56 protein-coding genes, 1 tRNA gene and 1 pseudogene (1 of these 58 only partly in view) are annotated in these 55,743 nt (G+C 64.2%); 16 read left to right on the forward strand and 42 right to left on the reverse strand.

Going from position 1 to position 55,743, the window contains the following annotated elements; all coding sequences use genetic code 11:
* From Q7J39_RS14905 to Q7J39_RS14925, 5 genes are all read right to left on the reverse strand, one after another.
* Positions 1 to 141, reverse strand: a 141-nt coding sequence (locus tag Q7J39_RS14905; protein WP_304823134.1) for an NAD-dependent epimerase/dehydratase family protein, incomplete at its 3' end; no start/stop codon positions are given.
* Positions 142 to 320: 179 nt separating this feature from the next.
* A complete protein-coding gene (gene galE / locus Q7J39_RS14910; protein WP_304826663.1) occupies positions 321 to 1,304 on the reverse strand; it encodes a UDP-glucose 4-epimerase GalE in 984 nt (327 codons plus the stop codon).
* A 197-nt stretch (positions 1,305 to 1,501) separates the two neighbouring features.
* Positions 1,502 to 2,338 (reverse strand): glycosyltransferase family 2 protein, encoded by an 837-nt coding sequence (locus Q7J39_RS14915; protein WP_304826666.1) that lies wholly within the window; start codon positions 2,336 to 2,338, stop codon positions 1,502 to 1,504.
* The gene (locus Q7J39_RS14920; protein ID WP_304826669.1) at positions 2,338 to 2,562 is read right to left on the reverse strand and encodes a hypothetical protein; all 225 of its coding nucleotides are present in this window, start codon (positions 2,560 to 2,562) and stop codon (positions 2,338 to 2,340) included. Before Q7J39_RS14920 ends, Q7J39_RS14915 begins: the two co-directional genes overlap by 1 nt.
* 381 nt (positions 2,563 to 2,943) lie before the next feature.
* A complete protein-coding gene (locus tag Q7J39_RS14925) occupies positions 2,944 to 4,149 on the reverse strand; it encodes a glycosyltransferase (protein WP_304826672.1) in 1,206 nt (401 codons plus the stop codon).
* A gap of 27 nt (positions 4,150 to 4,176) precedes the next feature.
* Here Q7J39_RS14925 and Q7J39_RS14930 point away from each other — a divergent pair, with 27 nt between their 5' ends.
* A complete protein-coding gene (locus Q7J39_RS14930) occupies positions 4,177 to 5,241 on the forward strand; it encodes an acyltransferase (RefSeq protein ID WP_304826675.1) in 1,065 nt (354 codons plus the stop codon).
* 1,083 nt (positions 5,242 to 6,324) lie between these two features.
* Here Q7J39_RS14930 and Q7J39_RS14935 read toward each other — a convergent pair.
* From Q7J39_RS14935 to Q7J39_RS15015, 17 genes are all read right to left on the reverse strand, one after another.
* Entirely contained in the window at positions 6,325 to 7,551 is a 1,227-nt protein-coding gene (locus Q7J39_RS14935) for a glycosyltransferase family 4 protein (RefSeq protein ID WP_304826677.1), read from the reverse strand.
* Positions 7,548 to 8,903, reverse strand: a complete 1,356-nt coding sequence (locus Q7J39_RS14940; protein ID WP_304826680.1) for a hypothetical protein — start codon at positions 8,901 to 8,903, stop codon at positions 7,548 to 7,550. The genes Q7J39_RS14935 and Q7J39_RS14940 overlap by 4 nt, the downstream gene beginning before the upstream one ends.
* Before the next feature lie 49 nt (positions 8,904 to 8,952).
* Positions 8,953 to 9,675 (reverse strand): bifunctional 2-polyprenyl-6-hydroxyphenol methylase/3-demethylubiquinol 3-O-methyltransferase UbiG, encoded by a 723-nt coding sequence (locus Q7J39_RS14945; protein WP_304826683.1) that lies wholly within the window; start codon positions 9,673 to 9,675, stop codon positions 8,953 to 8,955.
* Positions 9,676 to 9,700: 25 nt separating this feature from the next.
* Entirely contained in the window at positions 9,701 to 10,918 is a 1,218-nt protein-coding gene (locus Q7J39_RS14950) for a glycosyltransferase family 4 protein (protein ID WP_304826686.1), read from the reverse strand.
* A 24-nt stretch (positions 10,919 to 10,942) separates the two neighbouring features.
* Positions 10,943 to 12,073: a glycosyltransferase gene (locus tag Q7J39_RS14955; protein WP_304826689.1), complete on the reverse strand. Its 1,131-nt coding sequence runs from the start codon at positions 12,071 to 12,073 to the stop codon at positions 10,943 to 10,945.
* A 2-nt stretch (positions 12,074 to 12,075) separates the two neighbouring features.
* Entirely contained in the window at positions 12,076 to 13,203 is a 1,128-nt protein-coding gene (locus Q7J39_RS14960) for a glycosyltransferase family 1 protein (protein WP_304826692.1), read from the reverse strand.
* A 202-nt stretch (positions 13,204 to 13,405) separates the two neighbouring features.
* Complete coding sequence (locus Q7J39_RS14965; RefSeq protein WP_304826695.1) at positions 13,406 to 14,542, reverse strand: glycosyltransferase; 1,137 nt, start codon at positions 14,540 to 14,542, stop codon at positions 13,406 to 13,408.
* Entirely contained in the window at positions 14,542 to 15,291 is a 750-nt protein-coding gene (locus Q7J39_RS14970) for a class I SAM-dependent methyltransferase (protein ID WP_304826697.1), read from the reverse strand. Before Q7J39_RS14970 ends, Q7J39_RS14965 begins: the two co-directional genes overlap by 1 nt.
* Before the next feature lie 15 nt (positions 15,292 to 15,306).
* A complete protein-coding gene (locus tag Q7J39_RS14975) occupies positions 15,307 to 16,365 on the reverse strand; it encodes an acyltransferase (RefSeq protein WP_304826700.1) in 1,059 nt (352 codons plus the stop codon).
* 20 nt (positions 16,366 to 16,385) lie between these two features.
* The gene (locus Q7J39_RS14980; protein WP_304826703.1) at positions 16,386 to 17,906 is read right to left on the reverse strand and encodes a lipopolysaccharide biosynthesis protein; all 1,521 of its coding nucleotides are present in this window, start codon (positions 17,904 to 17,906) and stop codon (positions 16,386 to 16,388) included.
* Between the two features lie 141 nt (positions 17,907 to 18,047).
* On the reverse strand, positions 18,048 to 19,142 hold the full coding sequence (locus Q7J39_RS14985; RefSeq protein WP_304826706.1) for an acyltransferase: 1,095 nt from the start codon (positions 19,140 to 19,142) through the stop codon (positions 18,048 to 18,050).
* Between the two features lie 197 nt (positions 19,143 to 19,339).
* Entirely contained in the window at positions 19,340 to 19,855 is a 516-nt protein-coding gene (locus Q7J39_RS14990) for a transcription termination/antitermination protein NusG (RefSeq protein ID WP_304826708.1), read from the reverse strand.
* A gap of 112 nt (positions 19,856 to 19,967) precedes the next feature.
* Positions 19,968 to 21,158, reverse strand: a complete 1,191-nt coding sequence (locus Q7J39_RS14995; protein WP_304826711.1) for a glycosyltransferase family 4 protein — start codon at positions 21,156 to 21,158, stop codon at positions 19,968 to 19,970.
* Between the two features lie 40 nt (positions 21,159 to 21,198).
* Positions 21,199 to 22,146: a GDP-L-fucose synthase gene (locus tag Q7J39_RS15000; RefSeq protein WP_304826714.1), complete on the reverse strand. Its 948-nt coding sequence runs from the start codon at positions 22,144 to 22,146 to the stop codon at positions 21,199 to 21,201.
* Positions 22,136 to 23,212, reverse strand: coding sequence for a GDP-mannose 4,6-dehydratase (gmd, locus tag Q7J39_RS15005; protein ID WP_304826717.1), 1,077 nt, complete (start codon positions 23,210 to 23,212; stop codon positions 22,136 to 22,138). Before gmd ends, Q7J39_RS15000 begins: the two co-directional genes overlap by 11 nt.
* Before the next feature lie 178 nt (positions 23,213 to 23,390).
* Positions 23,391 to 23,984: a sugar transferase gene (locus Q7J39_RS15010; RefSeq protein WP_304826720.1), complete on the reverse strand. Its 594-nt coding sequence runs from the start codon at positions 23,982 to 23,984 to the stop codon at positions 23,391 to 23,393.
* Between the two features lie 504 nt (positions 23,985 to 24,488).
* Positions 24,489 to 25,268 carry a molybdopterin-binding protein gene (locus tag Q7J39_RS15015; protein WP_304826723.1) on the reverse strand — a complete coding sequence of 260 codons (780 nt, stop codon included), beginning with the start codon at positions 25,266 to 25,268 and terminating at the stop codon, positions 24,489 to 24,491.
* Positions 25,269 to 25,325: 57 nt separating this feature from the next.
* On the opposite strand from Q7J39_RS15015, the gene sfsA reads away from it, so the two are divergent.
* Positions 25,326 to 26,045: a DNA/RNA nuclease SfsA gene (gene sfsA, locus Q7J39_RS15020; RefSeq protein ID WP_304826726.1), complete on the forward strand. Its 720-nt coding sequence runs from the start codon at positions 25,326 to 25,328 to the stop codon at positions 26,043 to 26,045.
* 5 nt (positions 26,046 to 26,050) lie between these two features.
* Positions 26,051 to 26,875: a type I methionyl aminopeptidase gene (gene map / locus Q7J39_RS15025; RefSeq protein ID WP_304826729.1), complete on the forward strand. Its 825-nt coding sequence runs from the start codon at positions 26,051 to 26,053 to the stop codon at positions 26,873 to 26,875.
* Between the two features lie 9 nt (positions 26,876 to 26,884).
* On the opposite strand, the gene Q7J39_RS15030 is transcribed toward map, so the two are convergent.
* Entirely contained in the window at positions 26,885 to 27,175 is a 291-nt protein-coding gene (locus tag Q7J39_RS15030) for a hypothetical protein (protein WP_304826732.1), read from the reverse strand.
* 168 nt (positions 27,176 to 27,343) lie between these two features.
* Here Q7J39_RS15030 and radC point away from each other — a divergent pair, with 168 nt between their 5' ends.
* Positions 27,344 to 28,081, forward strand: a complete 738-nt coding sequence (gene radC, locus Q7J39_RS15035) for a DNA repair protein RadC (RefSeq protein ID WP_304826735.1) — start codon at positions 27,344 to 27,346, stop codon at positions 28,079 to 28,081.
* Here radC and Q7J39_RS15040 read toward each other — a convergent pair.
* From Q7J39_RS15040 to Q7J39_RS15055, 4 genes are all read right to left on the reverse strand, one after another.
* Positions 28,078 to 28,800, reverse strand: coding sequence for a SapC family protein (locus tag Q7J39_RS15040; RefSeq protein WP_304827158.1), 723 nt, complete (start codon positions 28,798 to 28,800; stop codon positions 28,078 to 28,080). The genes radC and Q7J39_RS15040 overlap by 4 nt on opposite strands.
* A gap of 134 nt (positions 28,801 to 28,934) precedes the next feature.
* Positions 28,935 to 29,020 (reverse strand) — tRNA-Leu (locus Q7J39_RS15045).
* A gap of 55 nt (positions 29,021 to 29,075) precedes the next feature.
* Complete coding sequence (locus tag Q7J39_RS15050; protein ID WP_304826738.1) at positions 29,076 to 29,912, reverse strand: WecB/TagA/CpsF family glycosyltransferase; 837 nt, start codon at positions 29,910 to 29,912, stop codon at positions 29,076 to 29,078.
* Positions 29,913 to 30,051: 139 nt separating this feature from the next.
* Entirely contained in the window at positions 30,052 to 30,195 is a 144-nt protein-coding gene (locus Q7J39_RS15055) for a hypothetical protein (protein ID WP_304826741.1), read from the reverse strand.
* A 473-nt stretch (positions 30,196 to 30,668) separates the two neighbouring features.
* Between Q7J39_RS15055 and Q7J39_RS15060 the strand changes: the two genes are divergently transcribed.
* Positions 30,669 to 32,120 (forward strand): deoxyribodipyrimidine photo-lyase, encoded by a 1,452-nt coding sequence (locus Q7J39_RS15060; protein WP_304826744.1) that lies wholly within the window; start codon positions 30,669 to 30,671, stop codon positions 32,118 to 32,120.
* Between the two features lie 521 nt (positions 32,121 to 32,641).
* Complete coding sequence (locus Q7J39_RS15065; protein ID WP_304826747.1) at positions 32,642 to 33,100, forward strand: Rrf2 family transcriptional regulator; 459 nt, start codon at positions 32,642 to 32,644, stop codon at positions 33,098 to 33,100.
* Here Q7J39_RS15065 and Q7J39_RS15070 read toward each other — a convergent pair.
* Complete coding sequence (locus tag Q7J39_RS15070) at positions 33,097 to 33,771, reverse strand: NifU family protein (RefSeq protein WP_304826751.1); 675 nt, start codon at positions 33,769 to 33,771, stop codon at positions 33,097 to 33,099. The genes Q7J39_RS15065 and Q7J39_RS15070 overlap by 4 nt on opposite strands.
* 107 nt (positions 33,772 to 33,878) lie before the next feature.
* On the opposite strand from Q7J39_RS15070, the gene Q7J39_RS15075 reads away from it, so the two are divergent.
* Genes Q7J39_RS15075 through Q7J39_RS15085 form a run of 3 tightly spaced genes read left to right on the forward strand, consistent with a single transcriptional unit; the run spans position 33,879 to position 34,865 of the window.
* On the forward strand, positions 33,879 to 34,325 hold the full coding sequence (locus tag Q7J39_RS15075; protein WP_304826754.1) for a group III truncated hemoglobin: 447 nt from the start codon (positions 33,879 to 33,881) through the stop codon (positions 34,323 to 34,325).
* Between the two features lie 37 nt (positions 34,326 to 34,362).
* Positions 34,363 to 34,521, forward strand: a complete 159-nt coding sequence (locus Q7J39_RS15080) for a hypothetical protein (protein WP_304826757.1) — start codon at positions 34,363 to 34,365, stop codon at positions 34,519 to 34,521.
* Between the two features lie 29 nt (positions 34,522 to 34,550).
* Positions 34,551 to 34,865 carry a 2Fe-2S iron-sulfur cluster-binding protein gene (locus tag Q7J39_RS15085; RefSeq protein ID WP_304827161.1) on the forward strand — a complete coding sequence of 105 codons (315 nt, stop codon included), beginning with the start codon at positions 34,551 to 34,553 and terminating at the stop codon, positions 34,863 to 34,865.
* A 3-nt stretch (positions 34,866 to 34,868) separates the two neighbouring features.
* Here Q7J39_RS15085 and Q7J39_RS15090 read toward each other — a convergent pair whose 3' ends face one another.
* From Q7J39_RS15090 to Q7J39_RS15100, 3 genes are read right to left on the reverse strand one after another with little or no spacing between them, the layout of a single operon-like run.
* Positions 34,869 to 36,026, reverse strand: a complete 1,158-nt coding sequence (locus Q7J39_RS15090; protein WP_304826760.1) for a glutathionylspermidine synthase family protein — start codon at positions 36,024 to 36,026, stop codon at positions 34,869 to 34,871.
* Positions 36,023 to 36,763, reverse strand: a complete 741-nt coding sequence (locus Q7J39_RS15095) for a PspA/IM30 family protein (RefSeq protein ID WP_304826763.1) — start codon at positions 36,761 to 36,763, stop codon at positions 36,023 to 36,025. The genes Q7J39_RS15090 and Q7J39_RS15095 overlap by 4 nt, the downstream gene beginning before the upstream one ends.
* A gap of 22 nt (positions 36,764 to 36,785) precedes the next feature.
* Positions 36,786 to 37,220, reverse strand: a complete 435-nt coding sequence (locus tag Q7J39_RS15100; RefSeq protein ID WP_304826766.1) for a YjfI family protein — start codon at positions 37,218 to 37,220, stop codon at positions 36,786 to 36,788.
* A gap of 136 nt (positions 37,221 to 37,356) precedes the next feature.
* On the opposite strand from Q7J39_RS15100, the gene Q7J39_RS15105 reads away from it, so the two are divergent.
* The 3 genes from Q7J39_RS15105 to Q7J39_RS15115 are packed head-to-tail and all read left to right on the forward strand — an operon-like array spanning position 37,357 to position 39,054.
* Positions 37,357 to 37,995, forward strand: a complete 639-nt coding sequence (locus Q7J39_RS15105) for a DUF2491 family protein (RefSeq protein ID WP_304826770.1) — start codon at positions 37,357 to 37,359, stop codon at positions 37,993 to 37,995.
* Between the two features lie 20 nt (positions 37,996 to 38,015).
* Entirely contained in the window at positions 38,016 to 38,429 is a 414-nt protein-coding gene (locus Q7J39_RS15110; protein WP_304826773.1) for a DUF350 domain-containing protein, read from the forward strand.
* Between the two features lie 7 nt (positions 38,430 to 38,436).
* Positions 38,437 to 39,054, forward strand: a complete 618-nt coding sequence (locus Q7J39_RS15115) for a DUF1190 domain-containing protein (RefSeq protein ID WP_304826776.1) — start codon at positions 38,437 to 38,439, stop codon at positions 39,052 to 39,054.
* A gap of 13 nt (positions 39,055 to 39,067) precedes the next feature.
* Here the strand turns inward: Q7J39_RS15115 and Q7J39_RS15120 are convergent, their stop codons facing one another.
* The 4 genes from Q7J39_RS15120 to Q7J39_RS15135 are packed head-to-tail and all read right to left on the reverse strand — an operon-like array spanning position 39,068 to position 41,556.
* Positions 39,068 to 39,478, reverse strand: coding sequence for a type II toxin-antitoxin system VapC family toxin (locus tag Q7J39_RS15120; protein ID WP_304826779.1), 411 nt, complete (start codon positions 39,476 to 39,478; stop codon positions 39,068 to 39,070).
* Positions 39,478 to 39,729, reverse strand: coding sequence for a type II toxin-antitoxin system Phd/YefM family antitoxin (locus Q7J39_RS15125; protein ID WP_304826782.1), 252 nt, complete (start codon positions 39,727 to 39,729; stop codon positions 39,478 to 39,480). The genes Q7J39_RS15120 and Q7J39_RS15125 overlap by 1 nt, the downstream gene beginning before the upstream one ends.
* A gap of 54 nt (positions 39,730 to 39,783) precedes the next feature.
* The gene (locus tag Q7J39_RS15130; RefSeq protein ID WP_304826785.1) at positions 39,784 to 40,602 is read right to left on the reverse strand and encodes a transglutaminase family protein; all 819 of its coding nucleotides are present in this window, start codon (positions 40,600 to 40,602) and stop codon (positions 39,784 to 39,786) included.
* 18 nt (positions 40,603 to 40,620) lie between these two features.
* Positions 40,621 to 41,556, reverse strand: a complete 936-nt coding sequence (locus tag Q7J39_RS15135) for a transglutaminase family protein (protein WP_304826787.1) — start codon at positions 41,554 to 41,556, stop codon at positions 40,621 to 40,623.
* Between the two features lie 44 nt (positions 41,557 to 41,600).
* Here Q7J39_RS15135 and Q7J39_RS15140 point away from each other — a divergent pair, with 44 nt between their 5' ends.
* Positions 41,601 to 42,341, forward strand: coding sequence for an N-formylglutamate amidohydrolase (locus Q7J39_RS15140; protein WP_304826789.1), 741 nt, complete (start codon positions 41,601 to 41,603; stop codon positions 42,339 to 42,341).
* On the opposite strand, the gene Q7J39_RS15145 is transcribed toward Q7J39_RS15140, so the two are convergent.
* From Q7J39_RS15145 to Q7J39_RS15160, 4 genes are all read right to left on the reverse strand, one after another.
* Positions 42,328 to 43,254, reverse strand: a complete 927-nt coding sequence (locus Q7J39_RS15145; RefSeq protein ID WP_304826792.1) for a phytanoyl-CoA dioxygenase family protein — start codon at positions 43,252 to 43,254, stop codon at positions 42,328 to 42,330. The two genes, Q7J39_RS15140 and Q7J39_RS15145, sit on opposite strands and share 14 nt — an antisense overlap.
* Positions 43,254 to 44,375, reverse strand: coding sequence for a DegT/DnrJ/EryC1/StrS aminotransferase family protein (locus Q7J39_RS15150; protein WP_304826795.1), 1,122 nt, complete (start codon positions 44,373 to 44,375; stop codon positions 43,254 to 43,256). The genes Q7J39_RS15145 and Q7J39_RS15150 overlap by 1 nt, the downstream gene beginning before the upstream one ends.
* A gap of 66 nt (positions 44,376 to 44,441) precedes the next feature.
* Complete coding sequence (locus tag Q7J39_RS15155; RefSeq protein ID WP_304826798.1) at positions 44,442 to 45,242, reverse strand: sulfotransferase; 801 nt, start codon at positions 45,240 to 45,242, stop codon at positions 44,442 to 44,444.
* The gene (locus tag Q7J39_RS15160) at positions 45,239 to 45,946 is read right to left on the reverse strand and encodes a WbqC family protein (RefSeq protein ID WP_304826801.1); all 708 of its coding nucleotides are present in this window, start codon (positions 45,944 to 45,946) and stop codon (positions 45,239 to 45,241) included. The genes Q7J39_RS15155 and Q7J39_RS15160 overlap by 4 nt, the downstream gene beginning before the upstream one ends.
* A gap of 184 nt (positions 45,947 to 46,130) precedes the next feature.
* Here Q7J39_RS15160 and Q7J39_RS15165 point away from each other — a divergent pair, with 184 nt between their 5' ends.
* Positions 46,131 to 47,822: a hypothetical protein gene (locus tag Q7J39_RS15165; protein WP_304826804.1), complete on the forward strand. Its 1,692-nt coding sequence runs from the start codon at positions 46,131 to 46,133 to the stop codon at positions 47,820 to 47,822.
* 151 nt (positions 47,823 to 47,973) lie between these two features.
* Here Q7J39_RS15165 and Q7J39_RS15170 read toward each other — a convergent pair whose 3' ends face one another.
* A complete protein-coding gene (locus tag Q7J39_RS15170) occupies positions 47,974 to 48,687 on the reverse strand; it encodes a dienelactone hydrolase family protein (protein ID WP_304826807.1) in 714 nt (237 codons plus the stop codon).
* Positions 48,688 to 48,803: 116 nt separating this feature from the next.
* On the opposite strand from Q7J39_RS15170, the pseudogene Q7J39_RS15175 reads away from it, so the two are divergent.
* A pseudogene (locus tag Q7J39_RS15175) lies at positions 48,804 to 50,114 on the forward strand (aminotransferase class V-fold PLP-dependent enzyme); the annotation flags it as partial.
* A 644-nt stretch (positions 50,115 to 50,758) separates the two neighbouring features.
* Here Q7J39_RS15175 and Q7J39_RS15180 read toward each other — a convergent pair.
* Positions 50,759 to 53,998 (reverse strand): PAS domain S-box protein, encoded by a 3,240-nt coding sequence (locus tag Q7J39_RS15180; RefSeq protein ID WP_304826810.1) that lies wholly within the window; start codon positions 53,996 to 53,998, stop codon positions 50,759 to 50,761.
* A 500-nt stretch (positions 53,999 to 54,498) separates the two neighbouring features.
* Between Q7J39_RS15180 and Q7J39_RS15185 the strand changes: the two genes are divergently transcribed.
* A complete protein-coding gene (locus Q7J39_RS15185) occupies positions 54,499 to 55,401 on the forward strand; it encodes a mechanosensitive ion channel family protein (protein WP_304826813.1) in 903 nt (300 codons plus the stop codon).
* Here the strand turns inward: Q7J39_RS15185 and Q7J39_RS15190 are convergent.
* Positions 55,398 to 55,743 carry the 3' portion of a glutathione S-transferase family protein gene (locus Q7J39_RS15190; RefSeq protein ID WP_304826816.1) on the reverse strand. The gene runs 275 nt beyond the window's last position, so only the last 346 of its 621 coding nucleotides appear in the window; the start codon falls outside the window, past its right edge; it ends in the stop codon at positions 55,398 to 55,400. The genes Q7J39_RS15185 and Q7J39_RS15190 overlap by 4 nt on opposite strands.

A 55,743-nucleotide genomic window follows, 5' to 3' on the forward strand; every position in this document is an offset into this window, starting at 1 on the left:
GGCCAGCAGGTGGGCCACGTTGCGCCGGGAGCCGGTGTAGTAGTTGTCGACGCACAGGACCTCGTGGCCCGCCTCGATCAGGCGTTCGCAGAGGTGCGAGCCGACAAAGCCGGCGCCGCCGGTCACAAGTATGCGCTTCATATCAGTTCGATCCCGCAATTGTCTGCAATCCGTGCCTGTGCTTCCTGCGCCGGCCTGCCACCGGAACCGGCCTCCTGCTCGCGCAGGTGCAAAGTGATCTGCTCTTCTGTAAACCCTGACCGCTTCATCCGTAAGCCCTTAGGGAGAACCCCAATTAATCTTGGGGGAGATAAAGAGGATCACGTTGCAGCAAGCTTGCTCTGCTGATTATTCATAAACGACCAACCATGACTGATCATATCGTCTAGGCTCGAAAAACGTGGCGCCCAGCCGAGTTTGACGCGGGCGGCCGTCGCATCAGCCACCAGTAACGGTGGGTCCCCGAGCCGACGCGGTGCCGCTTGCCAAACCACTTTACGTCCAGTGACAGCCTCCACCCGGTCAATTACTTGCCGCACAGAAAACCCATTACCATTACCCAAATTGAAAGCCTTAAAGGCTCCGGTCTCCAGGACATTGAGGGCTGCAACGTGCGCATCAGCTAGATCGCACACATGGATATAGTCGCGGATGCAAGTTCCGTCCGGCGTAGGATAGTCAGTTCCAAATACATCTAGTTGAGATCTGGTGCCCGCCGCGACCTGCAACGCTATGGGCAATAGATGGGTCTCAGGATCATGGACCTCGCCTAACTCACCGCTAGGGTCGCAGCCTGCTGCGTTAAAATAGCGTAGTGCCACAGAGCCAATGCCATAGGCCGCCGCATAGTCTCGCAGGATCCGTTCCACCATGAGTTTCGATGCGCCATAGGGATTGATCGGGTTTTGCGCTTCGTTATCACCAATCTTGCGGTCAACATTGCCAAATGTCGCGCACGTAGATGAAAAGACAATACGAGACACACCCGCCAACCGCATGGCATTCAAAAGTGAGAGAGAACCGATCACATTGGTTCGGTAGTAGATATCCGGCTCGCTAATGGACTCGCCCACATAAGCGAGCGCGGCAAAATGCATGACTATGTCGACTCGATGGGTCTTTAGTGCCTCGGCTACTCGCTCAATCTCCAAAATATCGCCATGCACAAACGGACCGAAGCGCGCCGCCCAAAGATGTCCAGTTCGCAGATTGTCCAGCACGACCGGCTCATGCCCCGCCTCGGCAAGGGCTTTGCATACATGCGATCCGATGAAGCCCGCTCCGCCAGTGACAAGGACCTTCAAACCACTTTCTCCGATGCGCCGCAGGTTAACTCGCGCCTCGCCGTGTAACTGTGCCCTGACATGCAATATCTACGCACAACGAACCCCCTAATATTGCCCTTAAATAAAATTCCCAGGCCTTCGCATACACGCCAAATCCCAAATCCCGCCGGTTCTTGTAATTGATCCTGCGCAATAATTAGCGACTATCAAGAATATTACGGGCCCGCTGCACGCCGCTCAGCGATCTGCAAACGAATTTGGTGGAAGTAGTTCATCTTTAGTAGGGCGTAGTCGAGGCCAGCAATACCGTCGAGGAAGCCCAGTTTCAAAAGATAGGTACCAAAGAAATACATTGGCGCGAACCACCAACGTTCTAGTAAGTGATATTTCCATTTCTGTCGTGCGGTGAGCGCACTCCGACCCTCAGGGGTTGCAGACAATGAGAGATAGCGGCGGGTCTCCCAGTTTGCGTAGGCATTGTGACGAGCAATGAAATGCTCGACTCCGCGAAAATCAAGATGGTCGATTTGCGCGGAAATCGCGCCGGTCGACCCTCCGAGTTGGGGATGCTCATGCACTTCCATGTCGAGGTGGCTCCAACCGGGGTCCTCGATACGCTCATACAGACCAGCGCCGACGCGGATGAGAGCAAGTTTGCGTTGCGCGACCCCGTACGAGAGCACCTTACCCATAAAATGTGTTCGATAGTTGAGCCAGAAGCCGGCGTGGACGGTAAGAGCAAGGGCCTCCCGAGCTTCGGCGACGAACTCAGGCGTAACCAGTTCGTCGGCGTCGAGGAAAAGCACCCAGGGCGTCTCGAAGCGATGGTTGAGCAGTACCCAGTTGCGTTTTTTCGGAAAGCCTCCGCCCCAATCGAATTCAAGTACCTCATGGCCATAGCTCGCTGCGATCGCCACAGTTGCGTCAGTGCTACCCGAGTCAACGATAATAACCGTCTCGAATTCACTGAGCCGGTCAAGACAGCCAGGCAGATTGCGCTCCTCGTTCTTCGTCGGAATGACGACCGAGATCGGCAGCTTTTCTCGCGCCATCACGCGTCCGTAACGCCGCCGAGATGACGCTGGGCGACCGAGCGAGCCGGATTGCCGGCAACGATTTCCCCCGCGTGAACGTCCTTCGTTACTACCGCGCAGGCGCCTGCCACGGCACCCTCGTGCATCGTCACGCCCGGGCCAACATAGGCTGCAGCCGCCACCCAAGCGCGCGAGTGAATATTGATCGGCGCGGTCACCAGATCGAAGCCTTCCCGATCCATGGCGTGACTCGCTGTGCACAAATAAGCCTTTTGGCTTATTACAGCGTAGCGACCGAGGTAAACAGGTGCGACGTTGTAACAGTCAGAATGGTTAGCCAAGCAGGCTCCCTCCTCCATTACCAAGTTCCAAGGCGCCCAGATGCGCGCCGCCGGGTATGGATGGGCACGCCGCGCAACCTGCGCTCCGAACGCCCTCAAAATAACCCTACGCCATCCGTGAAGCACGGTGGGGGACGGGCGGTAGAGCAGTGCCCACGCGACGCTCCATAATGCACGGCGCAGCTTGTTCGCAGAACTCGGCAAGGCCGTTGGCGTTGGCTTCATTGCTAGCCCCCTAATTCTCTATCACTCGTACTACTAAAGCAAAATGCCCTCTCGGGGTCAGTCAAGCCGAACGAAAGATGGCCGTTCGCCTCGCCCGACTACCCATCGATAGAGATCGGCGAAGTCTGTCGCGAGATCGGCCCAATCGAAGCGCTTCTCGACTAGCTTTCGGCCACGCGCGCCCATCTCGCGCAGCGCTTCGGGCGACCGGCGAAGCCATGCCGCCAGTTCCCCAGCGAACCGTTGGTCTAGATGAAGTTCGCTAGCGGCACCCTCGACAAAACCTTCGCGCAGATTGCATTCGGCAGTCATCAGGACTGGAAGTCGATAGGCCCACGCTTCAAGGACCGAGATCGGAAGCCCCTCACCAAAGGAAGGGAGGATAAAGCCGGATGCGTTGGAAAGCGCCTCCTCCTTTGCATCACCATGGAGAACGCCCAGAAACTGGATATCGGCCTCCACACCGGCTTCGGCGATTTGGCGTTCCAAGGTCTTGCGATGGTTGCCGTCATCCCAGCCGGCGATATCGATCCGCCATGCGCGCTGTAGGTCAGGATCTTCTCTTACTACAGCGGCCCAAGAGGCGATCAACTCCGCAAGCCCCTTCTTCGGGTGAACGCGGCCCAGGAAAAGTAGTGTTTTACGCTCAGTTGGAATTTTCGGAAGGTGATGCAGCATTTCCAAATCAACACCGTTCGGAATCACCGCGATCGGCCCTGCATATCCGTAACTCCGAATGTCCTCCGCCTCAGATTGGTTGAGCGCATGTATCACAGCCGCACCATGTAGGTTCCCGGCTTCGAATAGCCAGGCCGCCATCCGCTTCTTGGCAGCCGACCGCTGGAGCGCCCATGGGTGCAGCATTCCTTCGGGTGAGACAATCAACGGCTTGCCCGAGCGGCGCAACCTACTCGCCACAAATGAAGGGAACGCCCACAGCCCGCGCAGGTGCACTAGATCGGCATCATGTCGCACAGAGAGTAGCATATCTGGCGAAAAGCCGATGCGCTGCGGCCCTATCACTTGATGAGCCGCAATCGACGAGACGTGCCAATGCCCGTTTGCAGCCGACCACTCGGCATCGATCAGACCATGCACATCCACTCGAAATCCCTGCTCTACCAATTTGTTCGCGGGGATTCGCGCCGAGTAAAACATGCCGCCGCTTAGCGGCGACAGCGAACCTGTGACAAGTGTAGCGGCGATGCCGGTCGAGCAGGCGGCTTGATCTGCAGGCACCAGCCTGCGCATGTTCTTGTGCATAAAACCTCGACTAGGACCTAAGGACATATGGACTCATCAGAACGACTGTCAGTTATCCGGTTCCCGATGATTCTATTAATCCTCTACATCCATTCATTCGTTGCGCCGGTTTATCTTGCCGGCCAGTCGATCACTGTGGAGCCCACAGCTGGTATCCGAGCGCTGGTGATGTTTTGGTCCGACGGCATTGCGCGCATCGCCGTGCCAAGCTTTTACCTTATGTCGGGATATCTCTACTTCAACAACTTTGACGGATCTTGGAACCAGTATCTCGAAAAGTCCAAACGACGTGTTTTTACTCTACTGATCCCCTACATTCTCTGGAACGGGCTAGTACTCGCTCTATTCATGATCGGCCAATCATTGCCGCTAACCGCCACGCTGTTCAATTCAGCCAATGAACAGATGACCGGTCAATCAACTTGGCGGATGATCGATATCTGGCTTGGGATCACCCAATACCCGATCGCCTATCCCTTTTGGTTCATTCGCGATCTGATGCTGATGGTCGCTGTTGCCCCGCTGCTACACTGGACACTCCGCCGGACGCACGGCGTGCTCGAAATCGTGCTGCTGTTCGCTTGGCTTAGCACCCTCATCAAATTGCCAATCCCTTCGATCGAAGGCTTAACTTTCTTTGTACTGGGCGCATCATTCGGAATGCACAATCGACCGCTGTTCGTCGGGGATGGGCATCTTAAATTGTTAATTCCGGTATTCCTAGTGGGGGAACTCGCCAACATTTGGTTGCGCCTTGAGCTCAACGTCTATTGGCTCCAACGGCCAGTAATCCTTCTCGGGGTGGTCGTCTTGTTCGCAATGACCAAGTGCGTGGTTAGTCATCCGCAGTTGAGGGGCGTCCTGCTCGCGCTCGCGCCCATGAGCTTTTTCGTCTTCGCCGCGCACGAACCCTTAATGACGATGCTTCGTAAGCTTATATATCGTGCCATAGAGGTTAACCAGGCAAGCATCCTCGCAACATATACATTGCTGCCCCTGCTAGTTGCGATAATCACGTTAGTCGCCTATCGGTTGCTAGTGCGCGTTTTCCCGACTGCTGCGTCGATTTTGAACGGTAACAGGGCTGGTTAGTTAGATTTATTTGCGAGATTGTTGACCGGTAATCCTTAGGGCCCCAACCCTACCTACTCTGTCGATTGAAGGGATCAGCGTGTGCGGGAGAGACGCCCAGACGCGCCGAGCAAAGAAGAAGGCCGTGAGTTCGAAGAGCAATCCCACTCCGCGTGGCGTGTTGGCAGACGCCCCCGTCGGGAGTCTTTTTGCGGGCCCTGACGAACTGTTTGCCGGAGATCGTCTCTCGACCCGAATGGTGCTGCTCGACGGATTGCGAGGCATTGCCGCCTCGTCGGTAGTGCTTTGGCACCGCTCCAATTTCTACAAACTGGTCGCGTTGTTTTCGCCCGTGGCTTCCTCCTGCTCGTTGGGGCCGTTGCAAGGCTGAGCTTCGTCTATATCGAGACGCCCGGCCGACAGTGTTTTGGCCGCAGTGGACAACCCCCAAGGCATTCGTTTCCCTGAGTGGTCCGAAAGGAGGATGGGAGGGATGAGCCGTGATCTATGTGTTTGCCGGTATGCTGGGAGCCCTGGTGGCATCGAGACCTATATCGATGCCTTGGTGCGCACGCTCCGTGCTGAGCAACGGCAGTTAAGATCTGCGGCCTCGCTCGGCGGGCGTGTCCCCCTCTTCAATCATTGGCTCGAACTTTCACCGCAACCGCGCTGCAGCTGGGGCGCGTCCTACCCGCACGGCCCTACCTCCTCAGGACCCCTCCGGTGAGGGCCACCTTGTTAGCTGAGGGTTGACCGAGATGCCGCGCGAGCAAGCACGTTCTTAAGCGAGAAGCAGATGTCGACGAGTTTTCGCAGGGCGTAGAGACAGCTGTCGATGACGAGTTGGGCCTTGCGGTTCCGTTTGAGCGGTATGATAGCCGCGATGCCGCGGTGTTCCACATTGGCGAAGATGGCGCCGGCGTCGTGGCCACTGTCTCCGGGTAGGAAGCGCTAGCCGCAGGGTCAGATACGGCCCTGACCGGCGCGTAGCCTTTGATGTCGGAGAACTCGTCGCTGGTGAGGACCACGGCCGCCGACAAGCCCGCCCGCGCTCCATTCAAAGAACCGCCTTGAACTAGCGATCCACCTGAGACAATTGGCCGTTTAGGATGCAAATTTTGTGCGCATGGCAAGTAAAGTTATTAGACTGTCGAGATGGCTGGCCTGCCTTCGTGAGCGGATGGATAGGTTCACAGCGTTTTCAATTGCGCGACCAAAGCGATCTGGGCCGAAATCGGCGATTGTCCTGCGAGCCTCTAGAGCCCAGTCTTGACGACCGGGATCGCTGGCAATCTGATTCAGCGTCTGAAGTATCGCCACCTCGTCAAATGGATTGAAAACGAGGCCGGTGACACCGTGCTCAATCAGCATTTCTGCGCAGCCGCAGCGCGACGAAACTGCGACCGGCAACCCGCTTGCCATTGCTTCATTGACAACTAGGCCCCATTGCTCGCTTACGCTAGGAAGCAATATTGCGCCAGCAGTGGCATAGAAAAGCGGCAGCTCATCATATTGCCGGAAGCCTGGAAACCTGACGTGCGAAGCGATGCTAAGCTCTGCGGCAAGCAACTCTAGCTGTCCGCGTAACTCACCATCGCCGACCAGCACCAGTGGCCAGTCAGTAGGATCTTGGGGCCGCCCCTCGCGGAACCGCGCATAGGCGCGAATCAGTCGATCGAGATTCTTTTTCTCGATAAACCGGCAAGCAACTAAGAAATAACGCTCGCGAGACTGTTCGTTCAACGGCCTGCCGTCAATGTCCGGCATAGTCCCACTTGCACGAGCAGATTTGGCTGCAGCCTCGAAATAGGCATTGTCGACGACGTTGTAACCGCTGAAAAGCGCTTCCTTCGGCAATCCCAGTTCACGGAGATAACTAAGCTGCGAGGAACTTGTGCCGATCCCCGCGGCGAAGTGTGAAACGATCCGGCGCTTTATGAATTCAGGGAAGGCGTGGCGCGGTGCATCGAACCGATTTGACGCACTCAGACAGATAAGCGGAACACCGTGCATTGAACTCGCGCGAATCAATGCGAGCGCTTCGAGCGAGGACCAACCCGGAACTGCCACGCAATCCGGTCTCGAATTTAGCACAAGCTCGACTACGCGCGCCGCTCGCCCGCGACTGGAATATTCGGCTCCGTCCGCAATACTAACAACGGGGATATGCTCGATGGTTTTGTCGATGTGAACATTGCGCCAAGCATATTCGGAACTGTGGGGCGAAGCTTCGATTGCGATAACCTCCACACGCTCGGAGGCGGCGCGCAGCCGAGCTACATGGTAGGGCCCGAGACGATCGAACAAAATGGCGACGCGCGGTCGGCTCACAATTTCCCTCGGCTCCAGGTTCTACGAAGCGCCGCAGTCCGGGTTACTGCAATATTCGAGCGCCTCATGCCGTTGGCCTGAGTTTGTTCGAGCAACTTAACCGCAGTGTATGCAAAAATCATTGGCCATAGCACCAGCAGCGAGACATCACGCCCCAAGTTAAAAGTTAAACCAAGTCCGATCAAAAACAGGAGAAAACGAGTTGGCGTTCCCTGTCGCCAAAAGCGGGTCAGAGTAGCGACCCAAGCGGAAAAGAGCGCTGCTGCCACCAAAGGGCCGAAGAAAGGTCCAAACGCCAGCACACCTTGCCCGATGATACCCGTCGAAACCGTAGCTGTTACGCCAATATCCTGGAACGTCGGGTCGCCGAACCCGCGCGCAATTGAATATTCAACACTCCCCAACGGCTTGCCAGCCCAGATAGCGCGCGGGATCACATTAACGGCCTGGGTGAGGTACCCCATTCCGAAATCGATCTTTAGTGTCCCTTCCCTGAGGAACGAGACTGCATGGACGAGCTCAGAGCTCATATTAAGTCCATAATGTATGGCGCCTTCGGGTTTGGAGATGCTCGCCGTCCCAAAACCAATGTTCCGATAGCTAATGATCAGCAACAATATCAGGTTAATCACTCCGCCAGCGCCCGCGACGACAATGGTTTTCAGCCAAATCGGGTGCCGGGCGAACAGCGCGTAAGACAGCACCGCAGGTAGGCACACGGCGATAAAGGTGCTGCGCGCGCCGAGAAGTACGAAGTAGGGCCAAGAGATGGCAATAAGCATGAGCAAGATCGCGCGCATCCGCACACCCTTGACCATAAAGAACAGGAGGCCAAACGCAGCAGTGCACAGGGTGTACAGATAGGCTGCAGCGGAGACGATAAAGCCCGTTGGGCCCGCGCCCGCACCGGCCTGGCGAGACCACATCTGCACACCAGTGCGGCTGTTGACGGGAAAGAGCGCCGCCATCAGGTCGCCCGAAAGGCGAAAGGTGCCATAGGCGAGGATGAGCGCCCAGGCTGCGATAGCCCAAATCGCCAGCTGGTTGGCATCGCCCCCCCCGAACCGAGCTGCTGCTTCCACATGAGGAGGAGCTATCGTTCTGACCATTACTGGCGTAAACAGAGCAAATCCACACAAGAAAACAATGACCAACAGATAGGCCTCACTGATATCCCCCCGGACGAAGAAAGCAAACTGCTCGGGCGTGTAGATCGGCTCGACGAAGTACCAAGCAGCAATTGTTGCGAGAGCCGCGCCATACGGGATGCACCAATCAGCTTTGATCCGGACTACGCCGATAAGCAGCAACGCCCCGCACAACATTACAGCGATATAATAGGTCAGCGGCATGATAGGATTCCTAGGGGCAGCGCGCCGACGGCGGCTGAAGGCGCTGCAATCATTCCTTGTCTTCGATGCGACGAAGCACCACAACTAGGTTAGGATCGAACGGGACGTTGACCCGGTACATTCGGCGAATCGCGAATTCAAACCCGAGGCGCAGCAAATCGCGGCCGGCTCGCCCGACGCGGCTTAGCAGCGATCCTTCCGTTGGTCTCACCGGATCGCCGTAGCGCAGCATCTCAAAGGGGAGCCCTCGGATAAGCTGCCCGATCAACGGCCCGGACAGGGTTGAGAGATGGGTGACGTCGCCATGTTGGTACGCCCGCCCAAACGGACTTTGCCCGTTTGGGAAGCGCGCGACGAACCAGCCGCCAGGCTTTAGTAGCCTCCCCACCCGCTCAAGAAGATCAAGCGCCTGCTCGCGTGTGAGGTGCTCGAGCAGATCGAAAGCCGACACCAGGACGAACTGCCCGTCGAGCACTGCGGGCCAGGAAGCCGGATCAAGCGGCAACGTCTGGATGCCGCGCTCGGCCGCCGCGGATAGCGCGGCATCATCTATCTCCGTGCCATAGATCGATGGGGCGCCGGCAAGCTGAGCCCAGGCAAGCATTTCACCGTTGCCGAACCCTATATCCAACACGGCGCCTGCGGTTACGTCCAGCCCGTGAAGCTCAGCATCGAAGTAGTTCAGATCCCCGATCGTTGGCCGCATGAATCGATCATGGCCCCAGCCCTTCCACTCCTGATAGCTGAGATAGGCAGTGACGTCTGTGGTCATCGTTGCTTTCATTTCCGCAGGTGCCCTATCCGGCATTTGAAGCAATTTCAGCCACCCCTGTGCGGAATTTCGCCCAGTCAAACCGCGCCGCTGTGGCCCGCGCGGCGATACGAATGGCCGGATCGGCGTCTATCAAATGAGACTGCCTGCCAAGCATCTCGGCAAGCGCCGTCGGGTTTCCGGCTGGCACGATAAACACTCCGTCCTCCTCGCTCCCTAGATCGGGCAAAGCGGTGTTGGGAGTGCCAAGCACAGGTAGCCCGCTTGCCAGCGCCTCGAGGTAGACTTGACCAAAGCCTTCGACGAGCGACGGCATTACAAATAGGCTAGCGCTGGCGTAGAGCGTCGCCAACTCGGCGCTAGAAACGCCGGCCCGATACTCGGTCGCTGGAGTTTGGCGGACCATTTCAAGCAGGTCAGGCTCAATCACCCGCGCGACGACAGTCAGCGTCGAGCCAGGGGCTAGGTCGGCAGCGCGCCAAGCAGCGAGCAAGTGATGTAACCCCTTACGACGGAAGCCGGATCCCACAAACAGGGCCTGGAAGTGACCAGGCCGGACAATCTTGATCGGCGTCGGCAGTTCGACTCCATATGAGATAACGCTAATGCGATCGGCATCGGCGCCAGCCTCGACCAAGCTGCGCTGGGTGAAACTGCTCGCGCAGACGATGTGATCTGCGAGCCGCCAAGCATCATCGGATGCCAGCCGCGAGCGATGGGTAGCAAACCCCGAGACGGGTTTCGCGGTATTGATCGCCTGCCCACCCTGTTCCGCAGCATGCGCATCTTCGACCAGAATGCGATCCTCAAGCACGTAATGCGGATGGTACTGGAACAAGATTTTGCGGGGTCGGTGGTCGTATTTCGCCGAAAACGCGCTGGGCGCATAGGCCGAGTAGCAGAGCAGATCACTGCGATGCCGCCGCGCTGCTCGTGCCATCGCATGCCCATAAGCTGGATCGAAGCGCGCGTAGAGTTCGTCTGGTGCGATCCCACCGAGCGTGGCCAACTTCTCGCACAGCGCGAGACCACGCATCGGTAAGACAGGTTGACCGTCAAGCCGACCGTCATGACGTGCCAGCAGTTGCTCGGCTCGGCGCGCCGGCAGGGCCCGCCCTAGGACCCTTTCGGGCCATCCTACGTAGAGATCGGTCACGAAGCCATCAAGCATCCCCGCCTCGGCAAGGGCAATCGGCACTTGAAATCCATCGCGGAGGCCGCGAAACCCCGTTACAAAGCCCATCAATACGCTCCGCTGATCCCTGGTTCAGCCGCGATTGGCCGCGTTGGTCATCGCGATCAAGGTGTCCGCCCGGTGCGCCCAACTGTGCCCGCGCGCGAAATCAACTTGCGATGCCACATCGTGGCTCGCCGATTTTGCGGCAAGCTCTCGCAGCTTCGCGGCGGCTTCTTCGGCGCTCGTGGCGAGTGCGATGTAGTTTGGATAGAGTCGGCTCTCCGGAAGATCCGTGCTCAGGAACGGGCGGCCGCTGCCAATCGCATCCATAATCTTAGTAGGGCAGGCGGCGACGTTGAACCCGTGACTCACATCGTATGGCATCCAGTTCACTGCGTACCGATGATAGTGATTTGGAACCGCCGCCTGCGGGACGGAGCCTAGGAAATCGACATTGTCGAGGGCCAGTGTCTCCGCGCGCCGGGCGCGCCAGACGCCGTTATCATCTCCAACTGCAAGCGCGTCGAGTTTGCCGACCACGGCATATCGGAGTTCCGGCGTGCGACGTGCCACCGCGTGAAAGAAATCCCAGTCGACCCGATTGGTAAGGTTTCCAACATACCCAATGCTATTGACGATTGGAAGGTCATCGGGTGCCTCATTCAGAAAGCTCTCAACCATACCAAGGGGAAAATGCTGGATGCGAGCGGCCCGATCAGGATGCCTTTCGCGCAGCCGACGGACCATTTCGACCGATAGGCACAGGGTTAGCGCCGACCGCTCGACCAACTCGCGCTCTAGGCTGCGGATCAAGTGGGACCGATGGGGTTCGTAAAAGGTATATTCGTCGAGGTTGTAATAGATCAAACGTTCGCCAGGAACGTGGCGCGTCCAGCGGGCGAGATAGGGGTAGCAGGCGATGACCCAAGGTTCGCCCCCCCCGGTCGCGCGCCGCAGCCGCCTCCTCTCACCCGCGAAAACCAGCGGCATTGGTATACCAAACAAGGTCTCAAGCCGACCGGCATAGCCGGGTGGCATCACTATCATCCGGCGGCGCGTGAGGCTGTCTGTCTCGGGCCATTGCGGCTTCAGGCGGCGATAGTTTGGCCAGTCGTAAAGCCTGAGTGCGGTCGTCGATCGGTGCGCCGAAAGCGCTTGGGCGAGCGCATAGACCCAAGGCGTGTTGGCGTTGAGGAACAAGAAGCCCGGAGCCTCCGCCATGCTCAACTCATGCCCCGCATCGCAGTGGTCAGCGCCTCAGCTGCCTTGTCCCAAGTGAACGAAGCAGCACGCGCGCGGCCGGCCTTGCGCCAGCGGGCTCGCTCGGCCTCGTTCGTCAGCAGCGTGTCGATCGCCTCTACGTGCGCCAAAGGGTCATCTATATTGACCAACATTGCCGCTCCGCCAGCGACTTCGGGTAGTGAGGTGGCGTTACTCGCTACCACTGCAGTACCGCTGGCCATAGCCTCTAGCACCGGGATACCGAAACCTTCATAGCGCGAGGGGAACCAGACAAGCCGCGCCTGACGATAGAGCGCCGCAAGGACTTGGTCCGACACGAAACCTGGCGTGATTAAGTCGGGATCGCTGCCGCGAGCGCGATCGACATAACCGGACGAATTATGGCTCGTTACGACAAGCCGCAAATCGGGATGACGCCTGCGAAGGATCGGCCATGCGGCAAGCACCAACTCGGCATTTTTCCGAAACGAAAGCCCGCGCGGAAGTAGGATGAAGTTGTTGCCGTGCAACCCCGCACTGGCGATCAGCGCTGCATCATCGGCAGTCTCACTATCGAAAAAACGCTCAGTAACGCCGTTGTGCACTACGCGAATTCGATCTCGCAAGCCCGGGAAGTGGTGCGCTATTCGTTCTGCAGAGAAAGCTGAAACTGTGTGAATCATGTCTGCGTTGCGGTCGAGCCGCGCGAAAAGTAACCGCCACTTCATCTGCTGCAGAAAGTAGCGCCGGTCATGGACAAGAGCGGTGTCGTCGAAATATGCGGCGTCGTGCATCACCACTGCAGAACGCATCTTGCGGGTCGGCACGTAGGATTCCCCAGTGCAGTAGAGCCAGTCCGCCTCGGGCCAAAACTCCTCCGCAACAGGCCCCATTCCGAGCAGCCAGCGTCGCTGTTGCGCAGAGGTGTCTCGGCCGAATAGATGATACTCATACCCAGTCCACGGCTCGCCGACCTTTTCGACGATTTGGCGATGATCGTTCGCGTCGCCGAGGATGCGTTGCTCGACATCGTTCCGACGCCCCAGCGCCTCTACGATGTTGCGTGCCACCCGCCCCCCCCCCGTTGAACCGTATATATTGCGCAGATGCACATAAGAGAGCAGGTTCATCGTCTCTTTCCCGAGGCTGTCGGCCAGTGCTTGAAAGTCATACTCGCACCACTCACCTAAGCGGGTGCCGGGTGCCCAGCATAATTACTTGAGCCTGGTAGGCAGCCTACCAATTCTCGGTGTGTCGATTCGATACAGCGCCATGGCTTCTCTTTTTAGAGGTCGGAGTGTATAACGCGCCAGCAGATACGGCAGAATGAAGTCACTCCACAGGCCTCTGATTTAGGTCGAGTGCCTCGCACCACTGCGCGTGGGCGATCTCTCCATGGAAATTCTCAATATATACACGGCGGATCGCCGCCGGCTCGATCATTTCCGCCTCAAGCCGGGCGAGCGCCACCGCCATTGCCTCGGCGATCGGGGCTTCGCGATCGGGTGCGACTAGCGTGCCTGCCTCCGGACGGTCGACATAAATGTCCGGAATGCCGCCCACTGGCGACGCGATGACGAATCGCCCCGCTTGGAGCAGCTCGATAAGCGAAAAGCAGGGCCCCCCCTCGAAGTTCGACGCATAAAGGAAGACATGATTGGCAGCGAGGATGCGAGGCAGGTCGCTTCGATGATCGTAACGGCCGTACAGTGTCACCGCGTCGCCGATGCCGAGGGCATCGGCCTGTGCTTGCAGCCGCTCGATGTCGGGCCCGCCGCCGTAGATGTTGAAGCGTGTATCTGGCCGGCGACGGTTCACGGAAGCGAAGGCGTCCAAGATGGTGTCGAGATTTTTCTGCTCAATCTCTACCCGGCCAAGAAAGGCAAAATTCCAAGGCGGGCCGTCCGGCAGCGGGAGCGCGTCAGCCAAGAACTCCCGGTTGTGATAGCGGATGACGGCGACAGGGCCTTCATAGCCGTAGACCTTTAGAAACTGTTCGCGCCCGCATTCGGAAACCGAGACGACTAGATCCGTTTCTGCCACGGCACGACGGAAATCTTCGCCGACAGGGCCTGGAGGTGGGGGGAGGTATTCAGGCGAGAACATCCAACTCGCAGCGATCCTGCCGCGACGCCGGTGCACTGCACGCACTAACGGCAAATAGAGTTCGGGCATTGGCTGGCGGACGCAGAACACCCAGTCCCCGGGCCGTAGGCTCTTGGTGACGTAGTGAATCAACAGGCGATGGCGGATGAAAAACCGATCCCCTAGTACCGGCTTCTGGTCATAGACTGGGATACCTATCGACTTTAGTTCGTCGAGGAATGGTGCCGGGCCATTCCGGGCGACTGCAACGCGCACATCCAACCCGTCTGCGTAGGCGCGGCGAGCGAGCGCATCAAGATAGGTCTCGATTCCACCGAACCCGCCTAATACATCGGCGAATAGCCAGATGCGTGGTGACGCCATCAGCCGCGTACGACTTCGATCGTCCAAGGATCAGTGCCGGCCTTGTCAGCATCGCTGTTGCATGCACGGTTGAACAACTCAATGCCGTCGGTTGAGGCCCAGGCCGGGGAATAGACCGCTAGCCACGAACCGTTGACGTTAGCGATCGGGATGTTTCTGGAACATTCGTGCAGATATTCTGGAACACCGTTTTTCCTGCTGAAGCGACCCCAATTCGCATAATCGTGCCAGATGAAAAGGCCGTCCTTTGCAATCAGTGGCAACAGAATTTCAGTATCGCGCTTAACTGCGTCATAGCTGTGATCGGCGTCGAGGAATATCAGGTCGTAGCTGCCTGGCATATCTTGGACGAACGCTTCCTCGCACATGTCGCCCACGCGGCGTTCGATCTTCGCTTCCCAAGCCGTGCCACGATATGCCTCGCCGTGTCGCGGATCGCGATCGAATGCAACGATTCTGGCGTCCTCGGCGGTGTGGCGGGCAAGCATCTTAGTTGTGAAGCCGCGGTAGCTGCCTACCTCCAGGACCCGCTTCGGTTTAGCGCACATAGCGAACTTGGCGAGCATCACCGTATCGGCAACCGGCGATGACCAGGGGCCCTGCGACAGTTCAACGAGCGTGACCGGCTGACTTTCGAAATCGTCAAACAAGGCACGCGGGTTGAGTACCGGCAGTTTCAACCGCGATTTGTCGAGTGCGGACAGCGCCTGCTCGATAGTGGGCCGAGTATACAGGATGTTTGCTAGCATCATATGCCCAATTGATTAGGAGGTACGGGCGCTGCGCCGCAGTCGCAACGAGCGCCTCCAGTTAATAACGGGCTTTTCTACCATCATCCATGACATCGTTGCCAGAATGATTGTGGAGATCGCGCACAGTATAAAGAATATCGGGCCATTTTGTACAGCATCTGGCGCGGCGAATGTACGCAGCGCGGAGCCAACAACGCGCGGCATGAACATGTGGTAGATATAGATCCCGTAGCTCACGAGCCCGATCCACAGAAGTGGTGGGAACGACAGGACGCGCCCAGCCAATCCCCTGATCCCCGTAGATGCGCCCATGACGATCCACGCGAATGCCACAGCGTATAGGGTCTGTTCGAAGATTTCCAACGACGGGCCCGTGGCACGGATCAACACCAAGATTACAGCCGCAGCGACTGCTGCCCCTGACAGCAATTTGTAACGAACTTCTGCAGAGTTGGGGTCGAAACGGTGCCATTGTGCGATCAGCGCACCCATGCACAGCGAATCGGTGTTGGCGAACGGCAGCGTGTTGAACTCCGCGAAATTGTGCAGTCCAGAGAGGTAGAGCGCCCAACGCAGAAGCGGCGCGAGCAGTACCAGCAGCACGGTTATCGGTTCGAGCCGGCGCGGAGGAACGAATAGAACTACCAGTGGCCAAAACAGATAGAATTGCTGCTCAACCGCCAGCGTCCAAAAATGAGACAGGTCGCCTCCGAATTCGCCTTTAGTCAGGAAGAGAAAGTTCGACGCAAATAGCGCATGCCAAAAGAGGTCCTGAGGTGGAGCAAATCGAGTGCCCGCCAGCGCGACGGCCGCCAATGTCAAGAAATAGATCGGCCAGAGCCGCGCGACACGATTGAAATGGAAATTCTTGAGCGCCCTTCCCAGCCTTTGTTGCCCCTCCGACAACCTCACCCGTTCATCGAGCAGGATGCCAGTAATGAGAAAGCCGCTGATTACGAAGAAGAGTTGCACACCTAAGTTTCCGAGGCCCGCATTGAATCCCCAACTAGTCCAGTGGTGGAATAAAACCAACGTCACCGCGATACCACGCAGCCCGTCCAGCTGAACCATCCGAGTGCGGCCCTCAGTGGTCACAACCGCGACAACCTACGGGTCAGGCCCCATGCTTCCTCACGGAGCTGGCGGTAGCTTTGGCGCCAAAAAAAGAAAGGAGCGAGGACGATCGCGTAGCATCCAAGCGTCACGATGGTGCGAAGCGTAACATCGAAGATCAGCCATGGAGTAGAAACCAGTATTGCTCGGCCGATAACTCCCGCTAACACTGCGGCAAGCCAGACCGGCATCAGTTCGCCAAGTACGGTGAACGCCTTCAGCCCCGATCCTTTCAGAGCCATCACAAAGCAGACCGGGGTGAGAAGGAAGACCATACCTGAGTAGGCTTGAGCTACCCTCACAGCACCGAATGGCGCTGCGGCTGCAAAGGCGATTACCAGCGCGCCGGTCGACAATAGGCCCCAATGAAAGAATGCCTTCGTTCGCCCAAGTGAGGTGAATGCCCAGCTGGCGGCTCCCATGGGGAAGGTGACGATCATAGATAGTGATAGCCAGGCGAAGAGCCGGCCCGTCTCGTCCCACCCGGGCCCCAATACAATACGAATGATCGGATCAGCCGAAGCAAATAGGGCGGCAGCGGCGGCGCAGCCCAGCAATGACGTCATCAAAGTCGCGCGTACAAAGGCCCGGCCCCAGCGCGGCGGATCGCCCTGCAACCGACTCAGGGCAGGCAGGAACACGCTTCCGAGCGGACCGCTGACGGCGTTTAGCGGCAAGGCCATCAGTTGATAGGCGCGGTTGTAGTAGCCGGTCTCACGGACGCCCCAGTAATTTCCTATCAGGAATACGTCGGCCTGCTTGTGTAGGAAGTTGCATAGTGTGAAGCCCGTATAGTACGCCCCGAAACGCACCGCTCCCCAGCACGCGTTCCAGTTGGTCACCAAGCTTGGCCGCCAATGTGACAGCCACACAGCCAGTACGAGCTTGACTAGAATCTGGACGTTAGCCGCGATCACAAGCGACATATAGCCAGCGCCGTATCGGGCGCTCACCGCTCCACTGGCGAAGCCGGCTAATTGTGAGACAATCAATACAATTTGGATTTCGCGCCAGCGCATGCCGCGCGATAGCAGTGCGTTGTACTGCACTGTCGCGGCCGAAAATGGGATGGCGATCGCCAACGCCACAATCGCCCAGAACACCGCGGGCTGGTCGAAATACCAGCCGAAAATTGGCGCGCCTATCAGGCAGACGATCATGGCCCCGGTGCCTAACGCCACGTTCATGAAGAAAAGGCCGCTGGCGACATTCTGGTCAAGCTTCTCCATCTGGATCGCCGCGACCGACAAGCCGAAGTCCGTGAAGATTCCTGTGAAGCCGACAATGATCATCGCCAGGGCGTAAATCCCGTAATCGTCGGGCACTAGCAGGCGGGCAAGCACATAGACGTTTGCGAGTTGGATTAGGATCCCGGCACCTTGGCCGCCGAACGCAAACAGAGCGCCCCCCACACTCCGCGTGCCGAGATCGAGCGACAGATGGTCGTTGTCAAGCAGATCGCGCCGGGTTCCATGCGCGAATATCGAAGGGCGCGCCATCAGCGCGCTCCCTGCCCGGAACGAAGGGCTAAAGCGGCGGCCACATAGGAAATCATGCAATAGCCATGGCGAACGAATTCAGTGCTCGCTGCACTTTTATCGACCTGGATTCTTGGACGTCATGGTCGGAATGCTTTTTCATCATTTTCGATGAAGCAGAGATGATATGGCGATCCTGATCGTTGTTGAATTTCGCTCAAACGACCACCAAAGAACACTTGATGAGGCCAGCGTTACCAATGTTAGAACGAGAACGATGAGAAATCCTTCTAGATTGGGTTGAAATTGCGTAGGGGCAATCAACACAAAATATAGAAAAGCTAATATGGGAAAGTGCGTTGCATACATTGTGTACGAGATCTCAGAGAGGCCAAATGCAACCTGTCGATAGGCGTTGCTTTTACTGCGACGAACCGCAAGTGCGGGCAAAAGAAAGGACCAGGCGAGGCCCGCAATAATTGATATCCAAATGGCTGAATTTCTTGAGCCCACGATTATACAAACGACCGTCGCGATGGTGGCGATCGTCATGTACATCGAACTTGCAATTGTTTTTCGAAATTTTTCGGTACGAGAGACAACTGCTATCGCGGCGGCTCCGCACCAGATGGATCCGAGCATCAATAATTCTGCCGGGAGGGATGATAATAATACACAAACCACAATTACTGCAATAATATTGTATAGAAGCGATTTTCTCAACAAGACTGTGGATGCCGCAATTGGGAACAGTACATAGTACCAAAACTCGTTAGCGAGGCTCCATAGTGGGCCATTGCTCCCGTACACAGGCGCCGTGATTGTCTGTAGAAACAGTAGATTTGCCAATAGCGTGGCAATAGAATGGTCGGCCGGCGCAGCAAGGAGCGGTCCACTCGCCAAAGCAACTCCGTACTTACCTGCGTAAGCGGCACCACCGCCTAACGTCGCGCCAGCCTTATCCAAGACAAACGTTATGATAAGCGCTGGAAGAACCACGGTCCACAAGCGCGAGAGGCGTGCTATGGCGTAGTCTATAGATGACCATTTTCCATCGATCATCGACTGAAATGCCCGCCCACCAACCAAATACCCACTGAGTGCAAAAAATGCGATAACAGCTTGATGTCCTAAGCTTGTAAGAAAATAGAATGCGTAGACTGCAATTCCAGGCTGGATACATTCATGAAAGTCCACAAAAACAAACGCGCGAATATGGTTCAACACGACTAAAAGCGCGCAGACTCCGCGGAGCATGTCTAGGTGCTCATTCCGGTCTGAAGTTCTTACAACCTGTATTGCCTTTCCTCCCCCACGCCCGATAACCCCGACTGTCGCGCCAAGCCGCGCCAGCCTGCCGCCCCACGGCTACCGCACCCAGGGTGAAAACACCGCGGGCGCAGGCCTTGTCTCAGACACCAGATCTGTAGCCCAGCAAGTGTGAAGACCTTAAGTCAATTCTGCGGAATTGAGGACAGGTTCTTCGTATCGGTGAATACAGGAAGCACCCCGGTGGCCAGTTCTAGCAGCAGGCGAACCCGGTTTCCGCTGTCGAGACGGTCAATGGTTCCCACCAGATCAACTAACGGACCATTAACTATACTGACGCGCTCCCCCACCTGAAACGGCGCCAGCGGCGGAAGTCGACCGTCCTGATCGAGGTGGCCGCGCAGGATCTCGACGAAGGAGGTGGGCACGGCGGCGGGTCTCGCGCCGACCATCACCAGGGAGCGGACGCCGAAGGTGTTGTTGACCCGGGTCCAGGGCTCCCGCGTCAGGTCCAGCGATACGAAGATGTAGCCGGGAAAGTAGCTCGCCTCCCGCTCCAGCACCCGGCGGGCATGGCGCACCGTGATCAGGCGCCTGGGGAAGAACACCTCATAGCCCTGGTTGTTCAGCTGCTGGACCGCGTAGGCTTCGCGCTTCGGCTGGGTCTGTACCGGGTACCAGCGGCGGCCATCCTCGATCATCGGCTCGAACCTTCCACCTGCTGAGTCTTGCTGCAATGCGGGATGGAGGTCAACCGGCCTCCGGGCCCGCGACCCGGCGGACCTGAGGACTGCAAGTCACGGGCCGCCCGCCTCAGGCCTTATCGAGAACCTCGCCCCATCGCCTCAGGGTCTGCTCGCAGGCGAAGCCCGCCTCCAGCATGGCCAGCGATCGCCGCCCCAGGTCCGTGGCCGCCCCCGCCTCATCGGCCATGCGGAGGATCACCGAGGCCAGGGCCTCGCCGTCCCCCACCGGGGTCGCCTCGCCGCTGCCGTGGGCCAGCACCAGATCGGCCAGGTCGGAGGGCTGGTCGACGATGGCGATCATGCCGCGGCCGGCCGCGGCGATGCCGAACACCTTGGAGGGGAACATCAGGCCGCGAAACTCCGGCAGCAGCGACACCAGGTGCACCTGGGGCAGGCTGAGGGAGCAGGCCAGCAAGGCGTGGGGCTGGTAGGGCTCAAACCGGAAGCTCGCCTGCAGACCCAGCCTCTCGACCTCGGCGCGCAAGGGCCCCTGCCCCGCGCCGCCGCCGATCATCAGGAACAGGACGTCGGACCGATCTCGCAGATGATCCGCTGCGGCGACGATGGTGCGCCAGTCGTGGGCGCGCCCCAGGTTGCCGGAATAACCTACTACGAAGCGGTCCTGCAGGCCCCAGGCCGCCACCAGGGGATTGTCCTGCGGCGCCACGGGTCGAACAATCGTGTCGTCGCTCCAATTGTGCACCACCTCGACCCGCGAGGTCCCGGCCAGGGGCGTCACGATCCTGGCCATGTCCTCGCAGATCACCACATTGACGCTCGCGCCGCGCAGGGAGGTGTTGCGCAGAGACTTCAGGATGGCGCCGAGCGGACCGCGGGCGGCGCGGACCCCATAGGCCACGGCGATCTCCGGATAGAGATCCTGCAGCCAGTTGACGAGGCGAGCGCCTTTCAAGGCCGCCGCCCAGCCGGCGAAGACCGAGATCAAAGGCGGGTCGGTCTTGGCCACCACGACGTCGCCCCGCTTCAGAGTGGTCAGCAGGGCCAGGAAGGCGGTCAGGTAGAAAGAGAGATAGTCCAGCGCCCGCCCGGCCAGGCCGGCATTGCCGAACCGCGTGGTCAGTACGCGGCGGACCTCGACCCCGGCGATGGTCTCGCGCGCGGGCAGCGTTCCGGTCGCGCCATAGAGCTGGCGGCTGGTGATGACGCTCACCTTCCAGCCGAGGGTCGCCAGGTGCTCGGCGAGCCGGGTCAGGATCTGGCTGGTGGCCGACATGTCCGGCGCATAGAAGCGGTTCACGAACACCACCCGCCGGCCTCGGGTCGAAGGCTCTCCCACCCTAGGCCTGATGCGCCAGGAACCAGGTGTAGACGTCCTCGACGCCCTGCTTCAGGTCGATCCGGGGCGTCCAGCCGAGCGCGGCGAGCTTGCTGGCGTCCATCAGCTTGCGCGGCGTGCCGTCCGGCTTCGATCGGTCCCAGGCGATGTCGCCCTTGAACCCCACGGCGTCGGCCACCAGCTGCGCCAAATCGGCGATCGCGATGTCGTCGCCATATCCGACGTTCACATGTTGGTCGCCAGAATAGCTGGTCATCAGATGGACCAGCGCGTCGGCGCAGTCATCGACGTGCAGGAACTCCCGCCGGGGTGTTCCTGTGCCCCAGACACCGAACGATACGGCCCCGCGCACCTTGGCCTCGTGGGCCTTGCGGATCAGGGCCGGCAGAACATGACTGTTCTCCAGGTCGAAATTGTCGCCCGGGCCGTAGAGATTGGTGGGCATGGCCGAGATGAAGTCGTCGCCGTGCTGCTGGCGATAGGCCAGGGCCAGCTTCAGGCCTGCGATCTTGGCGATCGCATACCATTCGTTGGTGGGCTCCAGGGGCCCGGTCAGCAGGGCGTCCTCTGTGATCGGCTGGGGCGCCATCTTGGGATAGATACAGCTCGACCCAAGGAACAGCAGCTTGCCCACCCCTTCCCGGTGCGCGGCCTCGATGACATTGGCCTCGATCATCAGGTTGTCGAACAGGAAGTCGGCCGGATAGGCCGCATTGGCCCCGATGCCACCCACCTTCGCCGCGGCCAGGAAGATGGCGTCAGGCTTGGCCTTGGCGATCCAGGCCGAGGTCTCGGCCTGCTGCCGCAGATCCACCTCGTCGCGGCCGCAGGTGAGAACCTCGCAGTCCTCGGCCGCCAGGCGGCGAACGATGGCCGCCCCGACCATGCCGCGGTGACCGGCCACCCAGACCCGCTTGCCGGCCAGGGGGTAGATCACCTCATTCGCCATGACGGCGCTGCTCCCGGGCCACCACGATCAGGTCTTCGCGGACCATTTCTTCGCACAGCGCCTGCCAGGGGGTGTCGTGGCTCCAGCCCAGCTTGGCCTTGGCCTTGGAGGCGTCACCCAGCAGGATGTCGACCTCGGTGGGTCGGAAGTAGCGGGGATCGACCTCCACCAGAACGCGGCCGCTCTCGGCGCAGACGCCCTGCTCGGCGAGGCCCGCGCCGCGCCAGTCGAGCTTGATATCCACCTGCGCGAAGGCATGGGTGACGAAATCTCGAACCGTCGTGGTCTCGCCCGTGGCAAGGACATAGTCGTCGGGCTCGTCCTGCTGCAGCATCAGCCACATGCCGCGGACATATTCCCGCGCATGGCCCCAGTCGCGTTTGGCGTCCATGTTCCCGAGATAGAGCCGGTCCTGGAAGCCCAGCTTGATGCCCGACACCGCACGCGTGATCTTCCGTGTCACGAAGGTTTCGCCGCGCAACGGGCTTTCATGATTAAACAGGATGCCGTTCGAGGCGTGAAGGCCGTAGGCCTCGCGATAGTTCACCACCATCCAGTAGGCGTAGAGCTTGGCCACGGCATAGGGGCTGCGGGGGTAGAAGGGGGTGGTCTCGCTTTGCGGGACCTCCTGAGCCTTGCCATAGAGCTCGGAGGTGGAGGCCTGATAGTAACGGCTCTTCTTTTCCAGGCCGAGGATACGGATGGCCTCCAGCAAGCGCAGCGCGCCAACCGCATCGGCGTTGGCGGTATATTCCGGGGTCTCGAAGCTGACCGCCACATGCGACTGGGCGGCCAGATTGTAGATCTCGTCGGGCTGCACCTGCTGGACGATGCGGATCAGATTGGTGCTGTCAGTCAGGTCGCCATAGTGAAGGATGAACCGCTGATCGGTTTCGTGCGGGTCCTGGTAGAGATGCTCGATCCGGCCGGTGTTGAACGATGACGAGCGGCGTTTGACGCCATGCACCACATAGCCCTCGGCTAGCAGCAATTCTGAGAGATAGGCGCCGTCCTGCCCTGTCGCCCCAGTAATGAGAGCGACCTTGCCTGCCCCAGTTTTAGCCACGCATCACGCTCCTTGGTTTACTTGCGCCGAGTATCGCGCAGGTTTGAACTTGCGCGCATGACCTCGGATTACCGAAAACGGTATCCGCTCAGCGGCTAATAGGTCGTATCCAAATTTCAGCGCTCGAGGGCAAGACAAAGTGAAGGCTGAACGAAGTTAGAGCCCTACAGCCTCGAATTTAGATCTGACCGCGTCCCGACAGCACGATCATCGCCGTACGCCAGAAGATGAACAAATCCACCCTCAGCGATACTGTCCGCGCATAGAGGGCGTCGAGACGCGCCTTGCGGCGCGGCGTCACCTCATTGCGTCCCACGACCTGGGCGAGTCCGCTCAGACCCGGCCGCGCGAGCATGGCGTGCGGGAAACTGTGGCGCTCGAAGATCGCGGGATCATCGGGCAGCAGCGGGCGCGGACCGATGAGGCTCATCTGACCGACGAACACGCAGAACAGTTGCGGCAGTTCATCCAGGCTCGACCTGCGCAGAAAGGCGCCCAGAGGTGTGATGTGACCGTTCGCACCCTGCAGGGTCTCTCGCGGCGACAGGGGCGCGTTGGCGTCCATGGTGCGGTACTTGGGCATCCAGAAGGTGCGCCCATGGCGGCCGATACGCTCCGACCAGAACAGGCCCGGTCCGCCATTGAACAGCAGGACGAGAAGCCAGAGCCCGATCATCAGCGGCGCAAGGGCCACAAGAGCCGCGCCGGCCACGCAGACATCGATGATCCGTTTGGCGGGATAGAGGCCGAGGGGCGCTACGGATGACTTCAAGACGGGTTCTGAACGCTCCGCGAGAGGTCGGGCCCGCAAATAGGCGACAAGCTCCGCACCCGCCGGCGGCGCGACTTCGACGCGTGCGTCTGAGTGCGTGATTTGCGTCAAGGAAGTCATGCAGCCCGCCATCAAGCCCTGGTTGCAACCTACAAAGGCCGGCCGGCCGTGGCAACGATTTGCAGCACCCACCGCAATTTAGGCGCCATATCAGAAGGTTTCGCGAAGTTCAGTGACAATCAGACCTAAAATTGCCCGGCCGTTCGCCTGACGAGCGAACGAGCATGTGGCCGCAAGGCCCGCTGAGCGGGGCGTGGTTGCTTTAATGGGGTTGTTCAGAAAGGTCCATGACGGTGTCCCGGCAGACGATCGCGGCCATGCCCACAGTGATCGCGCTCAGTGGGAACGTCTCGGAATCCGGGCCGCCTCGGGTCGAGCTTCACGCTTTGGTTGAGAAATTGCGCCAAACTGGGACGCGCAACGGATCGGTTGGCCCCAACTCGGTCACGCCGGGACGGTTAGCTCCGCCACATTCGCCACTCCGGCGGCCAGCAACGCCGCAATCAACTCCGCCACCGTCGCCTCCAGTTCCACCGCGTCCCGCCCACGCAGCACCAAGTTTGAGCCATAGCCGCCGTCCCCGTAGAACGGATAACTCCCCAGGCTCATGCCCGGATGCGCCTTGGCCACCGCCTCCAGCGGGGCTGCGATCACGCCCTCCCCTGAACCCTCGACCCGCACCGTCCGGCTCAGCACCACCGCGCCGCCCTTCAGCCGATGCCCCACGTCCTCCAGCATGCCGCGCATGATCTGCGGCACGCCGGCCAGGACGAAGACATTGCCGATGGTGAAGCCAGGCGGGCCCTGGACCGGGTTCTTCACCAGGTCGCCGCCCACCGGAACCCGCGCCATCCGCCGGCGCGCAGCGTTGGGTTCGGCGCCCCAGCGAGCGGTCATCATGGCGATGATGTCGGGGTGTTCGTAGAGCTCGAAGCCGAAGGCCGCGGCCACCGCGTCGGCGGTGATGTCGTCGTGGGTGGGGCCGATGCCGCCGGTGGTGATGACGTAGTCGTAGCGAGTGCGCAGGGCGTCGAGGGCCGCGATGATGTCCTCATGCACGTCGGAAACCGTGCGCGCCTCCATCAGGTCCACGCCGTGGACGCCGAGATAGAGCGCGATGTCACGCAGGTTGGTGTCCTGGGTGCGGCCCGAGAGGATCTCGTCACCGATGATCAGCACCGCGGCGGTCACCGCCTGACCTTCCTTGCCCGCCGGACTACCCATCGCTGCGCTCCTCACCTAGATCAGGCTTCCGCATAGCTGATCGGACGCGCCCCGCCCATGGACTTCGACCAACCGCTCGTTCGTGGCCGCCTGGTCAGCCGCTACAAGCGCTTCTTCGCCGACGTGGTGCTGGAGGACGGGACGGAGCTCACCACCCACTGCCCCAATCCCGGCGCGATGCTGGGGCTGAACACACCCGGCTTCCCGGTCTGGATCTCCAAGTCCGACAACCCAAAGCGCAAGCTCGCCCACACCCTGGAGATCGTCGAGGTCGACGGCGGCCTGGTGGGGATTAACACCATGCATCCCAACCGCCTGGTGGCCGAGGCCCTGGACCAGGGCCTCATCCCGGAGCTCTCAGGCTACGCCTCGATCCGGCGCGAGGTGAACTACGGCGTCGCCAGCCGGATCGATTTCCTGTTGGAGGCGCCGGATCGCCCGCCCTGTTGGCTAGAAGTGAAGAACAGTCACCTGAAGCGCGCGGGCACGCTTGCCGAATTCCCCGACTGCGTGGCGGCCCGCTCGCTGAAGCACCTGGGCGAGCTGAAGGCCATGGCGGCTCAGGGCCACCGCGCGGTGATGCTGTTTGTCATCCAGCGCACCGACTGCGACGTCTTCGCCGCCTGCGCCGAGCTCGATCCCAAATACGCCGCAGGCCTGATCGACGCGGCGCAGGCGGGGGTTGAGGTTTTGTGCTATGCTTGCCACATCGGTGCGGACGCCATTCGCATCACCCATCGCATCCCCTGGCGCGACGCCCCCGTCGTCGCGGAGTAACGAGCATGACCCTCAACGACGTCCTCGAGGCCGAAACCCGCACCGGCGAGATCCGCGTCCATGGTCCCGAAGGGTTCGAGGGCATGCGTATCGCCGGCAAGCTGGCGGCCGAGTGCCTGGACATGCTGACCCCGCATGTGGTTCCCGGCGCGGTCACCGATGAGCTGGACCGCCTGGCGCGCGAGTTCATCCTCGACCACCAGGCCCTGCCCGCCTGCCTCGGCTATCGTGGCTACACCAAGACGGTCTGCATCTCGGTCAACCACGTGGTCTGCCACGGGATCCCCAGTGAGCGGGCCCTGCGCGAGGGCGACATCGCCAATATCGATGTCACCGTCATCGTCGACGGCTGGCATGGCGATCACAGCCGCATGTACGGCGTCGGCCCCATCGCCCCGCGCGCCAAGCGGCTGATCGACGTGACCTATGAGGCCATGCAGCGGGGGCTGGACGCGGTGAAGCCCGGCGCCCGCACGGGCGACATCGGCTTTGCGATCCAACAATATGTCGAGGCTCAGCGCTGCTCGGTGGTGCGCGACTTCTGCGGCCACGGCCTGGGCAGGGTGTTCCACGATGCGCCCAACATCCTGCATTTCGGCCACAAGGGCACGGGCGAGCTGCTGCGGCCGGGCATGTTCTTCACCATCGAGCCCATGGTGAACCTGGGCAAGCACCCGGTGAAGGTCCTGGCGGACGGCTGGACGGCGGTGACGCGCGACAAGTCGCTGTCGGCCCAGTGCGAGCATTCGGTGGGGGTGACGGAGACCGGCTACGAGGTCTTCAGCCTGTCGCCGCAGGGTCTGTTCAAGCCGCCGGTTCAGGGCGACTGAGGCCGAGATCTAGAAGAACATCACCCGAGCCACAGCGATCAGCGCAGCCCATCCGGCCAAGCTTCCCACAGTGATGAAGGCCAAAGATCGACGCGGCGACCAACGGCGGCCGTCGTCATGGTGTTGCGCGAGGCTGGCGGCCAGATCCGCCTGCAGGGCGCGAGCGGGACTGTCGACGGGATCGAAGGCCCCGTCCGCCAAACGCACCGGCGACGGGGCGAGAACCCAGGCCTCGGCGGGGACCGGCGGGATGTCGAGGGCCTCGTGGGCCTGTTCGACGCGTTTCTGGGGGCGGGCCATCGCTTGGAGATCTCCACGAACGACTCAACCTTGACCTCTGCAAGTCTAACAAATCATCTCCCTGCGTAGTTACTGAGCGCTTACCTGTGACGATCGGTCCCTCGCTGGACTTGCAAAACTGGAACGTTTCAGGAACATTGCCGCGACCAAACATCGCGGAGCGGTTCCATGGCGGACGGTGGCGAACTTCAGGAGGCCTGGAGCGGCGAGCTGTTCTCCGCCAAATCCGCTCCCAGGCCGCACTACCACGGCCACCGCGACCGGTTGCGGGATCGCACGCGGGCCGGCGGGTTCGGCGGCCTGCCGGACTATGAGTTCCTGGAGCTCTACCTCTTCCGCACCATCCCGCGCGGCGACGTCAAACCCCTGGCCAAGGCGTTGATCGCCCGGTTCGGATCCCTGCCCGGCGTGCTGGGCGCGTCCCTCGACGAGCTGAAGACCGTGGGCGGGGTGGGCGACGCCGTGGCGCTCGACCTGAAGCTGCTGCAGGAGGCGGCGCTGCGGGTGGGCAAGGCCGCGGTGGTGAAGCGCACGGTGATCTCGTCCTCCAGCGCGCTCTCGGCCTATGTGCGGACCGCTCTCGCCCACGAGCCGCGCGAGCAGTTCCGGGTGCTGTTCCTGGACAAGAAGAACCAGCTGATCGCCGACGAGGTGATGAACCACGGCACGGTGGACCACGCGCCGGTCTATCCGCGCGAAGTCATGCGCCGGGCCCTGGAGCTGTCGGCCAGCGCGCTGATCCTGGTGCACAACCATCCCAGCGGCGATCCGACGCCTTCAGGCGCCGACGTCCAGATGACCCGCGAGATCGTCGAGGCCGGCCGCGCCCTGCGCATCGCCATCCACGATCACCTGGTGGTGGGCCGCGACGGCGTGGCCAGCTTCAAGGCGCTGGGGCTGTTCTAGCGGTCGTTGCTCACCAGCAGGTCGCCCAGCCGGGCCCAGTTCATCGCCGAATGCATCTGGGCGTAGATGGCGCTTATCCAGCCCTGGCGACGCAGCAACAGGAAGACCTCGTCAGGCAGGGCGCGCAGCTTGGCCTCGTCGATGGTGGCGAAGCCGGCCATCTTCAAGTCGCCGCCGGTGGGCAGCTGAACGGTCGCGGCCCGGCCCTCCAGCACGCCGCAGGCCACCAGGGCTTCGACGAAGGGCGCGGTGGCGAGGTCGGCGGCGCGCAGCGACTTGCAGAAATCGAAGGCCGAGGTCACCAGCCGCGACGGCTCGCCATCGGCGAACAGGGGCTGTCCGGCGCCCTGCACCAGGATCTCGGGATGGTCCTCGATACAGAGCTGGACCCCCAGATCGTCGCCCTCGCCATACTCGGCCAGGATGAAGGGATAGCGGCGCACATAGGCCGGGACATATGCCCCAGGCCGCCAGGCGCCCTCGGCATCGACGAACAGGTTCTCATCGTCCCTCAGGCCCACCACCGCCACGGGCCGTGCGCCGCCCTCGATGGTGAATGCGATGGGATAGGAGAGCGCCGCGATCGGAATCTCCGCCAGGCTGACGGGAATGGCGTTGGTCTTGCGCGCAAAGCCGTAATCCAACGCCTCCGCCAGCCCCGCCGCGCCATGCGCGGCCGGATGAAGGGCGACCGGATTCTGATAGAAAAGTGGCCTCATCACGTAACGAACAGCTCCCCCAAGCTATTCCGCCCGCAAACCTCAGGCGGCGGACGATTGCCCCTTTAATCATGGGTTAACGACTGACGCCATCCCGCATGCCACAACCGGCCATACTGCCGGCCGCCGCGCCTTGGTAGGGACACCGGGGGTCGAACCCGGACGGGCGATGCCCAACAGATTTTAAGTCTGGCGCGTCTACCAGTTCCGCCATGTCCCCGCGCGGCGCGACGGTAGGGCATCGGCGGACAATAGCCTAGAGCGCCGCCTGTCCCTCAGGCCGAGGTGGTGATCTGCAGCGGCGCCCGGCGTCGCGCGATGGCCGCGACGACGTCCTTGAAGGCGAGCGGCAGCAGGGCCCATGGCTCCAGACAGTAGCGGGCGAACATCCGCCGCGGCTCCTGGGCCAGGCGGAAGGCCCAGACCAGGCCCGCATCGCTCATCCAGGGCGGCGGGGCGACCTGGACGTCGGCCTCGTAGTCGAAGGCCGCGCCAACCGGCATGATCACGCAGTTGGGCAGGGCCTCGAGATTGGCCTCGATCCACAGTTCCTGCCGGGGCATGCCCATGCCGACGAACAGGATGTCAGGCTTGAAAGCCGCGATCTCCCCCAGAGCCTCTGTATTGCCGGCGGAGCCAGGCGTGGCGTCGAAATAGCCGTCGCGGCCGCCGATCACCGCGCCGGGGTGCTTGGCCATCAGGCGTTCGGACGCGGTCTCCACCACGCCGGGCGCGCCGCCGATGTAGAAGACGCGGTAGCCCTTGGCCGCCACCATGCTCCAGAACAGCGGGCGGAAATCGACATAGCTGCAGCGGTGGAAGGTGCGGCTGGGCATCCCCAGCAGCCGGGCGAAGAAGATCACCGGGGTGGAGTCCATCTCGATGAGGTCGGCCTTGGCGAAGAAGCTGGCCAACTCGGGGCGCGTCTTCAGCAGATAGAGGCTGTGGCTGTTGTGGTTGGCGATGATCGCCTTCTTGCCGGCGCTGATGAACCGGCCGATGTGATGCATCACCTCTTCAGGGCGCACCAGGTCAATGTCGCCCCCCAGGATGTGGATGCGTTCGCTGGTCCGGCGGGCGGAGCGGAATTGGGCAGGCTGGGCGCCGTCCATCGCGATTGGGCTTCCGTCAGTGGCGGTCAGGGGCCAGAGACTAGGGCGCCGGCGCTTAACAAAGGGCTGAAGCTCCACCCTACGCCGCCAAGTCCCCATCGGTCCGATGATGAAGACGAAGCCGTCAGATCGGGCCGCGCTAGGCGCCGGCTTCGGCCCCGGACCTTGCGCCCGCCAAGCCGGCGAGGGCGCAGAGGGTCAGGAGCGCGAAGAGAACAAGGCCAAACAGCACCTGTCCCGCCGGGTGCAGCCAGTAGAGCAAGGCCATCAGGACCGTCGTCATCACGTTTGACGCCAGCGCGAGACCCCGACCAAGTCCAGTTGGCGTCCGAAGGGCCAGCAGGTTGAGTAGACCCACGGCAAACACCCCCAGCCCTGTGCCCGCGAACCACAGCGCAGGGACACTCAGGTCTGCATACATGCGGGTTGTCATGAAGATGTGGCCGACGGCCAGCAGAAGCGCCGCCCAGGTTCCGATCCAATGTATGCGTGCGAGCACCGCGTCACCCCTATGCCTTAGCCATCCACCGCGCCAAGTCCCATGGGCGGGTCGGAGTCATGGATTGTCTTGGACACGACTTGCGCACCGGCGCAATCACCGCGCATTCCGCGCCGCCGGAAGATGAGCGACGCAGAAGGCTCGCGAGCGGGACGCAACCATCCGCAGGCCGGCGCCGTACGTCTGCTGCGGACCCGCCTCGCCGAACTGGATGACGCCCGCCTCGACCTCTACCCGTTCCTCGACGAGTTCTTCTCATGCCCGCACCCACCATCGTTTGGTTCCGCCGGGACCTGCGCCTGGCCGACAACCCGGCGCTGGAGGCGGCGGCGCGCGCCGGTGGCGCGGTGATCCCCCTCTATGTGCTGGACAAGACGCCGGGTCTGCGCGCGCCCGGCGCGGCCTCGCTCTGGTGGCTGGACAAGTCCCTGGCCTCGCTTGGCGCGGGACTGGACGCCATGGGCTCGCGCCTGATCCTGCGCCGCGGCGTCGCCGCTCACATCGTCGCGCAGCTGGCCCGCGAGACCGGGGCGGCGACCGTGCACTGGAACGCCCTCTTCGATCCCGGTTACCCCGAGCGCGACAAGGCCCTGGCCGCGGTCCTCATGGCGCTGGACGTCGAGCCCCGCCGCTTCAATGGCGGCCACCTGGTCAAGCTGGATGAGGTGAAGACCAAGGCCGGCGGCGCGTTCAGCGTCTTCACGCCGTTCTGGCGCACGGCGCGACAGGCGGTCAACGACAGCGGGCAGGTCGCCGCGCCAGACACCCTGTCCGCCCCCGTCACCTGGCCCATCTCCGACCGGCTCGCCGATTGGCGGCTGCACCCCAGGGCGCCCGATTGGTCGACGGGGTTCAAGAACTGGGAGCCTGGCGAGGCCGGCGCCGACGCGGCGCTGGAAACCTTCACCGATCAGGCCCTGAGAACCTACTCCACCGACCGCGACCGCCCCGCCGTCGAAGGCACGTCGCGCCTCTCTCCCCACCTGCACTTCGGCGAGATCAGCCCCAAGGCCTGCTGGCGCGCCGCCCTGGCCGCCGCCCACCACGGCAAGGCCAGCGATGGCGAGGCGGAGAAGTTCCTGGCCGAGCTCGGCTGGCGCGAGTTCAACGCCGCCATCGTCCGGGGCGCGGACCTGGCCACCACCAACTTCGACCGCAAGTTCGACGCCTTTCCCTGGCGCGACGATCCCGAAGGCCTGGAGGCCTGGAAACGCGGCGCCACCGGCTATCCCATCGTCGACGCCGGTATGCGCCAGCTCTGGACCACCGGCTGGATGCACAATCGCGTCCGCATGATCGTGGCCTCCTTCCTCACCAAGCACCTGCTGATCGACTGGCGGCTGGGCGAGCAATGGTTCTGGGACACGCTGGTGGACGCCGATCACGCGTCGAACGCGGGCAACTGGCAATGGGTGGCGGGGTCCGGCGCCGACGCCTCGCCCTATTTCCGCATCTTCAACCCCATGCTGCAGAGCGAGAAGTTCGATCCTCCTGGGGACTACATCCGCCGCTGGGTCCCGGAGCTCGCCCGCCTGCCCGCCAAGGTCATCCACGCGCCGTGGACGGCGCCGGCCCCGCTCCTGGCTGGATCGGGGGTAAGATTGGGGACGACCTATCCCAAGCCCATCGTCGAACATGCCTTCGCCCGCCAGCGCGCCCTGGAGGCCTATGCAACGATGCGGAGCGCGGTCCAGCCCTCGGCGCAATGAACCTGCGGCGGGACGCCACGAATTGAGCGGTGCGCCCCCGTCGGTGCGACTTCGGTCACCTTGCGGGTTGCGGATCTAGGTCGGGATGGGACGGATCAAGGCGATAGAGGTGAGTCGACATGAACATATGCCCCGATGTCACCTGGAGCGCCGCCTCGGTCCCGTCCCGTACAATCGTACGAGCACCCGCTTCCCCTCGACTGCGGTCATCCCCGCGGCGCAACACCCGACCGCGGGCCACGGAGCACCTGGAATGTCTTGGACACGACCCGCCAGCTGACGCAATGACGGCGGACCCTGAACCCCCGATGGAAGTGGAAGACGCAAAATGGCGCCCAAGCCGGCCAAGGACCTTGGTCTCACCTGCCGATGCTGGGGCTTGGCGTGGCGGGTGTCCGGCCCGCCAGTTCTTGTCGGCGGTTGCCACTGTGACGACTGTTGGGGAGCAGCGGTTGAGCTTGGAGGCCTCGGCGGCGGTCTCACCATGGGCATAGGCCGGTGAGAACGAGGGCGCATCGACCATGCGACTGACCGTCTACACCGACTTCTCGCTGCGGGTTCTGATGTATGTGGCCCTGCCCCGCGAGCGCCTGCCCACCATTGCCCAGATCGCCGCCAGCTACGGAATCTCCAAGAACCACCTCATGAAGGTGGCCTATGACCTCGGCCTGGCGGGTTACATCGAGACGGTGAGAGGCAAGAACGGCGGCCTGCGGCTGGGACGGGCGCCTGAGGACATCAACCTGGGGGAAGTGGTCCGCCGCACCGAGCCGGACATGGCCCTCGTCCCGTGCTTCGATCCGGTGAACGGCGCCTGCGTCATCACGCCGGCCTGCAAGCTCCGCCGCGCCCTGCACGAGGCGCGCGCCGCCTTCCTGCAGGTCCTGGACGGCTACAGCCTGGCCGACCTGGTGGAGAACCAGGGCGCCCTGCAGGCCCTGCTGGCCCGAGGCCCGCCCGCCGAGTCCTCCGACCTCTAGGCGCCTTTGGGCGTGATCGGCCGGCCCTGGTGGCTGAAGGCCGTGCGCGCCGGCGGTCCCGGGCGGCCGTCGAGGCGGGCCGCCCAGGCCTTCAAGCGCTCGCCGACCGAGACCGCCGCCGACGGTTCGGCGGCCACCTCCTCCACCCGGGTCACCTCGGGCACATAGTACTGAACGATCCGCTCCACACCGCCCTTCAGGGTCAGGCGTGCCGACGGGCAACCGCCGCAGGCGCCACGCATGTGAATCCACAGGACGCCCTTCTGAGCGTCGAACCGATCGAACACGATGTCTCCACCGTCGCGCGCCACGCCCGGCCGCACATGCCGCTCCAGAACGCCAAGAATCTCGGCCTCCAGGTCGGTGTCGCAGGAGGTCGCCGCCGCAGCGGCCGGCGCGACGCCCGGCGGCGAGGCGGGGACCTGCCGCTCCAGGACGGCGCTGAGGGCCGCTGCGACCTTCGCGCCCAGCCGAGTCCAGGGCCGCCCCTGGGTCCGGGTCACTGTCACGAAGCCTGGCGCGACAAAGACCCCACCGACACCGGGCAGCGCCATGAGCGCGGCGGTCAGGACGCTTTCCAGCGCCTGGAGCCCCTCCCCGCCCCCGGCGCCAGCCGGGGGCGAGAACTTGACGGCGTCCGGATTGGGCGTCGGTTCGATGGTGATGAACACGGCCGCTCCTGCCCGGTGGCGCGCGCGGCCGATCCGCGCAGGGCCTAGCCAGACTTAAACTAATATTGTAAATACATCTTCAAATCGCAACCGCATAGAACCCCGCCATGAGCTTCCCCGCCACCTCGGCCCCTCCGGCCCACCTCGGCCCCGGCGCGCCCGTGGGCGTGACCGAAGCGATGATCCGCGACTTGGTCCATGACTTCTACGCCACCGTCCGGACCGACCCGACCCTCGGTCCGATGTTCAACCGGATCATCGGCGACGACTGGGACGCCCACCTGGCCAAGCTCTGCGATTTCTGGTCGTCGGTGATGCTGATGACGGGCCGATTCCGGGGCTCGCCCATGGTCGCCCACACCAAGATCGCGGAGATCTCGCCGACCCACTTCGCCCGCTGGCTGCATCTGTTCCGCCAGAGCGCCGAGCGGCTGTGTCCGCCCCCGGCCGCAGCCCTCTTCGTCGTCAGGTCGGAGATGATCGCCCAGAGCCTGCAGTACGGGATCGCCGCCAGCCGCGGCGAGTTGCCGTCACTCACCGGCGCGAACTCATGACCCCCGGCGCCGCGCCCGCCCTATGGAAGGACCGACCATGTTCCATCTCCTGATGCTGCCAGCCAACGCGGTCTGTGATGCGCTTGGCGTCGTGGACGAACATGAGCGCGGCATGATCCGCATGCTGGTCAACATGCTGCTCTGGACCACCCTGGGCGCCGTGGCCTTCATGGTGGCCTGGGTTCTGGTGGTCTGATCCCCGCGATCGCCGACGGCGTCACCTTCATCACCCACCAGGGCGAGGCCTACCGCCTCCCCCTGCGCCTGGGGTGGTCGCTGATGAGCCTGGCGCGGCGGGGCAAGGTCCCCGGCATCGACGGGCTCTGTGGCGGCAATTGCTGCTGCGTCACCTGCCACGTCCATGTCGATCCGGCCTGGCTGGCCCGCGCGGGCCAGCCCTCGGCCATGGAGGAGTCCATGCTGGACTTCGCCGGCGACGTCGACGCCGGGTCGCGGCTGGCCTGCCAGATCCGGCTCACCGAGGACCTGGTTGGCCTCGTGGTCCGCCTGCCGCGCCAGCAGCTGGTCCTGGGCCTCTGAGCCTCAGGCCTGGATGATGTGGGGCACGAAACGGGCGAGGTTCTTGGTCACCACGCTGTCGTCCTCGCGGATACCGATCCCGGCGGGCTCGGCGCCCACCACCCAGGCCCCGATCACCGGCCGCTTGCCGTCGAAGTCCGGCGGCGGGTGATAGGCCTGCAGGATCGCGCCCTCCGCCCCATAGCCCTGGTCCAGCACCGGCTCGTCGCCGCCAATGACCTCGACATTGGCCCCCTCGCGGGAAAATAGCGGCTTGCGCACATGACGGGGTCCCAGGTTGGCCGCGCCGGCGTCGCCCTCGAAATAGGCCTCCAGCAGGTTGGGGTGGCCAGGGTGGCGTTCCCAGAGCAGCGGTAGGATCCCCTTGTTGGACAGGATCGCCTTCCACGGCGGCTCCAGCCAGCCGACCTTGGCGGTCGCCAGGTGCGCGGCGTACGGCTCGCGCAGCATATGTTCCCAGGGATACAGCTTGAACGCCGCCTGCAGCAGCAGGCCCTCGCGGTCGGCGAACTGTCCCTCGGCGTTCACCCCGATGTCGAGCATGGCGACGAACTTCGGATCCAGTCCCGCCTGGCTCGCCAGGTCCTCGAAGAACCGAACCGTCTGCCGATCCTCGATCGACTCGGCGTCGCTGGCGAAGTGCACGAACCCGCCGCTGGGAAACAGGGTCGCGAACCGGTCGCGCAGGGCTTCGAACAGGCTGTTGAATTGGTCCGTGCCCGGGGGCAGCGCGCCTGAGGCGAGCAGCTCCTCCAGCCACAGCCACTGGAAGGTGGCCGCCTCGAACACGCTGGTGGGGGTGTCGGCGTTATACTCGTAGAGCTTGGGCTTGGCGGTTCCATCATAGCCGAAGTCGAAGCGGCCATAGAGGGACGGCTCCTTGGCGCGCCAGGAGGCGGCGACGAAGTCCCGGTGTTCGGCGGGGATCGCCAGGCGGGCCATCAGCTCGTCACTGCGCGAGACCTCGTCCACCAGGTCGAGACACAGCTCGTGCAGCTCGGCCGCAGCCGGCTCAAGGTCGTCCTCGACCTCCGCCAGGGTGAAGGCATAGGCCGCGCTCTCGTCCCAATAGGCCTGGCCCTCGGTGTGGTGGTAGACGAACCCCACCGCGTCGGCCTTCTCTCGCCAGTCGGGGCGGGGCTCCAGGGTGAGGCGTCTCACCCCTGGTCGTCACCGGACTTGGCGGCGCTCTTCTGCTCGATCTGCAGGACGGGCGCCGGCGCGGACAGACGGGCCAGGACGTCGTCGGCCGAGGATTGACCGGGTCCGATGCCCGCCAGCCGCAGCTTCTCGTCCAGGTCGGCGCCGGTGCGCATGTCCTCCAGCTCGCCGGCGGCCTTGATGCGTTCGCCCCGGACGGCCTGGCGTTCCTTGATGCGGGCCAGGCTGTCGGCCGCCGAACCCAGGGACGAGCCGGCGCCCGCGCCGCGGGCGGCCACAGAGGCCTGGGCGCGCTGCACGGACTCGTTGACCTTCACCACCTCCACCTCGCGCCGCAGGGTCTCGATCCGGCGATCGGTGGCGGCGATGGCGGTGTGCAGCTGCTCCTCGGCGCCGCGCATGTCGGCGATCTGCGGCTCCTTCTGAGCCACCTGCTGCTCCAGGTCGGCGATCCGCTGGGCCACCTGGCGGGCCAGGTCCATGTCGCCCTTGGCGACGGCGGCGCGGGCCGAGTTCTCGTACTTGATGGCCTGCTCGCGGAAGCTGACCACCTCCTTCTCCAGGATGCGCCGACGGGCGACCAGGGTCGCCATGTCGTCCCGGGCCTTGCCCTGGGCGGTGTCGGCGTCGCGGATTTCCTGATCCAGGATCTTGATGGCGTTGGCGTCGACGACGCCGGCCGCGGCGTCATGCGCGCCCGCGCGGCCCAGGGTGAATAGCTTGCGCCAGATGGTCATCGGAAGGGCTCCAGAGGCTAGGTTAGGCGGCGGGGGTGAAGGAGGAGCGCAGGTCCGAGGCCGCCTCGATGGCGTTCTCGGCCAGGGCCCTCAGCTCGATCAGGATGTCTTCGATAGACGACGTCGTGGCCAGTTCGCCGAACAGCTCATAGAAGTCCCGGTCGGCCACCGTGGTGATCCCGAAGTTCGACAGCGGCACCAGTTTCTGGGCCTTGAGCAGGAATTCGTTGAAGGCGTGGCGGTCGGCCTGTTCGTCCACCGGCCAAAGCAGCACCGAGGCGGCGATCTGCTGGTCGCTGACGCTGACGAAGATCTCCAGGTCGCCGGCGTCCCGCATGGTCACCAGCAGGACGGGGTCGGCGCCTTCCACCACACGGGCGGCGAGGGCTTCCCCCTCCCCGGCCGCGCCGTCGAGGGCGGTCTTCAGGGAGCGAACAGTCCAGGCGGTCTGCGTCATCAGGCGATCCTTTGGTGGTGACGGGTTCATACAAGATGGGGGGCCGAGCGCCAGCCGTCGAGGGCGCGTTACACCCTTTTGCGTCGCCGCCGGCTGTCCTAGATAGAGGCTTAAGGTCTCCCACGTGGTCAGCGTCATGTTCAGCAAGCTCTTCGGTCGCAAGGAGGCCGCGCCAGCGTCCGCCCTGCCCGCGATCCGCAATGTCACCCTGGGCCGCACCGTCTGGCTCGACACCCTGGCCTGGCGCAGGCTGGGCGACGAACGCAAGTTCCCCCTCGACCGCGACACCCTGGAGATCACCGCCCAGGGCCTGGTGGACCTCAAGGACGGCGGCTTCGTGCACCGGTTCTACACCGACGACCACGCCATGTTTCAGGCCGTCTCCGACGACCGCGAGGGCCAGAGGGTCAACGACATCACCGTCTTCGTGCCCTGGGAAAGCGCCTATCCGGGCGGCCGCGCCGACCGCGACGCCTGGGCCAGCCGCCTGCGGGCCAGGACCTTCACCGCCTCGGGCCTGCCCGACTACACCCGCTTCTGGTTCGGCGACGAGGCCGAGAGCCAGGACCCGGTGACCTTCTGGGAAGACCTGCACGACGACCGGGACGGGGTCGCCGACCGTCGGATCTTCCAGACCTGCATGCTGTTTTCGCGAGAATTGCCGGGCGACGCGCGTGAGCTTCTGCTAGCCATCGAGATGGAGACTGAGGACGGCGAGGTGTCGTTCGAGGTCATGCTCGGCGTCCCTCTCGAGGTCGGCGAGTTCAAGGCCTGACCTTACGGAGCACTGCTGAGATGTTCGACCTCTATGGCTTCGCCGCCAGCGCCGTGGCCTTCCTGGTGGCCTTCATCGCCGCCGGCCTGTTCACCGTGGCCTTCAAGGTCATCTACCAGTGGGCCACGCCCTACCACGAGGCCAAGCTGATCCGGGAGGGCAACACCTCTGCGGCCATCGCGCTGGGCGGCGCACTCCTGGGCTATGTCATTCCGCTGGCCTCGGCGCTCTCCCACACCATCAGCCTGATCGAGTTCTGCGCCTGGGCGGCCCTCGCCGGCGTCATCCAGATCGCGGCGTTCACCCTCATCCGGATGATCGTGATGAAGGATGTCAGCGCACGCATCGAGCGCGGCGAGGTCGCGGCCGGGGTCTATCTGGCCAGTATTTCCCTGGCGGTCGGCATGCTCAACGCCGCCTGCATGACCTCCTGAGCCGCCGATGTCCGCCCCCCGCCCGCGCAAGCGCTCCAGCGCCGTCACCCTCACCAGCCTGATGGCCGGCTCGGCCCTGTCCATCTCCGCCTGCGACTCCCCGCCGGCAGCCACCCAGTGGGGCGATCCCCCGGCCGCCAGCTCGGGACGAAATGTCGAGGCCTCGAGCTTCACTTCGCTCCAGGACTGCACGGCCTCAGGCAGCTTCACCGCCGAGCAATGCTCCACAGCCCTGTCCCAGGCCCAGAAGGACAGCGCTGAGAACGCGCCCAAGTTCGGCGATCAGCAGAGCTGCGAGGAACGCTACGGCGTCGACCAGTGCGTGCCCCGCTCCGGCCAGGGGGGCGGCAGCTTCTTCACGCCCCTGCTCACCGGCTTCATCATCGGCCAGGCCATGAACAACCTCGGCGGCTACCGCGGCGCGCCGATGTATCGCGATCGCGACGGCGGCTATACGGGCGGTTCCGGCTATCCGGTGTCGCGTGACTATCTGACCGGCCGCACGCGGGTGAATTCCGATAGCTTCGACGCGCCCCGGGCCAACGCCCCCACTCGCGTCCAGAGCCGCAGCTCGATCATCTCTCGCGGCGGCTTCGGCGGCGGATCAAGATCCTTCGGCGGCTAGGCCTGGTGCTTGATCAGCCCCAGGGGTTGAGCAGCGCCACCCCCATCGGGATGAAGTCGGCCTGATTTCGGGTCACCACCGTCATGCCGTGAACCAGGGCCGTCGCGCCGATCAGGGCGTCACGCTCCGACCGGAGATCAGGCACATGCAGGGTCGCACACCGAAGCGCGACGGCGGTGTCCACGGGCAACACCCTGTCTGCGAAGGTGGGGAGAACCTGGCTGTCTATCCAAGTCCTCAACACGGCGCCTTGGCGGGCGTCCCGCCGCGCGATGCGCAGGGCGCCCATCTCAATCTCCAGCAAGGTGATCGCCGAGAGGAAGAGGATCGATGCCGGGGTATCGGCCGCCCAGGCTAGAAGCCTCGGGTCGGCGCGCTCCGGCCGCCGCAACTCCGACAAAGCATTGGTGTCCAGGAGGAACATCAGTCCAGGTCGGCGGGTCGCAGCCCCAGATCGCCCAGCCTTGGGGCTTCGAAATCGAAGTCGGTGGTCTGGGCCAAGGCTTCGGCAAGGCTCAGTTGGCGCCCGGAGAGCGCCTCATAGTCTTCGATCGTCAGCAGCACATGTGCGGGCCGCCCACGATCGGTGATGAAGACCGGCCCGCGGCGCGCGGCCTTCTTCGCGCCACTGGCGTCCTGATTGAACTCTCGACTGGAGAGCGTGGTGATCACCATGCCTCACCCCAAATGTAGATACATATCTACAATATGACGTCGCGCCTCATCCGGTCAAGTTTGGGCGGCGTCCGGCAGGTCGTAGCTCACCACCTTGAAGCCGCTGAGGATGGCCGTCCCGAAGGTGTTGGCGATGGCCACGTCGGTGGCGTCACGCCCACGGGCGATCAGCACCCGACCGATGCGCGGCCGGTTATTGCGGGCGTCGAAGGCGTGCCACTGGCCGCCCAGATAGACCTCGAACCAGGCGCTGAAATCCATCTCGCCGACGATGGGCACGCCGATGTCGCCCAGATAGCCCGTGCAGTACCGCGCCGGGATGTTCATACAGCGGCAGAAGGCGACGGCGAGGTGCGCGTAGTCGCGGCAGACGCCCCGGCCTTCGCAATAGGCCTCGAAGGCGGTCATGGTCGGCCGGGCGTGCTCGTAGCCGAACTGGATGTGGTTATGCACCCAGTCGACAATGGCCTGGACGCGCGGCCAGCCCGGCTCGGTCTGCTGGAACATCGACCAGGCGATGTCGCTGAGCCGGTCGGTCTCGCAGTAGCGGCTGCCGAGCAGGAAGATCAGCACCTCCTCGGGCAGGTCCTGCACCAGGGCCTGGGTCGCGAAGGGGGAGATCACGTCGGGCTTGCCGTCGTCGGCGATGATGAAGTCGGCCGACAGCGTCAGGCGGCCGGCCGGCGCCAGGATGCGGCTGCAGATGTTACCCCAGCCGTCCAGGTACTGGCGCACCTCCAGCATCGGATCCGTGCGCAGCCAGTCGGGGGTTTCCAGGTCGTGCCGGCGGCTGGGGTGAACGCTCAGCATCAGCAGCATCGGAACCGGCGCCGGGCAGTCGTAGATAATCTCGAAGCCCGTTTGAATGCGCATCAGGTCCCTGGTCTACAGCTATCCGCCTCCGCCAATGGCTCGGGCCGGCATAGGTTGCACATCGAGCTCGCCTTCATCGCGAACATCAACCTCCACCTCCATGCCGAGGTAGTCGGCCGACAGACCTGACCAGCTTCCGTGCAGCGGCACGGCCTGGCGCGGGTCGCGGGCTATGGCGACGCGCACCAGATCGGCGTTGCCGACGATGCCGTTGGTGGGATCGAACTCCACCCAGCCGCAGGCCGGCAGATAGACCCGCACCCAGGCGTGGGTGTGGCCGGCGCTGGCGCGGCCCAGCCCCGCCCCCACCATCGGGCTGTAGATGTAGCCAGAGACGAAACGGGCCGCGAGGCCGAGGCTGCGGGCGGCCTCCATCATCAGGACCGCGTAGTCGCGGCAGGCGCCGCTGCGCAGGGCCAGGGTCTCCAGGGGATTCTGCACGCCCCGATCGGTCCGGGTTCCGTACTTGAACTCGGCATAGATGGCCTGGGTCATGTCGCTGAGCAGGGTCTGCAGGCTGGTCTTGCCCACCGGCTTCACGAACCGCCGGGCCCAGGCGTCGATCAGGCCCTCGGGGTCCGGATAGTGCCGCTGCATCGAGAGCTCGAGGTCCGGCAGGTCCTCGGGGCTGTAGTCGAAGGGCATGGCTCCGGTATAGACCTCCACCTCCCCCTCGACGTCGGCGAAAGCCGGCAGGGGGGTGTGGTCGAGGCGGACGCGGCTGTCGAAGATCAGTTCATCGGTGCGGCCGGTGAAGCCCGCCACGCCGACGCAGTTGCCGAATACATCATGCACGGAGCGCAGGCGCTCAGGGGTCGGCGAGATGATCAGGTCGCAGGACAGGATGCGCTGATCATAGCTCTCGCGCGGCCGCAGCATCATCCGATGCTCGCCCAGCGCCACAGGATTGCGGTAGCGGTAGCGGGTGACGTGGCGGATCGACAGGATCGGCATTGAGCGAGCGTGAGGCCAATTTGTCGCCAAGGTCTAAACGAATCTTGCACCGCGACGATCCGTCCCCGGTTTATGTCACCAAACCAGGCGGCGGCTGTCGCCTGCTGCTCATCGGCGACCATGCCGGGCGCGCGGTCCCGAGCGGCCTCGATGGCCTGGGCCTGACGCCGGCCGACATGGACACCCACATCGCCTGGGACATCGGGGTGGCGGGCCTCGGCGAGCGGCTGGCGGCCCGGCTCGACGCCTGCTTCATCCGCCAGACCTATTCGCGCCTGGTGATCGACTGCAATCGCCGGCCCGGCGCGCCGGCCGCCATGCCCGAGGTCAGCGACGGGGTGACCATCCCCGGCAATCTGGGTCTGGACGCCCAGACCCAGGCCGCGCGGCGGGCGGAGATCTACCAGCCCTACCAGGACGCCATCGCCGCCGAGCTGGACCGGCGCGCCGGCCGGCCGACCATCCTGGTGTCGCTGCACAGCTTCACGCCGGTGATGCAGGGCTTCGTGCGGCCCTGGCGGATGGGGGTCCTGCACCGCAACGACTCGGCGTTTTCGAACCGGGTCCTGGCCCTGCTCCAACGCGAACTCGGCGCCGCCGCCGGCGACAACCAGCCCTACAGGATGGACGAGACCGACAACACGGTCCCCCTGCACGCCGACCCGCGCGGCCTGGACTATCTGGAACTGGAGGTGCGCCAGGACCTGATCGCCGAGGCGAGCGGGCAGGACCAGATGGCCGACCTCGTCGCGCGCCTGCTGATCGAGGCGGTCAGGCCTGGTTGATGGTGTTGCGCTTGACCTGGGCCGCGCCGGCGGCGTCGAGGTCGACCCGCGTCTCGGTCAGGCTGACCGGCCCCTGCAGCGTCGCGTTGACCTCGTCCATCCCGGCCCGCGCCGGCCCCTGGGCCAGCAGATAGCGCAGCGAGATCCGCTCGTGGTCGGCGGCGTCCGGCTGGGTGCCGTGCAGGGTGCAGGCGTGCCACATGCCGGTGAAGCCCGCCCCGCCGGTGAGGATCAGCTGGTCGGTCTCCACCTCGCCGCCCCGGCCGTCGCGATAGGTCCAGGAGGCCTCGGAGGTGGCGGTCAGGTCGTGCGGGAACACCGTGCCGCCCAGCCGATGCGTCCCCTTCAGCAGGAACAGCGGCGCGTCCTGGCGGCTCACCGGGTGCAGGTAGACATAGAGCGTCAGGAAGTCGGCCGGACGCTCCTTGTAGTCGATCAGGTCCTGGTGGAAATCGATGCCGTAGAAATAGGTCACGTCGCGATACTCCGGCCGCACATAGGCGCCCAGGTTGTTCACCGGATTGCCCAGGATGCGCGCGCGGATCCAGGCCGGGACCGAGGTCTGGGAGACCCCGCAGACCACCTTCTTGTTGAGGATCGTATAGTTAGGCCCCAGCAGGGCGCTGACGGCGTCCACCACATTGGCGTCCTGCTCGACGAAGGCCAGCCTGTCCTCGAAGCGCTCCAGCAGGTTGCGGCCGGGCCTGGGGTTCACACCGGTATACTGCGGGTCGGCGTCGAACTCGGCCTCGGTGAGGAATAGCCGGTGGTCGAAGTGGCGATCGGCGCGGATCTGCGCCAGCAAGGCGGCGCAGGCGTCGGGATCGACAGGCTGATCGAACAGATGCGCGCCGGCCTCGATGAAGGCCTCGACGGCGGGATGGTGGCCGCGGGCGGCCCTATGGGCGTTCATCAGGCGATCCCCGGCGTGGCCCTCAGGGCCCGGACAACCCGGTCCACGTCGTCGCGGGCCAAGTCGATGGCGAAGGGCAGGCCGATCACCGACCGGGCCAGCCGCTCGGTGACCGGCAGTTCGGTGCGGGGATAGGCCGCGAAGGCCGCGTCCTGATGGCAGCCGCGCCCCCACCAGCGCCGCGTCTCGACCCCATGGGCCATCAAGGTCTCGGTGGCGGCCTGCGCGGCGCCGTCCGGCAGGCGCACGACGCAGACGCTGGTGACCCAGTCGGAGCCCCAGCCCGGCTGCAGGACGACCGACGGGGTCATGGCCAGGCCGATGCGGGTGTGCTGGGCGGCGAGGAAAAAGCGCAGGCGGTCGGCGGGCCACTTGTCGAGGGCGGCCTGGCCCACGGCGGCGGTGTACTCGCTGAGCTTGGCGTTGGTGCCGGCGATCTGCGCCTCGCGGGTGCCGTTGAAGCCATAGGTGGTCATCCGCCGAACACGGAACGCCAGGGCCGCGTCGTCGGTGACCAGGAACCCGCCTTCGCCAATGCCCAGGACCTTGGTGGCGTGCAGGCTGACCACGGTGGGCAGGCGCGCGTCGCGGGCGGCGTCGAAGGCGGCCGCGGCGTCCAGCAGAACCGCCAGACCTGTCTCCTCCCGGAAGCCGAGCCAGGCCTCGATATCGGGCATGGCGCCGTGGGCGGCCACTGGCAGGACCGCGCTGACCTGGCCCGGCGCGCGGGCCAGCTGGTCGCGCACCTGGGCCGGGTCCAGCATCTGGCTGCCGTGATCGACGTCGAGGAACCAGGGGACGAGGCCCGCCTGGGCGATGGCGTGGGCGGTGGCGACGAAGGTCCAGGAGGGCGCGGCCACCAGGCTGCCGGCCGGCAGGTCCATGGCCTGGAGCGTCAGGGTCAGGGCCTGGGTGGCGTTGACCACCGTGGCGGCCACGGCGCCGTCGGTGAAACGGCTGGCCAGACGAAGCTCAAGCTCGGTCAGCAGCGGCCCGAAATTCGAGTACCAGCGGGCGTCATCGATGCGGCGCAGATAGGGCAGGATGTCGTCGGCGCGGGGCAGGCGCGGGCGGGCGACCGGCAGGGCGCCGGGGTCCGTGGTCGGAAGCTTGACGGTCACGGCGCTGCGCAAGGGGGCCCACCTTGAAAGAGCCCGCACGTGACCATGGTCGTGGTTAACGAACGCTTAGGCCAGGTAGGTCGCAAGGTCGCAGCGCGCCACGTCCTCCAGAACCGCCTGGCGAACCCCGTCCGGCAGATCGGGCGCGGCGCGGCGCGAGAGATCGCGGAACACGCCGTAGGTGTCCCCGTCGTCGCGGCTTGTGGAGCGCCGCAGGAAGGTCGCGGTCTGGTCGCTCATGCCCACGCCCAGGAAACCGAACAGCTCGCCGACCACGCCAAGCGGATCGGCGGTCAGGTCGCCATAGCGAAGGATACGGAACCGGTCGGGGTGTTTGGCCGCCAGGTCCCGGAAGATCAGGGCCGCCCGCTTCCAGCCCTCGTAACCGAAGAATTCCTCGATGCGCCCGGCGTTCTTGAGGCCCGCGTCGCGCCACTCCGCCCCGAAGTCCCAGGCCGGATCGAACTCGCGCGGCGCATGCCTCCAGGAGCTCAGCGCCTCCAGGGGATCGCGGATGATGCCGACACCCTTGAAGCGCGGGATCGCCATCAGGGTCGGCAGCAGGTGATGGTAGCGCGCCTCCTTGTAGACGAGCCGGGTGGCCGCTGACTTGGCGAAGGCCAGATCCCCGTCGGCCTGCGTCCGGCCCCGCTGCAGGATGAAGTCGTCGTCGGTGGCCGCAATGTCCTTCAGGATCAGGTCCAGATCGTCCGCCGCGGTCGCTGCGTCGACGCGGGCCCGGAAGGCATGGGCGAAGAAGGGCTGGAATCGGAAGGCGACCTCCGGGGCGCTGTTGAAGATCTGTCCGATCCAGGTGGTGCCCGAACGCGGCGCCCCGTGCAGGCCGATGACCGGCAGGTCGCTCATGGCGCCACCAGGCTATGGGCGGCCACCTGCTGCGCCAGCTGGTCAGGCTCGCAGAACATCAGCACATCGGCGATCGAGAGGTTGGCCACGAAGGGCGCGGCGAACTGGCGATAGGGCGGCGCCTGCGAGGCGATGAAGCTCAGCCTCACCCCCTGCTCGGCGAAAGCCTGCGCCTGATAGAGGTCCACCCCACCAGCAGCGTTGAGATAGTGGTCGGCGCCCAGGGTGCGGCAGATGTCGAGCACCGCGTCCTGGCCGGTCAACGCCGTGTCGCGGCCGATCGCCGAGGACCGCACGATCCTTGTACCGATACCCAAGGCGTCGCAGACGGTCCGGATGGCCGCCTCGTTGAAAAGCGCCACGTTGGGCTCGGGGGTCGCCAGGATCGCGTCCAGCAAGGGCTTCACCGCCGCGGCCCTGGGCGCCTTGCGGTAGGCGGCGTCCAGCTGGCCGGAGAGCTTCTTCAAGGCGGCGTCGCTGAGCTGATAGCGCGTGTCGCGGATCTGGGTCCGGACCTCTCCGGAATGCGCCACCGGCAGGGTCAGCCAGTGCGGGGCGCCGTTCAGCAGGATGCGGTTGCGGTTGATCCAGCCGCCGCGCATGTACTGGACGTCGTCATAGACCACGAAGACATCGGCCGCGGCGATGAGCTGGAAATAGCCGATATAGGGCAGCAGGTAGGGCTGCATGATCGCCGCGATCATGGGCGACGCCTGGCCAGATGTCGCACCGCGGTTCTCAACCTTTTGCCTCGCCCGAGATCAGTGGATGATCCTAGAGCCGGATGGCTTCTCTCGACGCCTGAATCCGGCTCTATAACTTTGAAATTAGATCACGATGCGGACTTAACCGCGATTTGCCCGCCGATGCATTCCCGCCGAGGACCTGATGGACATTCCTGGCGACGAGCCTGACCTGGACGCCGAGATCGCCCGGGCGCAGTCGGACATTGCGGCGGGCCGGGTCATCGCGGCGGTCGATCGCCTGCAGACCCTGATCGAGGTCCCGATCTACGATCACCGGCTGCACTACGCCATGGCCGCGGCCCTGGGCGCGGTGGGCGACCCGGAGGGCCAGCAATCGTGGCTGCTGGACGCCCAGACCTTCCACGCCCTGCAGGCCATCAGCGAGCAGGCGGACATGGCCCGCTTCGTCTCCGAGCCCAACTACGCGCTGCAGATCGGCGAGCAGGCCTATTCGGACGGCAAGATGGGCCTGGCCTCGGCCGCCTTCGGCCAGGTGGCGCCCCTGCCGGGCGCGCCCTTCAATGTGATCATGCGCTGGGGCCTGTCCCTGCTGCACCAGGGTCGCATCCCGGAGGCCATCACCGCCTTCAACCTGGCGGCCGACACCTTCCAGAGCTCGATGGCCCACGAATTCCTGCTCTATGCCTGCTTCTTCGCGCAGGACGGGGTGCGCCTCCACGCCGCCGAGGCCAGGCGTTGGGCCCAGCTCTACGCGCCGGCCCCGGCCGACCGTCCCTTCGCCAATCCCGACCTCGCCGGCCGCAAGCTGCGGATCGGCTATGTCGCCCCCACCCTGCTGCGCAGCCAGCTTCGCCAGTTCATCGTCCCGGTGCTGGAGCACCACGACCTGGCGAGCGTCGATGTCTTCATCTACTGCGCCGACCCCGCCACCGAGACCGGCATCCGGGCCACGGCCGTCCGCGGCATCGGGGCGCTCAGCGACGTCGACGCCGCCAGCCTGATCGCGGGCGACGGCCTCGACGTGCTGGTGGACCTCTGGGGCCACACCTCCGGCGGGCGGCTCGGGGTCTTTGCGCTGAAGCCCGCCCCGGTCCAGGCCGCCTGGATCAACTATGTCCAGACCACCGGCCTGGCGGCTATCGACTATGTCCTGCACGCCGACGGCACCCAGGCGGCCGACGACGACGAGCTGTTCGTCGAAGAGATCTGGCGGCTCGGTCCGATCGCCGTCCCCTTCCGGCCGGGAGAACGCCTGGACCCGACGCCCACCCCCGCCCTGGCGAACGGCTATGTCACCTTCGCCAGCTTCAACCATCCCGCCCGGCTGAACGACGCCACGGTGGCCGCCTGGGCGGCGATCCTGAAGGGGCGGCCAGGCTCCAGGCTGCTGCTGAAGTATCGGTACTTCGTCGACCCGGTGCTGCAAGCCGCGGTGCTGGCCCGCTTCCTCGGCCAGGGCGTCACCGCCGAGCGGATCGTGTTCGAAGGCCACTCCACCGGTCCCGACTACCTGAAGAGCTTCGGCCGCATCGACCTGGCGCTCGACCCCTCCCCGGCCCCTGGCGGCACCACCTCCTCGGAGGCCGTGTCCAACGGCGTGCCGCTGCTGACCCTGCGCGGGCCCGACTTCTACAGCCGCATCGGCACCCTGCGCCTGGAGCCTCTGGGCCTGCATCAGCTGGTGGCCGAGAGCTGGGACGACTATGTCGCCAAGGCCCTGGACCTGACCGAAGACCTCGCCGCCCTCGACGCCCTGCGCGCCGAGATCCGGCCCCGCTTCGAGGCCTCGCCGCTCCGGGATGAGGCGGGGTTCACGGCCATCCTGGAGGTCGCCTTCCGCCAGATGTTCGAGCGCTGGAAGACCGGCGCCTAGGCCGCGCACATGTCGGTCGTCGTGGAGGGAAGACGAGGGCCTCTGGCGCTGCGGAGGCGGTCGTTGGCGGGGTAGAAACCTTGTCGGCGAAGGCGGCGCGCGCGCGCCGACATTGACCAACAAGTGACCGTCTAGGTCCCACCAGGTGGCCCTACCGGTCGATGGTCTCGGCGAAGAGGGCCAGCATTTCCCGCCACGACCGGCGGTCGGCGCCGGCGTCGTAGAGGATGCCGGGCATGCGGGCGCCGTCGGCCTCCGGGTTGGTGAAGCTGTGGGCGACGCCGCCGTAGAGGTGCATCTGCCAGTCGACCTTGGCGGCGCTCATCTCGGCCTCGAAGGCCACGCGCTGCTCGGGGGGGATGAGGGGGTCGGCCGTGCCGATCAGGGTCAGGACCTTGCCCTTGATGTTGGCGGCGTCCTGCGGACGGGCCGTGCCCAGGCCCGAGTGGAAGCCCACCACCGCGGCAAGGGCGGCGCCGGAACGCGCCAGCTCCAGCACCGTCGTGCCGCCGAAGCAGTAGCCGATGCCGGCGACGCGGTTAGGGTCGACGCCGGGCTGCGAAGTCAGGACGGCGAGCGCCGCCGTGGCCCGGGCGCGGATGCCGCTGGGATCGGCCAGCCAGGCGCCGATGCGACCCCGGGCCACGTCCATCTCCACCGCCTGGCCGCCGCCGTGATAGTCGAGGGCGAAGGCGTTGTAGCCGAGGTCCGCCAGCCGGCCAGCGATCGTATAGGTGTGGTCCGACAGGCCGGGGCCCTCGTGGGCCACCAGCACGGTGCCGCCATTGGCCTTGCCGTCCGGGGCGAACAAACGCCCGACCAGGGTCACGCCGTCGGCGGTGTATTCGATGTCCTGGGTGGGCACGGGCGATCCTCCTGTTGGCGCGAGCCTGTCCATTAAACGGTCGCCTTACAACCGTGAGCCGCGCGCGTGGGATTGGCCCTTGCTGGCGGCGGCGCGGCCGCGCTTGTTGGCGGGGCAACCGGATAGACCCCATGCCGCCCAGCCGCCGCCAAGTCCTCGCCGTCGCCGGCGCCCCTGCCCTGCTCGCCGCCGCGCCCGCGATGGCCGCGGCCAAGCCGGAGCCCGTGACCCTGCGTCCGAATTCGATCCCGGTGGCCGACCTGCCCAAGCAGTTCGACGTGGAGCCCGGCTACCACAATCTGGAGAACGGCTACTGGAGCCTGATGCCCCGGGTGGTGGCCCAGGCCTTCGACGCCCACAACGCCCATGTGAACCGCGCCAACGCCATCTGGGCGCGCAACGTGTTGCCGGGCGGCGTGGGCGCGGCGGCGGCGCAGCGGGAGGCCTCGGCCGCCATCGCCCGGCAGGTGGGCTGCCAAGCCGACGAGATCGCCGTCACCCGCAGCGGGGCTGACGCCCTGCAGATGCTGATCGTGAACTATCGCGCCCTGAAGCCCGGCGACGCGGTGATCCACTGCGACCTCGACTACGACGCCATGATCGCCGCCATGTCGTGGCTGGGCGCCCACCGGGGCGCCCGGGTGGTGCGGTTCGCCATGCCGGAGCCGGCCACCACCGCCAACATCCTGGCCGCCTATGAGGCGGTGCTGAAGGCCAATCCCGACGCCAAGCTGCTGCTGGTGACCCAGGTTTCCAACCGCACCGGCCTCGTCACCCCGGTCAAGGAGATCGTCGCCATGGCCCGCGCCCGGGGCGTGGACACCATCGTCGACGCCGCCCACGGGATCGCCTGCCTCGATTTCCAGTTGGCCGACCTGGGCGCCGATTTCGTCGGCTGGTCGGTGCACAAATGGACCTCGGCGCCGCTGGGCACCGGGGCGATGTACATCGACAAGAGCCGGCTGGCCGACATCGACATCGCCTATGGCCACCACGGTCTCGCAGCCGACGACATCAACGCCCGCGCCCCGTCCGGCACCGTCAACTTCGCCGCCCTGCTGACCATTCCCACGGCGGTGGACTTCCATTTCGCCGTCGGCGCGGCCGCCAAGGAGACGCACCTGCGGGGCCTGCGCGACCGCTGGGTCAACGCCGTGCGCGACGTGGCCAACGTCGAGATCTGCGTCCCCGACGACCCGGCGCGCTACTGCGCCATCACCAGCTTCCGCCTGAAGGGCATGACCACCGCCGCCGCCGCCCAGCGCGTGCAGAAGCGCCTGTTCGACAAATACCGCGTCCACACCATCTGGCGGGCGGGGGTCGAGAAAGGGCCGGTGATCCGCGTCACGCCGGGCCTCTACACCACGAACGCCGATGTCGACGCCCTGGCGGCCGCCCTGCGGGCCGAGCAGGCGATGTTGCTCTGAGCTAGGGCATGTCCTCTCGAGTTCGGGCAGGGTCAGCCTTCGGGGCCGAAGCCAAGGCCGGCTTTCGACCGATTGTGTTGAAAAAGGCGGTCGCTGGATCAGGCCACCTTCTCCAACGGCGGCTTCCAGACGTCTGGGCGTGCTTGAGCGCCGGACCTATCTCAGCTCAGCCAGTCCCACCCAGAGCCGGGTCAGGAGTCGAGAACTGTGCCCGCTTTCGGCTTGAGACCGGTAGGCACGCCCCAGAGGTCAGGGGCGCCTGGGACGGGAGCGCCCTGCGCAGGGTTGGGCTTCGATCTGACGACCAGGCGAGCCACGCGATTGAGGAACAGCCGGTCCTGGAATGGCTTTGAGAGGTAGTCCCGAGCGCCCAGGGCGACCGCCGGATATCGTCAGGCTGGTTGCGGGCGGTCAGCATCATGGTGGGAAGGGACTTCAACCTTCCCTGACCGCGGAGTGATCGAGAACACCAAATCCATCCAACTCAGGCATGCTGATGTCCAGGACCATCGCCGCGAGACGCATCTGCGAATTGCGCTCCAGGGCGTCGCGGCCGTTTCTCGCATAGCAGGCGTGATAGCCCGCCAGTTCGCCGCGTGGTGAGGAGTTCGACCATCATCGGATCCTCGTCCACCACCAACACGCTAGCTCGCATCGAGTGAAAGGGCGCGGTCGACGGGCTCCCTGGATGTCTCGAAAGAGGCGAGCCCCCGCTGAAGGGCGTCGAATAATTCCGTGGCCCCGATCGGCTTGCGAACCAATCCGTCAAAGCCGTGGTCAGGACCAAGCCGCGCCAGATCGTCATCGGCCGTAAAAGCCAGGATCGGAATATTCTGGTTGGGTCCGTCGGTCTGACGGATGCGGGCCAAGGTCTCGGGACCGCTCATGCCGGGCATGCGGAGATCGAGCAGGATAATGTCGACGGGGGTGATTGAAGCCGCCTCGATGGCGCTTGGCCCGTCAGCCGCCTCCAGCACCTCGACGCCAAGTCGGCTCACCAAGGCGTTGACGAGCTCCCGGTTGACCGCATTGTCGTCCACCACCAGAACGCGAAGCCCCTCCGCCGCCTCCGCCGCGTTGGTCTCCGCAACGCAGGGCTCCACGATCGCGGCTTCCGGCGCAGCGATCTTGAAGTGGAACGTCGAGCCCTGACCAGGCCTGCTGTCGACGCCGATCTCACCGCCCATCGCCTCGATCAGACCCTTGCAGATCGCTAATCCGAGGCCGGTGCCGCCGTGCTGGCGTGTCGATGAGCCGTCCACCTGCGAGAACCGTTTGAACAGGCGCTCACATTGCTCGTCGCTCATTCCTGCGCCGGTGTCCTCTACGGCGACGGCAAGCTGCTCACTGGCCTGATCATAGGTCGCAACCAGACGCACGCCGCCCGTGCTGGTGAACTTGACGGCGTTGCCGATCAGGTTGAGCAGCACCTGCCGAATCCGATCGGGATCCAGTCGCACCGTGTCGGGTAGGCCATCGGCGGAGAAGCTCAGGCTCAACCCCTTCGAATTGGCCAGCGGCGAGAACATCGTCAGGGCGTCGTGCAGGACGCCGCGAGGTGAAACAGGACGAGGCTTGATCTCGGTGTGACCGGCCTCGAGCTTCGAGAAGTCGAGTACGTCGTTGACGATGGACAGCAAAGCGTCGCTTGCCGTTGCGACCCGGCCGAGTTGCGCGCTGGCCTCGGGGGCGAGATCCTTGCGTGCGGTGAGCAGGCGCGTGAATCCCAGAATGGCGGTGAGTGGGGTGCGGATCTCGTGGCTCATGTTCGCCATGAAGTCCGACTTGATCCGGGCTGCGCCCTCAGCCGCGTCGCGCGCCGACAGCAGGTCGGCCTCGATCTGGCGTTGCGCGCTGACGTCGCGGATCACATCTAGAATTTCTGAAGGTTTGCCCTCTGCGTCACGCACGAGGGTGGGATTGCATTCGAGCCAGATCCACTCCCCGTCCTTGCGCTGGAAGCGGTATGAAAGCCGCCCAGAACAAATTTCACCCGATATGACTCGCCTTACGTGGGCAAGGCTCGGCTCCAGGTCGTCGGGGTGAATCTGCTGCAGGAATGCAGGCTTGTGCTGGCTTAACTCCTGCGCCGTGAAGCCTGTGACCTGCGTGATTGACGGTGAGGCGTAAAGAAGCCGACCCGACAGGCTGCTCCGTGAAATGATGTCGGTGGCGTACTCGCCGATCACGCTGTGGCGCATCTCGCTTTCCGCAAGGGCGGACTCCACAGTCTTGCGCTTAGTAACGTCGCGCAACGTGTCCTGGAACTCGATCAGGCGCCCCGTGTCTGCGTCATAGATTGCGCGCGCGTGCGCCTCCATCCAGATCGTGGCGCCGTCTTTCCGGATCGCGCGGTAGCCGTATTGCAGCGGGGGGGCGTCCGGACCGGCGGCAAGATAGGCTGTGAAGGCCTTGCGAACCTGGCGCGCGTCGTCCTGGTGGATGAGTTCAGTCGCCGCACGGCCGAGCAGTTCCTCCGGCGTATAGCCCAGCACCTTTTCGATAGCCGGAGACAGGAAGGTGAACTTCTCGTCGACGCCATAGCAGGCGATGATGTCAGAAGCTCGGGTGGCCATGAGCCGGTAGCGCGCCTCGCTGGCCGCCAGAGCTATTTCCATTTCCATGCGGTCGGTGATGTCGCGCATGACGCTGACCACCTCGACGGCGCGGCCGTTCACGTCCCGGATGACGGTCGGACTGGTCTCCATCCAGGTCCACCCACCGTCCTTGCGGCGGACACGATAGCGATAGTCGGCGCCCTCGGGGTCCGGCAGGCCGGCGAGCCGGGCCGCGGTCACCATCTGCACGCTCGGCAAGTCGTCAGGGTGCACCAATTCCGCCGCCCGGAGGCCGATCAGGTCGTCGGGCTGGTAGCCGTAGCGGGCGCAATTTGGCGAGACCCATAGAATTCCCCGACCCGGCTCGACGCGGAAAATGAGGTCGGCAGCGTGGTCCGTGAGAAATTGAAGCCGGGCCTCATTCTGCCGCAGGCGTTGATCCGCAAGCTTGAGGTCGGTGACGTCCACAAAGGTCCCGAAGAGCGCGGCGACGGACCCGTCGGCATTCATCGCCGGGGCGCCCCGAGCAGACACCAGGCGCTCACGACCGTCAGGTCGCAGGATGCGGGCTTGCAGAGCATAGGACTCGCCCGTCGCGACGGCGCGTTCCACCAGCGCCGCCAGCTTCGCCGCGTCTTCGGGAGCATAGAGGGCCAGGACGCCCTCGAGACCTGGAGGCGGCTCGGCTGGATCGCAGCCGTGAATCTCATAGAGGGCGCGAGACCAGGTCGTGACGTCGGAAGCGGCGTCCCACGACCAGTGGCCAACGCCGGCCATCTCCTCGGCTTGGTTCAGCAACTGCTGCTGGTTGCTCCGTTCACGCTCCAGCCGCTGAAACGTGGAGATGTCCCGCCGCATCAGGAGAGCTTGAGTGACAGAGGCGGCCATGGCCTCAAGCTGAGCACGGGCGGCCTGGCTGAAGCTCCGCCTCGGCGCGAAATCAATCACGCACAGTGTGCCGAGGCGATGGCCGTCCGGCAGGATCAACGGGGCGCCGGCATAGAATCGTATGGACGGCGCGCCGGTGACCAGGGGATTGTCGCGAAATCTTTGATCCTGGCTCGCGTCCAACACGACCATGGCCTGATCCTGCCGAATGGCATGGTCACAGAACGCCACGTCTCGGCCCGTCTCTGAGACGTCCAGACCGATACAGGACTTGAACCACTGGCGATCGGTGTCCACCAGAGACACCAGCGCGACAGGGGCGTTGAAGGTCAGGGCCGCAAGTTGGGTGAGGCTGTCGAAGACCGCCTCAGGCGCGGTATCCAGAACTCTGAGGTTCTGCAGCGCCGCGATCCGCTCTAGCTCCTCGGACGTGTCCACAGCGGGCTCCAGAAGTTTGCAATCCGCGACCAAGGCGGTGCGGGGCTTTCGGTCGGGTTAATTCGGAGGCGCTCGGGACCAACTGCGACAAATCGACCCGAAAAGACGGACAGAGCTGCTCCGCCATTCGGGAGGCCATTGGCTCTCACTGCGGATCCATGGGGCCGCCTAACCTCGTGGATCTCTATCAAGGTGTCAGGGTGCGTGCCCGGAAGATGGTCGCGACGGCGCCGGTTGAAACTTGGGAAGACCAGCGGCGTCCTAACTTCGGCTTCTGGCTCAGACAGACATTGACCGAGGTCAGTTCGGACCTCCGTTCCCCACCCATCTCTGACCTTCCCAGGGTCAGCTTGGCGGTCGCCGCCGCCATCTCCGCGGCGTCGCTCGCCTGCAGTTTGGCAGTACAGGTCCTAGCCGGCCAGCAGGGCCCTGGCCTTCGCCGCCGCCCGAACCTTATCCCTGGCGGCCCGTTCTCAACGGTTCACGCCTCCAGGACCGCCATGATCCCCCTTCTCGCCGACACCACCGCCCAGCTCCTCAACCCCATCAGTTCGGCCCTCTCGGGGGACCCGGTGGTGCTGCGGGGCATGGCCGCGACGCTGGCGGCCTTCTCGGTGCGGATCGTGGTGGCGATCCTCATCCTGATCCTGACCCTCTGGGCGGCCAACCGCCTGGCCGGCCTGGCGGAGCGGGCCGTACAGCGGGTGCGCCGCAAGTCGCCGCCCGACCGCACCCTGGGCGCCTTCGTCTCGGGCCTGGTGAAATACCTGGTGGTGGCGATCGGCCTGATCGCGGCTCTGCAGCAGCTGGGGGTGCAGACCACCTCGGTCATCGCCGTGCTTGGCGCGGCCTCGCTGGCCGTCGGCCTGGCCCTGCAAGGCACGCTCAGCAACGTCGCGGCCGGGGTGATGATCCTGCTGCAGCGTCCCTATCGCGCCGGCGACCGGGTCGAGCTCAACGGTCGCCAGGGGGTCGTCACCGGCATGGACCTGTTCAACACCAAGCTGGAGGATTTCGACGGCCTCACCCTCTACCTGCCCAACGGCAAGGTGTTCGGGGACATGATCGTCAACCTCTCCCAGGCCGGGCGGCGGCGCATCTCCCTGACCTTCGGGATCAGCTACGACGATGACCTGGACTTGGCCCTGGCCCTGCTCGTCGAGATCGCCCGGGCCGATCCCCGCGTGCTGGCCGATCCCCCGCCCTGGTCCAGGGTCACCGAGCTCGCCGACAGCGCCGTCAAGGTCACCTTGAGGTGCTGGAGCACGCCGGACGACTGGATGAACCTCGGATACGACCTGGTGAAACAGGTCAAGGAGGCCTTCGAGGCCAAGGGGCTCAGCTTCCCCTATCCGCATCAGGTCCAGGTCGAGCGCGAGCCGCGGGTCGATCCTGCGAGCTAGGTCTCGGCCTTGGCGGCGGCTTCCCATTCCCGGAAGTCCGGGGTGGCCAGGATCGTGTCGACATAGGCGCCCGCCGCGCCCACCGGCCTGATCCCATAGGTGCGGAAGCGGCTGGCGACCGGCGCGTAGAAGGCGTCGGCGATCGACCAGTCCCCCAGCAGGAAGGGGCCACCAAACCTTCCCAGCAGCTCGTTCCACAGCTCGGTGATGCGGGCGACGTTCTTGAGCGCCGCCTCGGAGAGCTCGGCCTGGTGCGGCGGAATCTCCAGCGACATGCTGCATTCCTGGCGCAGGGCCTGGAAGCCTGCGTGCATCTCGGCGGCCGCCGAGCGGCCTAGGGCG

It is taken from the genome of Phenylobacterium sp., assembly GCF_030651185.1.
Taxonomy (GTDB): Bacteria; Pseudomonadota; Alphaproteobacteria; order Caulobacterales; family Caulobacteraceae; genus Phenylobacterium.

Excerpts from the sequence above, each read along its gene's own strand:
- Q7J39_RS15130 (WP_304826785.1), bottom strand. The coding sequence starts at position 40,602 with ATGCGCATTCAAACGGGCTTCGAGATTATCTACGACTGCCCGGCGCCG.
- Q7J39_RS14915 (WP_304826666.1), bottom strand. The coding sequence starts at position 2,338 with ATGGCGCGAGAAAAGCTGCCGATCTCGGTCGTCATTCCGACGAAGAAC.
- map (WP_304826729.1), top strand. The coding sequence starts at position 26,051 with ATGACCCTCAACGACGTCCTCGAGGCCGAAACCCGCACCGGCGAGATC.
- Q7J39_RS15060 (WP_304826744.1), top strand. The coding sequence starts at position 30,669 with ATGCCCGCACCCACCATCGTTTGGTTCCGCCGGGACCTGCGCCTGGCC.
- Q7J39_RS14960 (WP_304826692.1), bottom strand. The coding sequence starts at position 13,203 with ATGAACCTGCTCTCTTATGTGCATCTGCGCAATATATACGGTTCAACG.
- Q7J39_RS14940 (WP_304826680.1), bottom strand. The coding sequence starts at position 8,903 with ATGCCGCTGACCTATTATATCGCTGTAATGTTGTGCGGGGCGTTGCTG.
- Q7J39_RS14930 (WP_304826675.1), top strand. The coding sequence starts at position 4,177 with ATGGACTCATCAGAACGACTGTCAGTTATCCGGTTCCCGATGATTCTA.
- Q7J39_RS14955 (WP_304826689.1), bottom strand. The coding sequence starts at position 12,073 with ATGGCGGAGGCTCCGGGCTTCTTGTTCCTCAACGCCAACACGCCTTGG.
- Q7J39_RS15105 (WP_304826770.1), top strand. The coding sequence starts at position 37,357 with ATGTTCAGCAAGCTCTTCGGTCGCAAGGAGGCCGCGCCAGCGTCCGCC.
- Q7J39_RS15135 (WP_304826787.1), bottom strand. The coding sequence starts at position 41,556 with ATGCCGATCCTGTCGATCCGCCACGTCACCCGCTACCGCTACCGCAAT.
- Q7J39_RS14950 (WP_304826686.1), bottom strand. The coding sequence starts at position 10,918 with ATGGGCTTTGTAACGGGGTTTCGCGGCCTCCGCGATGGATTTCAAGTG.
- Q7J39_RS14920 (WP_304826669.1), bottom strand. The coding sequence starts at position 2,562 with ATGGATCGGGAAGGCTTCGATCTGGTGACCGCGCCGATCAATATTCAC.
- radC (WP_304826735.1), top strand. The coding sequence starts at position 27,344 with ATGGCGGACGGTGGCGAACTTCAGGAGGCCTGGAGCGGCGAGCTGTTC.
- Q7J39_RS15185 (WP_304826813.1), top strand. The coding sequence starts at position 54,499 with ATGATCCCCCTTCTCGCCGACACCACCGCCCAGCTCCTCAACCCCATC.
- Q7J39_RS15080 (WP_304826757.1), top strand. The coding sequence starts at position 34,363 with ATGTTCCATCTCCTGATGCTGCCAGCCAACGCGGTCTGTGATGCGCTT.
- Q7J39_RS15095 (WP_304826763.1), bottom strand. The coding sequence starts at position 36,763 with ATGACCATCTGGCGCAAGCTATTCACCCTGGGCCGCGCGGGCGCGCAT.
- Q7J39_RS15055 (WP_304826741.1), bottom strand. The coding sequence starts at position 30,195 with ATGACGACGGTCCTGATGGCCTTGCTCTACTGGCTGCACCCGGCGGGA.
- Q7J39_RS15155 (WP_304826798.1), bottom strand. The coding sequence starts at position 45,242 with ATGAGCGACCTGCCGGTCATCGGCCTGCACGGGGCGCCGCGTTCGGGC.
- Q7J39_RS14975 (WP_304826700.1), bottom strand. The coding sequence starts at position 16,365 with ATGGTTCAGCTGGACGGGCTGCGTGGTATCGCGGTGACGTTGGTTTTA.
- Q7J39_RS15075 (WP_304826754.1), top strand. The coding sequence starts at position 33,879 with ATGAGCTTCCCCGCCACCTCGGCCCCTCCGGCCCACCTCGGCCCCGGC.
- Q7J39_RS15065 (WP_304826747.1), top strand. The coding sequence starts at position 32,642 with ATGCGACTGACCGTCTACACCGACTTCTCGCTGCGGGTTCTGATGTAT.
- Q7J39_RS14985 (WP_304826706.1), bottom strand. The coding sequence starts at position 19,142 with ATGCTCCGCGGAGTCTGCGCGCTTTTAGTCGTGTTGAACCATATTCGC.
- Q7J39_RS15100 (WP_304826766.1), bottom strand. The coding sequence starts at position 37,220 with ATGACGCAGACCGCCTGGACTGTTCGCTCCCTGAAGACCGCCCTCGAC.
- Q7J39_RS15050 (WP_304826738.1), bottom strand. The coding sequence starts at position 29,912 with ATGGACGGCGCCCAGCCTGCCCAATTCCGCTCCGCCCGCCGGACCAGC.
- Q7J39_RS15125 (WP_304826782.1), bottom strand. The coding sequence starts at position 39,729 with ATGGTGATCACCACGCTCTCCAGTCGAGAGTTCAATCAGGACGCCAGT.
- Q7J39_RS15120 (WP_304826779.1), bottom strand. The coding sequence starts at position 39,478 with ATGTTCCTCCTGGACACCAATGCTTTGTCGGAGTTGCGGCGGCCGGAG.
- Q7J39_RS15165 (WP_304826804.1), top strand. The coding sequence starts at position 46,131 with ATGGACATTCCTGGCGACGAGCCTGACCTGGACGCCGAGATCGCCCGG.
- Q7J39_RS15145 (WP_304826792.1), bottom strand. The coding sequence starts at position 43,254 with ATGAACGCCCATAGGGCCGCCCGCGGCCACCATCCCGCCGTCGAGGCC.
- Q7J39_RS15160 (WP_304826801.1), bottom strand. The coding sequence starts at position 45,946 with ATGATCGCGGCGATCATGCAGCCCTACCTGCTGCCCTATATCGGCTAT.
- Q7J39_RS15000 (WP_304826714.1), bottom strand. The coding sequence starts at position 22,146 with ATGGCGAATGAGGTGATCTACCCCCTGGCCGGCAAGCGGGTCTGGGTG.
- Q7J39_RS14990 (WP_304826708.1), bottom strand. The coding sequence starts at position 19,855 with ATGATCGAGGATGGCCGCCGCTGGTACCCGGTACAGACCCAGCCGAAG.
- sfsA (WP_304826726.1), top strand. The coding sequence starts at position 25,326 with ATGGACTTCGACCAACCGCTCGTTCGTGGCCGCCTGGTCAGCCGCTAC.
- Q7J39_RS14945 (WP_304826683.1), bottom strand. The coding sequence starts at position 9,675 with ATGACCACAGACGTCACTGCCTATCTCAGCTATCAGGAGTGGAAGGGC.
- Q7J39_RS14925 (WP_304826672.1), bottom strand. The coding sequence starts at position 4,149 with ATGCACAAGAACATGCGCAGGCTGGTGCCTGCAGATCAAGCCGCCTGC.
- Q7J39_RS15110 (WP_304826773.1), top strand. The coding sequence starts at position 38,016 with ATGTTCGACCTCTATGGCTTCGCCGCCAGCGCCGTGGCCTTCCTGGTG.
- Q7J39_RS15015 (WP_304826723.1), bottom strand. The coding sequence starts at position 25,268 with ATGGGTAGTCCGGCGGGCAAGGAAGGTCAGGCGGTGACCGCCGCGGTG.
- Q7J39_RS15115 (WP_304826776.1), top strand. The coding sequence starts at position 38,437 with ATGTCCGCCCCCCGCCCGCGCAAGCGCTCCAGCGCCGTCACCCTCACC.
- Q7J39_RS15040 (WP_304827158.1), bottom strand. The coding sequence starts at position 28,800 with ATGAGGCCACTTTTCTATCAGAATCCGGTCGCCCTTCATCCGGCCGCG.
- Q7J39_RS15030 (WP_304826732.1), bottom strand. The coding sequence starts at position 27,175 with ATGGCCCGCCCCCAGAAACGCGTCGAACAGGCCCACGAGGCCCTCGAC.
- Q7J39_RS14980 (WP_304826703.1), bottom strand. The coding sequence starts at position 17,906 with ATGGCGCGCCCTTCGATATTCGCGCATGGAACCCGGCGCGATCTGCTT.
- Q7J39_RS14965 (WP_304826695.1), bottom strand. The coding sequence starts at position 14,542 with ATGGCGTCACCACGCATCTGGCTATTCGCCGATGTATTAGGCGGGTTC.
- Q7J39_RS14970 (WP_304826697.1), bottom strand. The coding sequence starts at position 15,291 with ATGCTAGCAAACATCCTGTATACTCGGCCCACTATCGAGCAGGCGCTG.